Origin of the sequence: Salipiger marinus, assembly GCF_035481585.1 — a bacterium.
GTDB lineage: Bacteria > Pseudomonadota > Alphaproteobacteria > Rhodobacterales > Rhodobacteraceae > Salipiger > Salipiger marinus.
Genome location: NZ_JAYKSL010000009.1, coordinates 164,455 through 210,352, shown reverse-complemented (window position 1 = coordinate 210,352; position 45,898 = coordinate 164,455). Strand labels below are relative to the sequence as shown.

36 protein-coding genes and 2 tRNA genes are annotated in these 45,898 nt (G+C 66.2%); 20 read left to right on the top strand and 18 right to left on the bottom strand.

Annotation, left to right across the window (positions count from 1 at the left end; all coding sequences use genetic code 11):
- Nucleotides 1-1,807 (bottom strand): PAS domain-containing sensor histidine kinase (locus tag VK682_RS14065; protein ID WP_324782076.1); only part of this gene is annotated, 1,807 nt, incomplete at its 3' end.
- Between the two features lie 132 nt (nt 1,808-1,939).
- Here VK682_RS14065 and VK682_RS14060 point away from each other — a divergent pair.
- Complete coding sequence (locus tag VK682_RS14060; RefSeq protein WP_324782075.1) at nt 1,940-2,209, top strand: hypothetical protein; 270 nt, start codon at nt 1,940-1,942, stop codon at nt 2,207-2,209.
- Between the two features lie 7 nt (nt 2,210-2,216).
- Here VK682_RS14060 and VK682_RS14055 read toward each other — a convergent pair whose 3' ends face one another.
- From VK682_RS14055 to osmF, 4 genes are read right to left on the bottom strand one after another with little or no spacing between them, the layout of a single operon-like run.
- Nucleotides 2,217-2,963, bottom strand: coding sequence for an ABC transporter permease (locus tag VK682_RS14055; protein ID WP_230794208.1), 747 nt, complete (start codon nt 2,961-2,963; stop codon nt 2,217-2,219).
- A complete protein-coding gene (locus VK682_RS14050) occupies nt 2,954-3,889 on the bottom strand; it encodes an ABC transporter ATP-binding protein (RefSeq protein ID WP_324782074.1) in 936 nt (311 codons plus the stop codon). The genes VK682_RS14055 and VK682_RS14050 overlap by 10 nt, the downstream gene beginning before the upstream one ends.
- On the bottom strand, nt 3,886-5,049 hold the full coding sequence (locus tag VK682_RS14045) for an ABC transporter permease (protein ID WP_324782073.1): 1,164 nt from the start codon (nt 5,047-5,049) through the stop codon (nt 3,886-3,888). Before VK682_RS14045 ends, VK682_RS14050 begins: the two co-directional genes overlap by 4 nt.
- 4 nt (nt 5,050-5,053) lie before the next feature.
- Nucleotides 5,054-5,917 carry a glycine betaine ABC transporter substrate-binding protein OsmF gene (gene osmF / locus VK682_RS14040; RefSeq protein WP_230794599.1) on the bottom strand — a complete coding sequence of 288 codons (864 nt, stop codon included), beginning with the start codon at nt 5,915-5,917 and terminating at the stop codon, nt 5,054-5,056.
- 296 nt (nt 5,918-6,213) lie between these two features.
- Here osmF and VK682_RS14035 point away from each other — a divergent pair, with 296 nt between their 5' ends.
- The 11 genes from VK682_RS14035 (at nt 6,214) to VK682_RS13985 (ending at nt 14,244) form a co-directional block, all read left to right on the top strand.
- Nucleotides 6,214-7,191, top strand: coding sequence for a calcium/sodium antiporter (locus tag VK682_RS14035; protein ID WP_230794205.1), 978 nt, complete (start codon nt 6,214-6,216; stop codon nt 7,189-7,191).
- Between the two features lie 127 nt (nt 7,192-7,318).
- Nucleotides 7,319-7,392, top strand: a tRNA-Cys gene (locus VK682_RS14030).
- A gap of 270 nt (nt 7,393-7,662) precedes the next feature.
- Nucleotides 7,663-7,947: a hypothetical protein gene (locus VK682_RS14025; protein ID WP_324782072.1), complete on the top strand. Its 285-nt coding sequence runs from the start codon at nt 7,663-7,665 to the stop codon at nt 7,945-7,947.
- Nucleotides 7,944-8,318, top strand: coding sequence for a response regulator (locus VK682_RS14020; protein WP_089846944.1), 375 nt, complete (start codon nt 7,944-7,946; stop codon nt 8,316-8,318). The genes VK682_RS14025 and VK682_RS14020 overlap by 4 nt, the downstream gene beginning before the upstream one ends.
- Nucleotides 8,319-8,320: 2 nt before the next feature.
- Nucleotides 8,321-10,477, top strand: a complete 2,157-nt coding sequence (locus VK682_RS14015) for a chemotaxis protein CheA (protein WP_230795144.1) — start codon at nt 8,321-8,323, stop codon at nt 10,475-10,477.
- Nucleotides 10,470-10,937 (top strand): chemotaxis protein CheW, encoded by a 468-nt coding sequence (locus VK682_RS14010; RefSeq protein WP_089846940.1) that lies wholly within the window; start codon nt 10,470-10,472, stop codon nt 10,935-10,937. The genes VK682_RS14015 and VK682_RS14010 overlap by 8 nt, the downstream gene beginning before the upstream one ends.
- Entirely contained in the window at nt 10,934-11,803 is an 870-nt protein-coding gene (locus VK682_RS14005) for a CheR family methyltransferase (RefSeq protein WP_324782071.1), read from the top strand. Before VK682_RS14010 ends, VK682_RS14005 begins: the two co-directional genes overlap by 4 nt.
- A gap of 9 nt (nt 11,804-11,812) precedes the next feature.
- A complete protein-coding gene (locus VK682_RS14000; RefSeq protein WP_089846935.1) occupies nt 11,813-12,199 on the top strand; it encodes a response regulator in 387 nt (128 codons plus the stop codon).
- Nucleotides 12,200-12,202: 3 nt separating this feature from the next.
- Nucleotides 12,203-12,553, top strand: coding sequence for a DUF8776 family protein (locus VK682_RS13995; RefSeq protein WP_089846933.1), 351 nt, complete (start codon nt 12,203-12,205; stop codon nt 12,551-12,553).
- Nucleotides 12,554-12,676: 123 nt separating this feature from the next.
- Nucleotides 12,677-13,723 carry a CheB methylesterase domain-containing protein gene (locus VK682_RS13990; protein WP_324782070.1) on the top strand — a complete coding sequence of 349 codons (1,047 nt, stop codon included), beginning with the start codon at nt 12,677-12,679 and terminating at the stop codon, nt 13,721-13,723.
- On the top strand, nt 13,720-14,244 hold the full coding sequence (locus VK682_RS13985) for a chemotaxis protein CheD (RefSeq protein WP_089846930.1): 525 nt from the start codon (nt 13,720-13,722) through the stop codon (nt 14,242-14,244). Before VK682_RS13990 ends, VK682_RS13985 begins: the two co-directional genes overlap by 4 nt.
- A gap of 1,293 nt (nt 14,245-15,537) precedes the next feature.
- Here the strand turns inward: VK682_RS13985 and VK682_RS13980 are convergent.
- From VK682_RS13980 to VK682_RS13965, 4 genes are all read right to left on the bottom strand, one after another.
- A complete protein-coding gene (locus VK682_RS13980; protein WP_089846928.1) occupies nt 15,538-16,260 on the bottom strand; it encodes an Ntn hydrolase family protein in 723 nt (240 codons plus the stop codon).
- 89 nt (nt 16,261-16,349) lie between these two features.
- A complete protein-coding gene (locus VK682_RS13975; RefSeq protein WP_230795146.1) occupies nt 16,350-17,180 on the bottom strand; it encodes a transglutaminase family protein in 831 nt (276 codons plus the stop codon).
- Nucleotides 17,177-18,130: an alpha-E domain-containing protein gene (locus VK682_RS13970; RefSeq protein ID WP_089846924.1), complete on the bottom strand. Its 954-nt coding sequence runs from the start codon at nt 18,128-18,130 to the stop codon at nt 17,177-17,179. The genes VK682_RS13975 and VK682_RS13970 overlap by 4 nt, the downstream gene beginning before the upstream one ends.
- 4 nt (nt 18,131-18,134) lie before the next feature.
- Entirely contained in the window at nt 18,135-19,559 is a 1,425-nt protein-coding gene (locus VK682_RS13965; RefSeq protein ID WP_089846922.1) for a circularly permuted type 2 ATP-grasp protein, read from the bottom strand.
- Nucleotides 19,560-20,036: 477 nt separating this feature from the next.
- On the opposite strand from VK682_RS13965, the gene urtA reads away from it, so the two are divergent.
- From urtA to selD, 6 genes are all read left to right on the top strand, one after another.
- The gene (gene urtA / locus VK682_RS13960) at nt 20,037-21,326 is read left to right on the top strand and encodes an urea ABC transporter substrate-binding protein (protein WP_230795147.1); all 1,290 of its coding nucleotides are present in this window, start codon (nt 20,037-20,039) and stop codon (nt 21,324-21,326) included.
- 87 nt (nt 21,327-21,413) lie between these two features.
- Complete coding sequence (urtB, locus tag VK682_RS13955; protein ID WP_230795148.1) at nt 21,414-23,363, top strand: urea ABC transporter permease subunit UrtB; 1,950 nt, start codon at nt 21,414-21,416, stop codon at nt 23,361-23,363.
- 207 nt (nt 23,364-23,570) lie between these two features.
- Nucleotides 23,571-24,809, top strand: a complete 1,239-nt coding sequence (urtC, locus tag VK682_RS13950) for an urea ABC transporter permease subunit UrtC (protein WP_089846915.1) — start codon at nt 23,571-23,573, stop codon at nt 24,807-24,809.
- Nucleotides 24,806-25,546 carry an urea ABC transporter ATP-binding protein UrtD gene (gene urtD / locus VK682_RS13945; protein WP_230795149.1) on the top strand — a complete coding sequence of 247 codons (741 nt, stop codon included), beginning with the start codon at nt 24,806-24,808 and terminating at the stop codon, nt 25,544-25,546. Before urtC ends, urtD begins: the two co-directional genes overlap by 4 nt.
- 9 nt (nt 25,547-25,555) lie before the next feature.
- Nucleotides 25,556-26,251: an urea ABC transporter ATP-binding subunit UrtE gene (gene urtE, locus VK682_RS13940; RefSeq protein WP_089846912.1), complete on the top strand. Its 696-nt coding sequence runs from the start codon at nt 25,556-25,558 to the stop codon at nt 26,249-26,251.
- 301 nt (nt 26,252-26,552) lie between these two features.
- On the top strand, nt 26,553-28,712 hold the full coding sequence (gene selD / locus VK682_RS13935) for a slr1591 family oxidoreductase (protein WP_230795150.1): 2,160 nt from the start codon (nt 26,553-26,555) through the stop codon (nt 28,710-28,712).
- Here the strand turns inward: selD and mnmH are convergent.
- Nucleotides 28,694-29,752 (bottom strand): tRNA 2-selenouridine(34) synthase MnmH, encoded by a 1,059-nt coding sequence (gene mnmH / locus VK682_RS13930; protein ID WP_230795151.1) that lies wholly within the window; start codon nt 29,750-29,752, stop codon nt 28,694-28,696. The genes selD and mnmH overlap by 19 nt on opposite strands.
- 153 nt (nt 29,753-29,905) lie before the next feature.
- Here mnmH and VK682_RS13925 point away from each other — a divergent pair.
- A tRNA-Phe gene (locus tag VK682_RS13925) sits at nt 29,906-29,980 on the top strand.
- A 228-nt stretch (nt 29,981-30,208) separates the two neighbouring features.
- Nucleotides 30,209-30,601: a hypothetical protein gene (locus VK682_RS13920; RefSeq protein ID WP_230795152.1), complete on the top strand. Its 393-nt coding sequence runs from the start codon at nt 30,209-30,211 to the stop codon at nt 30,599-30,601.
- Nucleotides 30,602-30,786: 185 nt separating this feature from the next.
- Here VK682_RS13920 and VK682_RS13915 read toward each other — a convergent pair whose 3' ends face one another.
- The 8 genes from VK682_RS13915 to VK682_RS13880 form a co-directional block, all read right to left on the bottom strand.
- The gene (locus VK682_RS13915) at nt 30,787-38,541 is read right to left on the bottom strand and encodes an ExeM/NucH family extracellular endonuclease (RefSeq protein WP_230795153.1); all 7,755 of its coding nucleotides are present in this window, start codon (nt 38,539-38,541) and stop codon (nt 30,787-30,789) included.
- A gap of 286 nt (nt 38,542-38,827) precedes the next feature.
- Nucleotides 38,828-39,925 carry a bifunctional diaminohydroxyphosphoribosylaminopyrimidine deaminase/5-amino-6-(5-phosphoribosylamino)uracil reductase RibD gene (gene ribD / locus VK682_RS13910; RefSeq protein WP_324782069.1) on the bottom strand — a complete coding sequence of 366 codons (1,098 nt, stop codon included), beginning with the start codon at nt 39,923-39,925 and terminating at the stop codon, nt 38,828-38,830.
- Entirely contained in the window at nt 39,922-40,389 is a 468-nt protein-coding gene (gene nrdR / locus VK682_RS13905; protein ID WP_230795154.1) for a transcriptional regulator NrdR, read from the bottom strand. Before nrdR ends, ribD begins: the two co-directional genes overlap by 4 nt.
- Nucleotides 40,390-40,511: 122 nt before the next feature.
- On the bottom strand, nt 40,512-40,919 hold the full coding sequence (locus VK682_RS13900; protein WP_089846898.1) for a secondary thiamine-phosphate synthase enzyme YjbQ: 408 nt from the start codon (nt 40,917-40,919) through the stop codon (nt 40,512-40,514).
- 19 nt (nt 40,920-40,938) lie between these two features.
- Nucleotides 40,939-41,190: a hypothetical protein gene (locus tag VK682_RS13895; RefSeq protein ID WP_089846896.1), complete on the bottom strand. Its 252-nt coding sequence runs from the start codon at nt 41,188-41,190 to the stop codon at nt 40,939-40,941.
- A 275-nt stretch (nt 41,191-41,465) separates the two neighbouring features.
- Nucleotides 41,466-43,457, bottom strand: a complete 1,992-nt coding sequence (rpoD, locus tag VK682_RS13890) for an RNA polymerase sigma factor RpoD (RefSeq protein WP_089846893.1) — start codon at nt 43,455-43,457, stop codon at nt 41,466-41,468.
- A gap of 143 nt (nt 43,458-43,600) precedes the next feature.
- Nucleotides 43,601-45,574, bottom strand: a complete 1,974-nt coding sequence (gene dnaG / locus VK682_RS13885; RefSeq protein WP_230795155.1) for a DNA primase — start codon at nt 45,572-45,574, stop codon at nt 43,601-43,603.
- 46 nt (nt 45,575-45,620) lie between these two features.
- Complete coding sequence (locus VK682_RS13880; protein ID WP_230795158.1) at nt 45,621-45,893, bottom strand: hypothetical protein; 273 nt, start codon at nt 45,891-45,893, stop codon at nt 45,621-45,623.
- Nucleotides 45,894-45,898 lie beyond the last annotated feature (5 nt).

Below are 45,898 nucleotides of genomic sequence, written 5' to 3'. Positions count from 1 at the left end.
GGATGTCCTGCCCCCCGCCGCCCAGAACATCGCCGGTCACAAAGGCAAGCCGTGCCACCGCCAGCGGATGTGTGGCGGCCAGCACCTCCAGAAACCCTGCCCCGCCCATGTCGGGCATCCACAGATCGGCAAGGATCACGTCGAACTCGCGCGCGGCCAGAGCGGCAAGCGCGCCGCTGGCGCTGGTGCGCATCTCGGCGCGGTGCCCCAGCACCCGCAGCAGATCCGCCAGCGCCTCGGCCACCTCGGCCTCGTCATCGACGATCAGCACCCGCCGCGCATCGGCACCGGGCGGGGTCGCATCCGCGGCGGCAGGCTGCGAGCTATCGGCCTCGATCCACGGCAGGGTGATCCGGAACCGCGCCCCGCCCGGCCCCGGCACCACCTCCAGCGTGCCGCCATGGCCTTCGATCATCGCGCGGGAAAAGGACAGGCCCATGCCGGTGCCCTTGCCCTGCTCTTTCGTGGTGAAGAACGGCTCGAAGATGCGGCCCCGCAGCGCCTCGGTCACGCCCGGTCCGCTATCGGCCACCTCCAGCCAGAGGCTTGCGCCCTGCGCGCCCAGACCCGTCGACAGGGTCAGGACACGTTCGGCCCCCGGCGGCAGCGGCTCCATGGCCTGAAGGGCGTTCAGCACCAGATTCATCACCACCTGATGCACCTGATCGGGATCGCCGGTGGTGGGCGGCAGGTCGGCGGCAAACTGGCGCCGCAGCTCGATCCCGGTGGCGCGCAGCTGATAGGCCAGAATGTCGATCACCTGTTCCACGATCACATGCAGGCGGATGGTCTCGCGCAGCGGCGGGCGCTGCCGGGCCAGCGACAGGAAGGTCTGCACGATGCGCACGCAGCGGTCCGCCGCGCGCCCGATGCGGCTGGCGCGGGCGGCAAGCGCGGTGCCTTCGGTTTCCATGCGCAGCATCTCGGCCTGCGCCTTGACCACGGCCAGCGGGTTGTTCAGCTCATGCGCGACCCCGGCCAGCAGCTTGCCAAGCGCGGACAGCTTTTCGCTTTGCAGCAGGGCCCACTGGCTGCGCTGCACCTCTGCTGCCGCCAGCTTCAGCTGGGTGATGTCGATGTCGAACCCGCCGATCCGCCATTCGCGCGCCGCCTCCGACCACATCGGGAAGCGCAGCACCAGCGTCCAGCTATAGGCATCGCGCCCGTCCAGATATTCCTCCAGCGCCAGCGGCCTGCCGGTCTCCAGCACCTTGGCGTCATTCTCGCGCACCATCGCCGATTCCTCGGGGCTCAGCAGCTCGTCAGCGCTGCGGCCAAGGATGGATTCAAGCGGCTGGCCGAACACCCGGGTAAACTCCGGATTGGCCATGATGTAGCGCCCCGCGCCGTCCTTCAGATACATCCCGATGGGCGCGTGATCCATGAAGGCGCGCAGCCGCGCCTCGCTGTCGTCCCGCGCGGCCTCGGCAGCGCGTTCGCGGGTCAGATCGCGCAGCGAGGCGGCGAAATGGCGGGCACCGCCGGTCAGGACTTCGCTGATCGACAGCTCCACCGGAAACAGCTCGCCGCTGGCGCGCATCGCCTCGATCTCGACCCGGCGGTTCAGCACATGCGGCACGCCGGTGGCCATGTAGCGGGTCATGCCGTTCTGATGAGCGGCGCGCAGATGCGGCGGCACGATCAGATCGGCGATGGAGCGGCCGATGGCAGCGTCGCGCGGATGGCCAAAGATGGATTCTGCCGCCGGGTTGAACTCCACCACCCGCCCCGCCTCGTCGACGACGATGATGGCGTTGAGCGAACTGCGCACGATGGCGGCAAGGAGTGTGTCCGGATGATCCGCCAACCGAAGCTCCCGCGCCATTGCGACAATCGCGACACTTCCCCGCCCCGCCCGCGCACAGGCCGCGACGGGATCCGCGCAGATTACCCGGCATCACACGCGGGTCAAGATGTCCCGCCTGACAGGAGACAGCCCATGGCCCGCACCAGCCCCCGCCCCGACCTTGCCGATGACTGGCCCGCCCCGGCCTGCTGGCGTCTGGATCCCCTGCCGGAGGCGGCCCTGCCCCGGAGCGTGCCGCACCGGTCCGGATGGCTGACAAGGCTGGTGGCGGCGCTGCTGGCCGCCGATGCCCGCCACCGCGCGGCGCAGGCCATGGACCGCCTGAGCGACCCGCAGCGGTATGACATCGGCCTGCCGCCGCGCGGCGCGGCTGCCCCGCGCGGGGGCGCGCAGCTGTGGTAAGCGGTGCTCAGGCCGGGCGCGGCCTGCCCGGGGTCAGGCGGCGTTCCAGCTGCACCAGCGCGTCATAGATCAGCACCGCGAACAGGCCCACGATCAGCCCGCCCTGCAGCACGAAGGCGGTGTTGCTGGTCAGAAGCCCCGCGATGATGACCTCGCCCAGCGTGCGCGCGGCCACGGTGGAGCCGATGGTGGCGGTGCCAAGCCCAATCACCGCCGAAAGCCGGATCCCCGCCAGCATCACCGGCGCGGCCAGCGGCAGTTCCACCTGCCAGAGTTGCTGCCAGCGGTTGAGCCCCATGCCCCGCGCCGCCTCCATCGTGCGGGGCGGCAGGGTCGACAGCGCCGTCATGGCGTTTTCAAAGATCGGCAGCAGCCCGTATAGGAACAGCGCCACCAGCGTGGGCCCGGTGCCGAAGCCCAGCACCGGCACCGCCAGCGCCAGCACCGCCACCGGCGGAAAGGTCTGGCCCACATTGGTCAGCGTGCGCGACAGCGGGCGAAAGGCGGCCCCTGCGGGCCGCGTCACCAGAATGGCCAGCAGCACCGCCACCACGGTGGAGGCCAGCGTGGCCACCGCCACCAGCCCCAGATGCCCCAGAGACAGCGACAAGAGCGAGGCGCGGGTGTAGATCACCGGCCCGCCCTCTGGCGCGAAGGGCGCAAAGACCGGGGCAAATCCCTGCGGCCAGAGCACCAGCGCCAGCAGCAGCAGCGCAAGACCCGCGCGCAGGAGGGTGCCGTAACTTACGGGCATCGCGCCGCCTCGCGCCGCAGCGCCGCCAACGTGACCCGGCCCATTGGCGCGCCGTCCCGCGTGACCGGCACCGCGTCGCGCCCGCTGCGCAGGCAGGCCGACAGCGCGTCACGCAGGCTTGCCGCATCGGAGAGCGGCGCGCCCTCCGCCTCGCCGGGTTCCACCAGATCGCGCACCGGGATCAGCGACAGAAAGCGCAGCGGACGCTCCGCCTCGCCCACCATCTCGGCCACGAAGGGCGTGGCGGGGCGCGCCACGATGTCCTGCGGCGGCGCGTATTGCACCAGCCTGCCGCCATCCATCACCCCCACCCGGTCGCCAAGGCTCATGGCCTCGTCCATGTCATGGGTCACGATCATGATGGTGGATCCCAGCTTCTGCTGGATGGCACGCAGATCCTGCTGCGCACGGGCGCGGATGATCGGATCAAGCGCGCCGAAGGGTTCATCCATCAGCAGCAGATCCGGGCGCGAGGCCAGCGCCCGCGCCACCCCCACCCGCTGCTGCTGCCCGCCCGACAGATCCTGCGGGTAGCGGTCGCGGAACTCCGCAGGGTCCAGCCCGAAGAGCCCCAGCAGTTCGTCCACCCGCGCCGCGATCTTGTCGCGCGGCCAGCCCAGCAGACGCGGCACGGCGGCGATGTTGCGCGCCACGGTGTGATGCGGGAAGAGCCCGTGCCCCTGAATGGCATAGCCGATGCGGCGGCGCAGCAGATGCGGGGGAGTGTCGCGCGTGGGTTCGCCATTGATGCGCACCTCGCCCGAGCTTGGCTCCACCAGACGGTTGATCATGCGCAACAGCGTGGTCTTGCCCGAACCCGAGGTGCCGACGATGGCGGTGATGGTGCCGGTGCCCACCGTCATGGACACGGCATCGACCACGGTGGTGTCGCCATAGACCTTGGTGATGCGGTCGATCTCGATCATCTTGCCTCTCCGGGGCTGTGGCGGGTCAGATCCACCAGGATGTCCATCAGGATGGCCGCCACCAGCGCCAGCGCCACGGTGGGCAGCGCCCCCAGCAGGATCAGGTCGGTCGCGGTCTGGTTCAGCCCCTGAAACACGAAGGTGCCAAAGCCGCCGCCGCCGATCAGCCCGGCAATCACCGCCAGCCCGATATTCTGCACCAGCACGATGCGCAGCCCGGCAAGGATCACCGGCAGCGCCAGCGGCAGTTCCACGCTGCGCAGCCGCTGCGCGGGCGTCATGCCCATGCCGCGCGCCGCCTCCACCGCCGCGCGCGGCGCCGCATCGAGCCCCGCCACGGTGTTCGCCACCACCGGCAGCAGAGAATACAGCAGCAGCGCCAGAAAGGCCGGGGCAAAGCCGATGCCCGCGATGCCAAGCTCGCGCGCGCCAGGAACGCTTGCCGCGACCCAGGACAGCAGCGGGATCATGATGCCGAACATGGCCAGCGAGGGGATGGTCTGCAGAAAGCTCAGCACCGGGATGGCCACCGCCCGCAGCGCCGCGCGGCGCTGGCACAGGATGCCCAGCGGAAAGCCGATCAGCCCTGCGGCCAGCAGCGACCCAAGCGCCAGCGCCACATGCCGCGCCGCCGCGCGCTGGAACCCTTCGATCCGGGCGCGGTATTCCTGAAACACCGACAGATCCGCCAGCAGGCCGGAGGCAAACAGCGCCGCCAGCAGCGCCAGCGCCCCCGCCAACAGCCCCAGCCGCAGCCAAGGCCCCGGGCGCAGCACCGACAGCGCATCGGCCATCAGCATCATGAACACCAGAAGCAGGCACCACGCGCCCGCAGCGGGCGAGACGCGGGCAAACTCCCCCGCTTCGGCCAGCAGGCGGGGCGCTGCATGGCCCAGAAGCCCCAGCAGCGCGCCAAGCCCCAGAAGGCTGCCCAAGAGCCGCGCCCATGGCCAGCCGCCGCGCAGGCCAAGCCCCAGCGCCAAGGCCATGGCGGCCAGCGCCGCCGCCGTGGTCCATGGTCCGGCCACCTGCCACAGCGCCAGCCCCTGCCCCGCCACGATGCGGTTGGCGCTGAGCGTGGCGAAGGGCAGCGCCATGGCGCCAAGCCCCAGCACCGCAAACAGCAGCCCCGGCGGCGACAGACCGCTGCGCAGGCTCATGCCGTCAGTCCAGCACGCCGGTATCGGTCAGATACTGCCGCGCCACCGCCTCGGCGGGCTCGCCGCCCACCTGAATGCGCCCGTTGAGCTGCTGCAGCGTCGCCATGTCCAGCCCTTCGAAGATCGGGCCCAGCACCTCGGGGATGGCGGGATATTCCTCCAGCACGGCGGCGCGCAGGATCGGCGCGGGCTCGTAAACCGGCTGCACGCCCTTGTCATCCTCCATCACCACCAGCCCGGTGGCCCCCACGCCGCCATCGGTGCCATAGACCATGGCCGCGTTCACGCCCGAAGTGCCGCGCGCCGCCGCCTGAATGGTGGCTGCCGTGTCGCCGCCCGACAGGATCACGGTCTGGTCTTCGGAGAGATCAAAGCCATAAGTCTCCTCCATCGCGGGCAGCACCGCCGGAGACGAGACAAATTCGGTGGAGGCGGCAAGCTTCACCTCGCCGCCCTCCGCGACCCATGCGCCGAACTCGGACATGGTGGAGAGGCTGTTTTCCTCGGCCAGAGGGCCGGTCACGGCGATGGCCCATGTGTTGTTGGCGGGCGCGGGGGTCAGCCAGACCACCTCGTTGGCTTCGGCATCCAGTTCCTTGGCGCGCTCATAGGCGGCATCGGGATCCTTCCAGACGTCGCTGTCGGCCTCGCTGAAGAAGAACGCGGCATTGCCGGTATATTCGGGATAGATGTCGATCTGCCCCGCCAGCAGCGCCTCGCGCACCACCTGCGTGCCACCCAGCTGCAGGCGGCGTTCCACCGGCAGGCCCGCATCCTCCAGCGCCAGCGCGATGATGTTGCCCAGCAGACCACCTTCGGTGTCGATCTTGGACGACACGGTGATGTCGGCCAGCGCCGCCTGCGTCATGCCTACGGTGATCCCGGCAGAAACCCCGAGGGCGGTAAAAACTGTCTTGATGCTCATGGCTCAGGGCCTCCTCGCAGAACTTTGATCGGGGAAGGTAGCGGCGCAGCCCCGCTCGGCAATGGCGCGGCGGCAACTGGTGCCGTGATCGGGGGGCGCTTCGGACACAGCTGCGACAATCTTCTGCGGCGGCGCATTGAAACCTCCCGTCCGCAGCGCCACTTAGCCCCGGGGCGCGCGGCCAGAGCCGCAGGCCGAAATCATCGACCGCCGCAGAGCCGCGGCACGGGGAGCTTGGAATGCTGGATATTTGGCTGCCGCTGGTCGGCGGGCTGGTGCTGCTGATCGCCGGGGGCGATCTGCTGGTGCGCGGGGCGGTGCAGGTCGCCGAACGGCTGGGCGTGTCGCCGCTGGTGATCGGCCTGACGCTGGTGGGCTTCGGCACCTCGATGCCCGAGCTTGTCACCTCGGTGCAGGCGGCGCTCGGCGGATCGCCGGGCATCGCCTATGGCAATATCGTCGGGTCGAACCTTGCCAATATCCTGCTGATCGTCGGCATCTCCGCGATCCTGTTTCCCATCGCCGTCGCCTCCTCGGCGCTCCGGCGCGATGCCATGGTGATGCTGGGCGTGGCCGTAGTCTTTGCCGGACTGGCCTTCGTGATGCCGATGACCCGGGTTGTGGGCGCGGTCTTCGTGCTGGCGCTGGTGGGCTATATCGTGATGGCCTTCCGGCAGGAAAGTGCCAGCACCGCCCATGGCGCGGTGCATGAGAAGGCAGCAGCGTTCGAAGGCGTGGACCCGGCGGTGATCCCGGGCACGCCGCGCCGCAGCGGGCTGGTGCTGCCGCTGCTGCTGTCGGTGGGCGGTCTGGTGATGGTCATTCTGGGCGGCACGTTTCTGGTCAAGGGCGCCGTGACGCTGGCGCAGTCCTTCGGCATCCCCGAAACGGTGATCGGCCTGACCATCGTGGCGATCGGCACCTCCATGCCGGAGCTTGTGACATCGGTCATGGCGGCGATCCGGCGGCAGAGCGACGTGGCCTTCGGCAATATCGTCGGCTCCAACATCTACAACATCCTCGGCATCGGCGGCACCACCGCACTGATCGCCCCCACCCCCGTCCCGCCCGAGATCGTGCGCTTCGACAACCTGCTGATGGTGGGCGTGTCGCTGCTGCTGGTGCTCTTCGCGGCCACCGGCCTGCGCATCGCCCGCTGGGAAGGGGCCGTGCTGCTGGCGGGATACTGCGCCTATGTCTGGACCATCTGGCCCTAACCTGCCTGCCCCCGGGAGAGGCGCCAAAGCCCGGCGCCCCTCCCGCCCTGCCTTTCGCCCGCCGCCGCAGGCAGAAGCGCTTGCACGCCCGCGGACGATCAGCTAAACGCGCCCTACCACATCGGACGGCGAGTTGGCGGAGTGGTGACGCAGCGGATTGCAAATCCGTGTACAGGAGTTCGATTCTCCTACTCGCCTCCATATGTTTCAGGGCATTCCTTGGTTTCGGCCTGACCCTCCCCCTCTTTGTTGTCGATGTCTCCGGAAGCCCTCGGGCTTCGTCCGGAGCGTTGCGCCGCCTGCAGGCCCGCTGTGGCCCCTGCCCCGCGGCACCGTCGCAAATGCGGTCCAGAATCCCGTCGCGCCAGAACGCTTTGTTAATGCACCGCGCGTATCACTCTGAGGCAACCGGGCGGCCCGAGGTTGCGCCGGGCCCCCGCAGAGTGACGCTAAAAAGGTGCCCCACCCGCGATGACCGATCTTCAACTTCATGTTCTCGAACCCGCGCGCAACCGGAACGGCGAGGATGCGCTTGTGCCTTTCCTGCTCGGCGCCCGCCACATGCCGATCCGCATTTCAGCACGGGAAGTTGCCCGGCTCGATTCCCACCGCCTGCAGCTGCTGCTTGTGGCCCAGAAGCAATGGGCGCTGGAGCAGGTTCCCTTCCAGCTCATCGAGACGAGCGCAACCTTCCGCGCCGGGCTCGAAAGGCTCGGCGTTGCCCCCGACCATTTCGACAAGGACGCGATGCAATGACGACGAAAGTGCTCGCCATCGACGATTCCCGGACGATCCGGAACCTGCTTCGGGTTTCGCTGGAAGGTGCCGGTTTCGAATATCATTCGGCCTGTGATGGGGTCGAAGGCGTGGAGCAGTTTTCCGAGGTGGAGCCCGATGTGGTCATCACGGACATCAACATGCCCAATATGGACGGGTTCGGGGTGATCGAGACCCTGCGCAGCGGCCCGAATCGCACGACGGTGCCGATCATCGTGCTGACCACGGAAAGCGGCGCCGATCTCAAGGCCCGCGCCAGAGCGGCCGGAGCCACCGGCTGGATCGTGAAACCCTTCGACGACGCTTCGCTGGTTTCCGTGCTGCGCCGCCTGACCGGCCATATGGTGTAGCCATGTCAAGGAACGCGATCCGGGACACCTTCTTCGAGGAATGCGAAGAACTTCTAGAAGCGCTGGTCGAAGGCCTCTCGGCGATGGAGGAAGACGCCGGGAACATGGACGTGGTCAACGCGGTGTTCCGGGCTGTCCACTCGATCAAGGGAGGGGCTGGCGCCTTCGCGCTTGGCCGTCTGGTCAGCTTTGCCCATACCTTCGAAACCGTGATGGACAAGGTGCGGTCACAGGAGCTGATGGTGGACGAGGCGCTGATGCGGCTGTTTCACCGCTCCGGCGACCAGCTTGCCGATCTGGTGGAAGCGGCGCGCGACGAACGAGACCCGAATGCCGAAGCCGAGGCGACGATCCTGCGCGAACTCGAGGCCTATCTGGGCGAGGAAGAGCAGGGCGGCGACGAGGATTTCAGCTTTGATGCGCTGTCTTTGGATTTCGGCACGTCCGCGGAAAGCGAGCAGAGCCCGGAATACCCGGAAACACCGCCCAGCGCGCTGCGCCAGTTCGACATCCGGTTCAAACCCAGCCGCGCTCTTTACGCCAATGGGCACGAGCCGCTGCTGCTTTTCGATGCGCTGGCGGAGCTTGGCACGCTGACGGTGCAGGCGGATCTGTCTTTTCTGCCCGATTTCGATGCGTTCGATCCCAATGACGCGGTGCTGGCCTGGCAGCTGCAGCTGGAAACGGCCGAGCCCGAAACCGTTCTGCACGAGATATTCGAGTTCGTGGAATCGCTTTGCGAGCTCGATATGTCCGTGACCGAAGAGTCCGACACGCCGGATTTCGACATGGAAACGGTGACGGAAACTACCGTGATGAAGCCGCCGCCCGCCACGCTCGTCAAATCCGCGAAGGTCGCCTCGGTAATGCCGGGTGCCGGATCAGACGGCCCGCCCAGTCCGCGCAGCACCGCCGCCTCCAAGGAAGAGCCGCGCGGGCCCCGCCCCACCCTGCGCGTCGATCTGGAACGCGTGGACAGGCTCATCAACACGGTGGGCGAGCTGATCATCAACCAGGCCATGATCTCGCAACGGATCGAGGAACTGGAACTGCCCGCGGTCGCCCATCTGACCAACGAGCTTGAGGCCTACAAGCTGCTCGCGCGCGACATTCAGGAAGGCGTGATGGCCATCCGCGCCCAGCCGGTCAAGCCGCTGTTCCAGCGCATGTCGCGGATCGTCCGTGAGGCGTCGGAGGCCACCGGCAAAAAAGCCCGGCTTGTCACCGTCGGCGATTCCACCGAGGTGGACAAGACCGTCATCGAACGTCTGGCCGATCCGCTGACCCATATGGTGCGAAACGCGGTGGATCACGGGCTTGAAAAGCCCGAAAAGCGGATCGAAGCGGGCAAGGATACCATCGGCACGATCCGGCTCTCCGCCTCTCACCGGTCCGGAAGCGTCTTCATCGAGATTGCCGATGACGGTGCCGGACTGAACCGCGCGCGCATCCTCGAAAAGGCCATCGAAAAGGGTCTGGTGGTGCCAGAGGCCGAACTGTCCGAGGCAGAGATCGACAACCTGCTGTTCCTGCCGGGCTTTTCGACGGCGAGCGAGGTGTCGAACCTCTCGGGCCGGGGCGTCGGGATGGATGTCGTCAAAAATGCCGTGGCCGCGCTGGGCGGCAGGGTGTCCATCACCTCCAGTCCCGGGGCGGGCACGACCTTCACCATTGTCCTGCCGCTGACTCTTGCGGTGATGGATGGGTTCGTCATCTCGGTCGCCGATCAGACCATGGTCATTCCGATTGCGTCGATCATCGAAACCATCCGCCCCAACCGCCGGGACCTGCATTCCATCGGCACAAAGGGCTTCGTGATCTCTGTGCGCGGCGCCTATGTTCCAATCGTCGACGTGGCCCGGAACCTGGGCTTGGCTCCCGGCGCCCAGGATCCGGGCAATGGCGTGCTGCTTCTGGTCAGCACGGAATCGCAAGGTCTCACCGCGCTCCGGGTGGAAGCGATCCATGATCAGCGCCAGGTCGTGATCAAGAGCCTGGAAAGCAATTACGGCGCCATTCCCGGCGTCTCAGCCGCCACCATTCTCGGCGACGGCAAGATCGCCCTCATCCTTGATCCCGAAGAACTCGTGAAACTCCAGCCCGCCGCCCCCTATTTCGCTGCGGTCACCTCCCCCAGAATGGAACTTCGCCATGCTTGATGTCCTCGAAGGCCCGACGGAAACACAGTTCGAATTCATCACCTTCTCAGCAGGCAATCAAAGCTTCTGCCTCGAGATCACCCAGATCCGCGAGATCCGCCGCTGGACCCCAGTGACGAAGCTTCCCCACACGCCCGAAGACGTGCTGGGGGTGATGAACCTGCGCGGCGCCGTCATCCCGATCTTTGATCTTTCGGCCCGCTTTGGCCTTGGCAAGACGGTGGACAACGAGCGCAACGTGGTCATCGTCGCCGCCGCGGGTGGCACCACCGTCGGGCTTCTGGTCGAGTCGGTCTCGGAGATTCTGTCGGTCAACAAATCCTCCATTCAGGAGACACCCGACATCAAATCGGAAGCCGCCCGCCAGGCCATCCTTGGCGTCATTTCGGTTGGAGAGTCGATGGTGCGGGTCGTCAATCTGGATGCCGTGCTGGACACTGACGGGGGCATGGTCGCATGACACTGTCGCCGCTCGAGGCGGGCCCGCGCGAATTCACCTTCACCGATGATGACTTCCGCAATCTCGCCAAGCTCGCCCGCGCGGAATTCGGTCTGAGCCTTGCGGACAGCAAGAAGCCCTTGGTGTATTCGCGTCTGGCCCGGCGTCTGCGTGCGCGCAATGTCGCCTCGTTTCGCGATTACATGACCCTGCTGGCCGCGGAGGCCGAGGGCGAAGAACGGCTTGAACTCGTCTCTGCCCTAACCACGAATGTCACCAGTTTCTTTCGGGAAAAGCACCACTTCGACTCGCTCCAGTCGGAGCTTCTGCCACAATTCTCTCAGCAGAGACGCGTGCGCATCTGGTCGGCCGGCTGCTCCTCCGGACAGGAAGCGTTTTCCACCGCCATGACTCTGCTCGCGGCATTCCCGGATGCAGCCCGCCGGGACATGCGCATCCTCGCCACGGATATCGACCCGGCCATTGTACGCAAGGCGCGGGCGGCCCGCTATCCTCTGGAAGAACGGGCGGCGATTCCGGCGGCCCTGCAGTCCCGTTGGACGGTAACACGGGAGACCGATGCCGGGTTTTTCGAAATGGCGCCGGACGTCAAGGCGCTGGTGACCTTCGGCGAACTGAACCTCGTTGAACCCTGGCCTTTCAGGGGGCCCTTCGACGCAATCTTCTGCCGGAATGTCGCGATCTATTTCGACCAAGAGACCCAACAGACCCTCTGGGCCAATCTTGCCAGGATGCTCCGGGAGGGCGGCCTGCTGTTTATCGGCCATTCCGAACGTGTCTCCGGCCCCGCCACATCGGACCTCGCGACTGCGGGCGTGACAACCTACCGAAAGCGACCGGGCCGCGACAGGCCGGCCACGAACTAGGAGACAATTATGAGCCTGAAAGATTCCCTCCGCATCATGGTGGTCGACGACATGGCAACCAGCCGTGGCCTCATCACACAGGCGCTCGACGAGATCGGTATCTCGAACTACGTCACCGAAAACGACGGAGCCAAGGCGCTCGCCCGCCTCTCCGCCAACCCCGTGCATCTCGTTCTGTCCGACTTCAACATGCCCAACATGGACGGGCTGGGCCTGCTCAAGGCGGTACGCCAGAACAAGGCGACCCAACGGATGGGCTTTATCCTCGTCACCGGCAAGCCGACCCCAGAAATGGTGGCAGAGGCGAAGCAGCTTGGCCTGAACAACATGATCAAGAAGCCGTTTACCTCGCTGTCGCTCAAAGCCTGCATCGAAAGCGTGGTGGGAAAGCTTTAGGCCATGTCCATGCGCATCCTGACTCCCGGCGAAGCGACCTGGCTCCTGTCGCGAGAGATCCGCCATTTGCAGAACCGGCTGGAGCGGCTCGAGCATGGCATGGAGCATATCTATGCCAGAGAAGATGCGACTTTGGGCGCCGTCGCGATCACCGCGTTTCAGGAACTGGACATGCTGGCGCAATCGACCGATGCCCTGGCCGCCTATGTGGAACGGCTGGCCCGCAAACTCGATGATCCCACCGGGCTGGACCTCGCCGAGGCGCTCGCCGCCATCCCTCTGCGCGAACTGGCGCTGCGGCTGAGCGGTCAGGATTCAGATCAACTCGTCGCCAATGCCCCTGAACTGTTCTGACAGCCTCGGAACCTTCTCCAGCGGGTCCACACGCCGCAGCGCCAAGAGCAGACCATCGCGAAAAGCAAGACAGATCGGCACGTGCAGCAGCGCGGGCGGAAACCACCAGAAAGGAGCTGGACGATGTCGCGCATCACTCTAGTCATAGCACATCCGGACAGGGCATTCCGGCACCGTCTCGCTTCTGAAATCGCACCGTCGAGCTTTGTCGAGGTGATGGCAGAAACCACGGATCTCATGACCACCTACACGGTCGTGGAAGAGCGTGAGCCCATGGCGGTGCTGATTGCCGAGCGTCTGGCGCTGATGCCGGAATTCGAGGTGATGCGGGCGCTTTTTTCGGCGCTGGACGTGCGCTGGCTGGTCATCAAGACCCGCAGCGAGGCGGAAGCCGCAAGAGAAGCTTCGCCTTGGAACCGAAAATCCGATCTGTTTGCGATCGATCCGGACACCCCGGCGCAGATCCTCGTGGATATGCTGCGAAGTGTGACCCGCACCACGCGCCGGAATGCGCAGACCATCAGAAGCCAGCCCGTGGCCCCCAGAAGCCCTGCAGGGGCACCTCGCTCCGACCGGTTCATCCTGCTAGGTGCCTCGACCGGTGGCGTTGATGCCCTTCTGACGGTCCTGTCACATTTCCCCTCGGATTGCCCCCCCACGTTCATTGTGCAGCATACCGGAGGGGGATTTGGCGACAGCCTGACGCGCCTGCTCGACCGTCAATGCGCGGCCACGGTGCGCGCTGCGCGCGATGGCGACACGGTGCGGCCTGGCGAAGTGGTGATAGCGGCAGGCAGCCGCGCCCATCTGATGCTGGGCGGCGGCCATCCCATGCGCATCGTGCTGCGCAGCGGCGAACCGGTCTCGGGTCATATGCCCTCGGTGGATGTTCTGTTTTCTTCGGCGGTCCCTGGGGCCGGACGCGCGGTGGCGGCATTGCTTACCGGAATGGGCCGGGACGGTGCACAGGGGCTCAAGGAACTGCGCGACGCTGGGGCCACTACCTTTGCGCAGGATGAAGCCACATCCATTGTCTATGGCATGCCCCGTGCGGCGGTTCAGCTGGGGGCAGCGCAAAGCTGTCTGCCCCTTGCCGAGATCGGACCAGCGGTGCTGCGCGCCTGCGAGGCGCCAAAATCCTCCCCCAGTGCAAGGATCATCGCAAAATGATCGAGTCCGGCGAAAAGCTCGTGAACGTGATCCAGGGAGAATACAAAATCTCCCGAAACCCGGGGGAGGTTCTGTCGACGGTGCTGGGATCCTGCGCAGCCGTATGCCTGTGCGATCCGGAAGCGCGGGTCGGCGGCATGAACCATTTCCTGTTGCCGCAGAGATCCGGGAAAGAGGGGGAAAACGTGCGTTATGGCGCGTATTCCATGGAACTGCTCATCAACGGCATGCTGAAACATGGCGCGCGCAAGAACCGCCTCATCGCGAAGCTGTTTGGCGGTGCCAACATGATCAGCCAGCTGCGGGATATTGGCAGTGACAACGTGGCGTTTGCGAAGGAGTTTCTTCAGAACGAGTCGATTCCGCTCGCCTCGGCCAGCACGGGAGGAAGCTCCGCCCGCCGCATCCGGTTCTGGCCCACCGATGGGCGCGTGCGCCAGTTCATCGTCCCCGGCGAACTCGAACGGGTCGCGCCGATTGCCCCACCCAAACCAGCGGAGACCGAAATCATCCTGTTCTGACCTCAGATCACTTCCCCCGGCCTGCCATAAGGCGGCGTGTGCCCTGCAAAGCTCTTCGCCGGCATGAGGGGCAACAAGACTGCCGCCGACGTTCACGCCTTTCACCGGTCGCCCATCATGGGCTGCCCTTTCGCGACACCAGACAAGCGGCTTCACCATCGGAACAGCCGCAGGTTTCGCTCATGTGTTGATCTGGCACGTCCTCTGGTTAGGCTCGGTACAAGCTGCGACGCTGAACGCCACAGCAGACCGAGCCTGCACAGGCGGGACGCGGGACCGAGGCTATTTGCAGGCGATCCCGTTGCGGCCCGCCCCGGTCCGGATGCTGCGTGAGAGATGACGACGCATCACACAAGCGCGCGGGCGGGTGCCGCAATGAGGCAGGCCTATTGGTGAGCATGCAGCGCCGACACCTCTCCCGGTGGTCCCGCAGCGAGATGCGGGGCAAAGTTCGGACGATGCGATGCTGCGTGATCCGGCTGAGGCGCGACCTTTTCGTGCCAAAGCGCGGCATAGGCGGGTGGGCAGGCTCTGCTTGCTGGTCACCGGAGCAAGGCGCGGCATAGGGCGGATCCCGCCGGACAGGAGTCGCCGCGTACAGAGCGGGTGAAGGTGAGGTTTGCCCCGCGCTGGGGCGATTTTATGAATTACGCTGTCCGTCAGCAGGGGATGGTGGTCTGGCAAAAACGGGCGGCGAGGGGGTCTGGTCGGGCTTTCAGGACCTTCAACAGCCGGTTTCCGGGCTTTTGATGCTGCGCAGGAGGGCGATACCTGCCCCTGTGCCGCGCGCGGCAGCGGCCAGATCTCCGCGCGCCGCGCCACGCAGGGCATCGCGGCGACGTGCCCTGCCGGGGGGTGCTCGGATCTGGAGCACAAGGCCAGTCGCACCTCTGGAACTGCAGGCCAAACTGCCACGCGGCCCTAAAGCAGCCCGGTCCGGTGCCAGATCGACAGATGGCATTTGGGGCGCGCGTCGACGCCCCCTTTCTGGACACGGCAGTGCAGAAGGTAACGCTCTCCTCCACCCGCGCTACGGTGCCGGGCACTTGCGCAGCCCCGGCCCCGATGGCGGATGCAGACCATGATTGATCCTCTCGGACAGGACCAGAGGAACGCTGGATGCGTCGACAAACTGGCGGTCTCCGGCCCTGTGGACCTTGCGGAACGCTTTCCCGCCGCCATCCCTTTCGAAAGATCCGGCGGGGCGGAAGCGGTGCAGTCGTCATCATCCCGGCGGAGAATGACCGGGCCTACGCCCTCGCCGCCTGGCCGGTCGATCAGGCCAGCACTTCGTTAAAGCGGATCGATCCGCTGGAAGGCCTGCCGCAGTTCTTCGGACCACGCATTGCTCATGCGCTTGAAGCCCTCGTCGGTGTCGGGAATGCGGCGCGTGCGCGAGATGCGCAGCGCATCGCGTTCGATCACGGCAAAATCCAGCGGCATGCCAACGCTGAGATTCGAGCGCAGGGTCGAATCCATCGACAGCAGCATCGCCTTTTCGGCATCGGCCAGCGTCGTGTCGGCCTCGATCACGCGGTCGAGAATGGGCTTGCCGTATTTGTGCTCGCCGATCTGCAGATAGGGCGTGTCCGGCGTCGCCTCGATGAAATTGCCCTCGGGATAGACAAGGAACATGCGCATGGGCCCGCCCTTGCGCTGCCCGGCCACGATCATCGAGGCTTTGGCGGTCTGGCTCATCCGTTCCATCTTGGCGGCGATTTCGGTGGTGACGTCCGACAGCATCGCCCCCACGATCTCGGCCACCTGCAGCATGGTGGGCGCGCGCAGGATCGAACGGGCCGAGTCGGCATCTTCATTGGCATCGCTGAGCCGCGCCAGCGTGGTCTGGGTGATCGACAGCGACCCGGCGGTCATGATGGCGATCGCGCGCTCTCCGGGGTTTTCGAAGAGGAACATCTTGCGATAGGTCGCGATGTTGTCCAGCCCGGCATTGGTGCGGGTGTCCGACAACAGCAAGATCCCCGCATCCAGCAGAAGCCCCACGCAATAGGTCATAATCCCCCGGTTCCCTCCGACCACATCCCGCGCCTTGTAGGGCCGCGGCGCCGCCGCAGCAACCCTGCCCCATCGGCGTGAAGGATGGATTACTGCTGCTGTTGCTGTCCTGCCGTGACCACCACCTCGACCACAAGCTGTTCGACCGGCACCGCGCCCTGCACCATGCCGCGGATCGGCGCCGCCTCCTGCGCATCGCCGCCCGAGCCCAGCCGGATGTAGCGTTCATCCGGGCAGCAGGCATTGGCGGGGTCGAAGCCGACCCAGCCCAGCGTCGGCACATGCAGTTCGGCCCAGGCATGGCTGGCCTCGTGACTGGCGCCCGCGCCGTCCGACTGCAGATAGCCGGTGACATAGCGCGCGGGGATCCCCGCCACATGCGCCACCGCGATCAGCGCATGGGCGTGGTCCTGACAGACCCCGGCGCCGCCCGCCAAGGCTTCGGCGGCGGTGGTATGCGCCTCGGTCTCGCCGGGGCGGTAGGCGATGGCGGCAGACACGGCACGGCAGAGCGCATGGGCGCGGTCCAGATCGCTGGCGCTGTCCATGCCGCCCAGCGCCTCGTCGGACAGGGCGCGCAGCCCCTTGTCGGGGGCGACGGAGCGGGTGGCGCGCAGATAGGCCGAAGGCGGCACCTTTTCGCGGTGGTCGCGCAGCACGCCGAACAGGTCGATGGTCTCCACCTGCCCGGTCACCTCGATCTCGATCTCCGACACCGGGCCGCGCCAGCTGGCCAGCTCCACCCGGTCGCCGGCGCTGTCGGTAAAGGCCGCGCCGCGCATGCAGCCTTCGGAGGTCACCGCCCAGGACAGCACCCGCTGCGAGGCGCAGCTGGCGGGCCAGAGCTTCTGGGACTGGACGATGCCGCGGACCGGCTCGTCGAACAGGTAGCGGGTGACATGGCGCACGTTCAGGATCATACGGGCAATCCACTCAGATAGACGTTATGCACGGTCGTGGCGAGCTGGGCGTTGCGCGTCATGAACCGGGCCAGAAATTCGTGCAGGCCTTCGTCAAAGATATCCTCGACGCTGGCATTGCTCAGATCGTCAAAAAGCTGATGCGCCACGGCCTGCGCCTCGGTTTCCTTGTGGTAGTTCTCGGCGATGTTGTCGAGATATTCGCAGGTCCATTGCACGCAGGCTGCCAGCGACCGGGGAAACTTGCGGTTCAGGATCAGCAGATGCGCGATCTTGGAGGCAGTGATCTCGCCGGTATAGCTCCAGTTGAAGGCGCGCTGCGCGGTCATCGACTGCAGCAGCAGGGCCCACTGGCTTTGATCCAGACCCGAGCCCACATAGCTGACCGAAGGCAGCAGCACGTAGTATTTCACGTCGATCAGCCGCGAGGTATTGTCGGCGCGCTCCAGCGAGGTGCCGATGCCCATGAAGTTGTAGCCGTCATTGCGCAGCTGCGTGGCGGCGATGGAGCCGCGCACCAGATGGCAGGACCGCATGGTCCATTCGGTCAGATCCGACACCATGAGCTTGCTGCGTTCGGTGCGCTGCAGCTGCTTCAGCTCCTGATAGGCGGTGTTGAGCGCGTCCCAGACCGGCGAGGTCAGCGCGGTGCGCACCACGCGCGCGTTTTCGCGCGCCGCCGACAGGCAGGAATAGACCGACGAGGGGTTGTCGGCATCGAAGAACAGGAAGGTTTCGATGTTGCGCTGGTTGGGCTCGCCATATTTCTCGCGGAAGGGTTCCAGCGCGCCCTTGGCCTGCAGCACGGCTTCCCAGTCGTTGCGATAGCCGCCGTTCACATTGGGCAGCAGGGCGTTGCGCGCCCCCACTTCCAGCAGGCGGGTCGTGGTCTCGGCGCGCTCCAGATAGCGCGACATCCAGTAAAGGTGGTTTGCGGTCCGGCTCAGCATGTCGTCACTCCGCCAATACCCAAGTGTCCTTGACGCCCCCGCCCTGCGAGGAGTTCACCACCAGCGATCCCTCCTTCAGCGCGACGCGGGTCAGCCCGCCCGGGACCAGTTCGATGGTTTCGCCCACAAGGCAGTAGGGCCGCAGATCCACATGGCGCGGCGCGATGCCTTCCTCCACAAAGGTCGGGCAGGCCGACAGCGCCAGCGTGGGCTGCGCGATGTAATTGTCGGGGTTGTGGCGGATGCGCGCGGCAAAAGCCTCGATGGTGGACTTGTCGGATTTGGGACCGACCAGCATGCCGTAGCCGCCGGATCCATGCACCTCCTTGACCACCAGATCCTCCAGATGCTCCAGCACGTATTTGCGGTCATCGGCCTTGGCGCATTGCCATGTGGGCACGTTTTCCAGCACCGGCTCCTCGCCCAGATAGAACCGGACCATTTCCGGCACATAGGTGTAGACCGCCTTGTCATCGGCCACCCCCGCACCGGGCGCGGAACAGATCGTCACCCCGCCAGAGCGGTAGACATTCATCAGCCCCGGCACGCCCAGCATGGACTCGGGCCGGAAACACAGCGGATCGATGAAGGCATCGTCGATCCGGCGATAGATCACGTCGACCTTCTTGGGGCCCTCGGTGGTCTTCATCCAGACGTAATCGCCCTCCACGAACAGATCCTGCCCCTCGACCAGTTCCACCCCCATCAGATCGGCAAGGAAGCTGTGCTCGTAATAGGCGGAGTTGAACTGTCCCGGCGTCAGGATGACAATATTGGGCTCGTGGTCGCATTTGGCGGGCGCGACCGAGGCCAGCGTCTTTTTCAGCAGCCCGGCATAGCCATCCACCGGCGCGATGCGGTTTTCCAGAAACAGCTGCGGGAACATGCGCATCATGATCTCGCGGTTCTGCAGCATGTAGCTGACCCCAGACGGCGTGCGGCAGTTGTCCTCCAGCACATAGAACTGGTCGGGCCCGGTGCGCACCAGATCGATGCCGACAATATGGCTGAACACGCCGCGCGGCGGGCGGAACCCCACCACCGCCTTTTCATAGGCTTCGTTGTTGGTCACCAGATGTTCGGGGATGCGCCCGGCCCGGATGATCTCGCGCCGGTCATAGACATCGGCCAGAAACGCGTTCAGCGCCGCCGCCCGCTGGCGGATGCCGCGATCCATCTTGCGCCATTCCGCATTGGTCAGCACGCGCGGGAACATGTCGAACGGGATCAGCCGCTCCGGATCGCCGCCCTCGCCATAGACGGCGAAGGTGATCCCCACCCGGCGGAACAGCGCCTCCGCCTCGGACTGCTTGAGACTGCGCAGTTCGGCAGGCATCGAGCGATACCATTTCTCAAGGCTCTGATACCCGGGGCGGATTTCGGCGCCGTTCAGCATCTCGTTGAAGATCGGTGGCTCTTTGGGGCTCATGTTCTTCCCTTCACTCTTGCACCCACGTTCCACGTTTCAGCAACGAAGCGGAAGCCCCCCCACAGGAAAAAGGAAATTTCGCGACGACTGGGCGCATAATTAATAGGCAAACGCCCGAATTCCCCGCCGGGTTCCCGCCGATCTGGCCAAAACTTGCGGGCTTTGCCGCCAAAACTTCCTGCAAGCCGCCTTCTGAAAAGGCAAAACCGGCATTTTCCGCCCAAGGATTAGGCGCGCGTTCGGACCGGCGCGGGCGCCGCCGGAAATCCTCATGGCGGGTGCCGCAGCGTCGGCTATTGGAATCGGGTGCCCGGCAAACGGGTGCGTCACGGGGATGCTGCCGGAGGCCGGTCGGGACCGGGCCAGAGGCGGCGAAACAATAATCAAGGCGGCACAGGGCCTCGCCCGGTCAGCCGGCCCTTGGGGCCGGCCCGGGACAGGATTGCCGGATTGCTGCTCCATAGGGATGCAAGTCAGATGACCAAGACATTGAAACTGCTCAGCACGGCCTCGCTCGCCATCGTCGCCGCGGGCGCCGTGGCGGCACAGGATGCCGAGTGCCCCATCAAGGTGGGCGTGCTGCATTCGCTCTCCGGCACCATGGCGATTTCCGAGACGACGCTGAAAGACACCATGCTGATGCTGATCGACAAGCAGAACAAGGCCGGTGGCCTGCTCGGCTGCCAGCTGGAAGCGGTGGTGAAGGATCCGGCCTCTGACTGGCCGCTCTTTGCCGAAAAGGCGCGCGAACTGGTGTCGAATGACGCGGTGGACGTGATCTTCGGCTCGTGGACCTCGGCCAGCCGCAAGGCCGTGCTGCCGGTGATCGAGGAACTGAACGCGCTCTATTTCTACCCCGTGCAATACGAGGGCGAGGAAAGCTCCAAGAACGTGTTCTACACCGGTGCCGCCCCGAACCAGCAGGCCATCCCCGCCACCGATTACTTCCTCGAAGAACTGGGCGTCGAAAAATTCGCCCTGCTCGGCACCGATTACGTCTACCCGCGCACCACGAACCGCATTCTTGAGGCCTATCTGAAATCCAAGGGCATCGCGGAATCCGACATCTTCATCAACTACACCCCCTTCGGCCATTCCGACTGGTCGACCATCGTGTCCGATGTCGTGGCGCTTGGCGCGGATGGCAAGCAGGTCGGCGTGATCTCCACCATCAACGGCGACGCGAATATCGGCTTCTACAAGGAACTGGCGGCACAGGGCGTGTCGGCGGATGACATCCCCGTCGTCGCCTTCTCGGTCGGCGAAGAGGAGCTTTCCGGCCTCGACACCTCCAACCTCGTGGGCCATCTCGCGGCGTGGAACTACTTCATGTCCGCCGAAGGCGAGGCCAATGCCGGGTTCATCAAGGAATGGCATGCCTTCATCGGCGACGAGGCGCGCGTGACCAATGACCCCATGGAGGCGCATTACATCGGCTTCAACATGTGGGTGAACGCGGTGACCGCCGCAGGCACCACCGATGTGGATGCCGTGCGCGAAGCCATGTGGGGGCAGGAATTCCCCAACCTGACCGGCGGCACCGCCGTGATGGGCGTCAACCACCACCTGTCCAAGCCGGTGCTGATGGGCGAGATCCGCGCCGATGGCCAGTTCGACATCATCTCCTCCACCGATCCGGTGCCGGGCGATGCATGGACCGACTTCCTGCCCGACTCCGCCGTGCTGGAATCGGATTGGAAAGACCTCGAATGCGGCATGTACAACACCTCGACCAGCACCTGCGTGCAGCTCAACTCCAACTACTGATCTGACGCAGTGACCGACGGGCGCGCGTCCTTCTCCCGCGCGCGCCCGTCGCGTTTCCTTTCCCTGACGAACCAAGAAGGGCCGTCCATGCTGCGCGCGCTCCTGACCTGCCTTGCGCTTCTGTTCTGCGCGACCAGCCCTGCCCGGGCGCAGACCCCCGACCTGCAGACGGTGCTGCAGACCTATGCCGCCGAAGTCGCCGATCCCGGCCGCCAGACGGTGGACACCGTACTGGGTGCGCTGGTGGATGTGGGCGGGCCCGAGGTGCAGACCTTCCTCGAACGCTGGGCCGATCGCGGCGTCTACCAGCGCGCGGGCGACGGGCGGTTCTTCTATGCCACCGAAGCGGGCGACGGCTATGCCCTGACCGATCCGGCCACCGGCACTGACGCGGGCACCGCCAGCCGCGCCGAGATGACCCAGATCCGCCCCAATGGCGGGGTGCGCCGCGTCATCGCCTCGGCGCTGGTGCAGTTCCAGCTCTCCGACCCCGATCCCGCCCGCCGCATCGCCGCCCTCGACGCCATCGCGCGCAGCCCCTCCGAGGATCAGCTGGGCCCGCTGCGCGCCTCAATCGAGGACGAGCCCGATGACGACATCCGCGCCCGCAAGCAGCGGCAGTCGGGGATGCTGGCCGCAAGCTTCGGCGCCACGCCCGAAATCCGCATCGAAGCGATCGAGGCGCTGTCGGACGAGATCGCCGTGGACGTGCGCGCGGCGCTGAACCAGATCCTCACGACCCGGCCCGGCGTCGCCGCCACCCTGCCCCAAGACGCCAACATCGCCCGCACCCTGACCCCGGGCGAGGACATGACCGAAGCCGCAGCCTATGCGCAGCTGGTCGAGGCAGGGCTTGCGCAGCCGGTGCAGGGCCGCGACGCGATCAAGGCGGCGCTGACCGCAAACATCACCGAGGGCAGCGCAGGCGGCGTGCCGCTGGGCCAGCTCGGCAGCGAAGCCGCCCGCGCCCGCGCCTATGAAGCGCTCGCCGCCGCAGGCAGCGTGCCGCCGCTGGTGACCGAGGCCGACCGGCAGGCCGCCCTCGCCTCCCATGTCTTCTACGAGGAATATGCCGAACCCGATCCCGCCATCACCGCCGCCGCCCGCGCCGCACTGGACGAGATCGAAACCCGCGTGCTGCTGTGGCAGGGGCTGGATCTGGGGCTCGACAGCCTGTCGCTGGCCTCGATCTATTTCCTTGCCGCCATCGGGCTTGCCATCACCTTCGGGGTGATGGGGGTCATCAACATGGCGCATGGCGAATTCATCATGATGGGCGCCTATACCGGCTTCGTGGTGCAGCAGGTCATCCCCGATTACACGCTGTCGCTGGTCGTGGCGCTGCCGCTGGCCTTTCTGGTCACCTTCGGCGCGGGCGTGGCGATGGAACGGCTGGTGATCCGCTGGCTCTACAAACGCCCGCTGGAAACGCTGCTTGCCACCTTCGGCATCTCCATCGCGCTGCAGCAGCTGGCCAAGAACATCTTCGGCACGCAGGCGCGCCCGCTCACCTCGCCCGCATGGCTCGACGGCGCGTGGATCCTCAACGACGTGGCGGGGATCGCAAACATCCGCATCGCGATCTTCGTCCTCGCGCTGGTCTTTCTGGCGCTGATCCTCTTCATCCTCAAACGCACCCGCATCGGTCTCGAGGTGCGCGCCGTGACGCAGAACCCCGGCATGGCCGCCTCCATGGGCATCAACCCCGACCGCATCAACATGCTGACCTTCGGCCTTGGCTCGGGGATCGCGGGCATCGCGGGCGTGGCCATCGGGCTCTACGCGCAGGTCACCTCGGAAATGGGCGCCAGCTATATCGTGCAAAGCTTCATGACGGTGGTCGTGGGCGGCGTCGGCAATGTCTGGGGCACGCTGGCGGGGGCTGCGCTGATCGGCGTGCTGCAGAAGGGCATCGAATGGGTCAACCCCTCGAACACGCTCGCGGCGCAGACCTACATGATCCTCTTCATCATCCTGTTCATCCAGTTCCGCCCCAAGGGCATCGTCGCCCTCAAGGGCCGAGCCGCCGGAGACTGACACCATGCGCGCCCCTTTCTCGATCGTTGCTTCTGGCGTCACCCTCCGGCCGGCCTCCGGCCGGGATATTTGGGGCCAATGGAAACCGCAAAACGCCAAGACCCGTGTTTCCTTCGGCCCCAAATATCCCGGGGTGAATGGCGCCGAAGGCGACAGAGGGGCAGAGCCCCTTGCTCCCCTCCTCCCCAGCCCGCAGGACACCTCCGCATGACCCAAGGCCTTTTCCACCAGAACCGCTCGGTCGCCTGGTTCCTGCTGGCGCTGGCGCTGTTCGTCCTGCTTGTCACCATCCTGTCCGAGGCGGCGGGCAACGGCTATCTCTCCACCTCTTTCGTCAAGACGCTGGGCAAGACGCTCTGCCTGATGCTGGTGGCGGTCGCCATGGACGTGGTCTGGGGCTATACCGGCATCCTGAGCCTTGGCCACATGGCGTTTTTTGGCCTTGGCGGCTACATGATCGGCATGTGGCTGATGTATGCCCGGACCGAGCTGATCATCGCCGACTCGCTGCGCGCCGCCGCAATCCCGCCCACGCCCGAAGAGATCCGCGATGCCGTGGGCCAGCAGATCTTTGGCGTGGTGGGCAGTGCCGATTTCCCGTGGCTCTGGATCTTTGCCGACAGCCTCGTGCTGCAGCTTGCGCTGGTGGTGCTGGTGCCGGGGCTTCTGGCGCTGGTCTTTGGCTGGCTGGCCTTCCGGTCCCGCGTCACCGGGGTCTATCTGTCGATCCTGACGCAGGCGATGACGCTGGCGCTGTCGCTTTACCTCTTTCAGAACGAGGCCGGGCTGCGCGGCAATAACGGGCTTTCCGGCCTGCAGAACCTGCCGGGGCTCGATGCCGTGCCGCAGGCCACGCTGTCGATCTGGTTCTTCTGGGCCTCGGCGGCGGCGCTGGCTCTGGGCTATGTGCTTTTTGCCTGGGTGGTGTCGGGCAAGATGGGCTCGGTCATCCGCGGCATACGCGACAATGAAAGCCGGGTGCGCTTTCTGGGCTATCATGTGGAAAGCTACAAGCTTTTCGTCTTCACCCTGACGGCGGTGGTGGCGGGCATCGCGGGCGCGCTCTATTATCCGCAGGCGGGCATCATCAACCCCGCCGAGGTCGCCCCCATCGCCTCCATCTATCTCGCGGTCTGGGTGGCCATCGGCGGGCGCGGGCGGCTTTACGGCGCAGCCCTCGGGGCGGCGGCGGTGTCGCTGCTGTCAAGCTGGTTCACCGGCGGCGGCGCGCCCGACATCAACCTTGGCGTCTATACCGTGCAATGGACCGACTGGTGGCTGGTGCTGCTGGGCCTCAGCTTCGTCGCGGTCACGCTTCTGGCCCCCAAAGGCATCGGCGGGCTCTTCGATCTGCTCAGCCGCCGCCATCCCGTGCCGCTCCGCACCGGCGATTTCGGCCCCGACAAGGGCGCCCGCCGCACCGTCGAAGGCGAGGAGGAGAAATGAGAACGCTTCTTGAAATGTCCGGCGTCTCGGTCAGCTTCGACGGCTTTCGCGCCATCAACAACCTCAGCTTCCAGATCGCCGAGCCGGAACTGCGCGCCATCATCGGCCCCAATGGCGCGGGCAAGACCACCTTCATGGACATCATCACCGGCAAGACCCGCCCCGATTCCGGCCGCGTGCTCTGGGGGGAGAAATCCGTCTCGCTGCTGAAGATGTCCGAAAGCCAGATCGCGCGGGCGGGGGTGGGGCGCAAGTTCCAGAAACCCACCGTGTTCGAGGCGCAGACCGTGCGCGAAAACCTCGCCCTCGCGCTGAAGAACAGGCGCGGGCCGTTCGACGTGCTGCTCTACCGCAAGACCCGGCGCGGCGCCGCCCGGATCGAGGAGATCGCCGAGGAGATCGGCCTTGCCGCCGAACTGCCACGCATCGCGGGCGAACTCAGCCACGGCCAGAAGCAGTGGCTGGAAATCGGCATGCTGCTGGCGCAGGATCCGCGGCTGCTGCTGGTCGACGAACCCGCCGCGGGCATGACACCCGCCGAACGCGAACACACCACCGACCTGCTGCGCCGCGCCGCCCGGACGCGCGCGGTGGTGGTGGTGGAACATGACATGGAATTCGTGCGCCGCCTGAACTGCAAGGTCACCGTGCTCTGCGAAGGTGCGGTGCTGGCCGAAGGCTCGCTTGACCATGTGACCTCCAATCAGGACGTCATTGACGTCTATCTCGGACGCTGAGGACCCCAGATGCTGAGCGTGGACAACCTGACCCTGCATTACGGACAAAGCCAGATCCTGCATGGCATCGGCATCACCGCCGAGCCGGGCAAGGTCACCGCCGTGATGGGCACCAATGGCGTGGGCAAGACCTCGCTGCTCAAGGCCATCGCCGGGCGCCATCCCTATGCGCGCGGCACGATCACGCTGGACGGACAGGTGCTGGACCATCTCAACGCCTTCCAGGCGGCGCGCGCGGGCATCGCCTATGTGCCGCAGGGGCGCGAGATTTTCCCGCTGATGACCGTGCAGGAAAACCTCGAATCCGGCTTCGCCTGCCTGCCCCATGCCGAACGCGGCGTGCCCGCGCATATCTTCGAGCTTTTCCCGATCCTCAAGGATTTCCTGCACCGCCGGGGCGGCGATCTGTCGGGCGGCCAGCAGCAGCAGCTGGCCATCGCCCGCGCGCTGATCACCCGCCCCCGGGTGCTGCTGCTCGACGAGCCGACAGAAGGCATCCAGCCCAACATCATCCAGCAGATCGGCCGCGTCATCGCGCAGCTGCGCGAACAGGGCGACATGGCGGTGATCCTTGTGGAGCAGTATTTCGACTTCACATGGGGGCTGGCCGACCGCTTCTTCGCCGTGACCCGCGGCACGGTCTCGCTCTCGGGCGAGGCGGGCCAGATCAGCCGCGAGGCGCTGCTGGACAAGGTCTCGATCTGACATTCATCTTGCCCCTAAACTCCGGGGGAGTCTGCGCGCCAGCGCAGACGGGGGCAGAGCCCCCTTCTTTTTGAACTGTCCGCCTGTGGCGGACGGGGGCAGAGCCTCCTTCTTTTCTCACTGTCCGCCTGTTGCGGACAGGCGGCAGAGCCCCCTTCTTTTCGAACTGTCCGCCTGTGGCGGACAGGCGGCAGAGCCCCCTTCTCGTCACACATCCGCCTGTGGCAGACGGGGGCAGCGCCCCCTCCCCTCCTCCCTGCCCGCGTGCTAGACCCGGTCCACCCAAGCCCGGAGAGCCCCCATGCGCGCGCCCAGCCTGCCCCTGACCCGTGACCTCGTGCTGATCGGCGGCGGTCACACCCATGCGCTGGTGCTGCGCATGTGGGGGATGGATCCGCTGCCCGGCGCGCGGCTGACCCTGATCAGCCCCGGCCCCACCGCGCCCTATTCCGGCATGCTGCCCGGCTTTGTCGCGGGGCATTACGCCCGCGAGGACCTAGAGATCGACCTTGTCCGCCTTGCACGCTTTGCCGGGGCGCGGCTGGTGCTGGGCGCGGCCACCGGGCTCGATCCGGTGCGGCGCGAGGTCCATGTGGCGGGCCGCGCGCCGATCCGCTTTGACCTCGCCTCGGTCAATACCGGCGTCACCAGCGCCATGCCCGACCTGCCGGGCTTTGCCGAGCATGGCCTGCCCGCCAAGCCGCTGGGGCCCTTTGCCGAGGCCTGGCAGGGTTTCCGCGACCAGCCCGGCCCCGCCCGCGTGGCGGTGATCGGCGGCGGGGTGGCGGGGGCGGAACTGGCGCTGGCCATGGCCTTTGCCCTGCGCGCGCGGGGCCGTGCGGCGCAGGTGCATCTGCTGGACCGGGGCACGGCGCTGTCGGCGCTGCGGCCCCCCGCCGCCGCCAAGCTGCGCGCGGCGCTGGAGGCGGCAGGCGTGACCCTGACCGAGCAGGCAGAGATCACCCGCGTCACCGCGACCGGGCTTGAGCTTGCCGATGGCCGCCAGATCAAGGCCGAGTTTGTCACCGGGGCTGCGGGGGCGCGGGCGCAGGGCTGGCTGGCCGAGACCGGCCTTGCCCATCACCACGGTTTCCTCACCGTGGATCCCAGCTTGCAAAGCTCGGACCCGGCGGTGTTTGCTGCGGGCGACTGCGCGCATCTGCGCGACAGCCCGCGCCCCAAGGCCGGGGTGTTTGCGGTGCGCGAGGCGCCGGTGCTTTTCGCCAACCTGCGCGCGGCGCTGGCGGACAGCCCGGACCGCCGCCGCTACCAGCCGCAGCGCGATTACCTCAAGCTGATCTCGCTGGGGGGCAAATCCGCGCTGGCCGACCGGTTCGGGCTTGCCCCGGCAGGCCCGCTGATGTGGCGCTGGAAGGATCACATCGACCGCCGCTTCATGCGGAAATTCCGCGACCTGCCGCAGATGGCCCCGCCGCCCCTGCCGGTGCCGCGCGCGGCGGGCACCCCCGACACCGCCCCGCCCCTGTGCGGCGGCTGCGGCGCCAAGGTCGGGCGCGGCGCGCTGGCGGCGGCCCTTGCCACCCTGCCGCCGCCCGCCCGCGCCGACGTCACGCCGCTGCCCGGTGACGATGCCGCCCTGCTGAGCACGGGCGGGGTGCGGCAGGTGCTGACCACCGACCATCTGCGCGCCTTTGTCGAGGATCCGGCCGTGATGGCACGCATCACCGCCGTCCACGCGCTTGGCGACATCTGGGCCATGGGTGCGGCCCCGCAGGCCGCCACCGCCAGCCTGATCCTGCCCCGCATGTCGGAAGCTTTGGCCGAACGCAGCGTGACCGAGATCCTTGCTGCCGCGTCGGAGATCTTCCGGCAGGCCGGGGCCGAGATCGTGGGCGGCCATACCTCCATGGGCGACGAGCTGACCATCGGCTTTGCCATCACCGGTCTTTGCGACGCGGCGCCCGTCACGCTGCGCGGCGCGCGGCCCGGCGATGCGCTGGTGCTGACCAAACCGCTGGGATCAGGCGTGGTGATGGCGGCAGAAATGCGCGGTCTGGCCCCGGGTGCCGCTGTCGCCGCCGCGCTGGCCTCCATGTGCCGCCCGCAGGGCGATGCGGCGCGTCTGCTGGGCGGCGCCCATGCCATGACCGACGTGACGGGCTTTGGTCTGGCCGGGCATCTGGACGGCATTCTCATGGCCTCGGGCTGCGGCGCGCGGCTTGATCTGGCCGCCCTGCCGCTGCTGGCGGGGGCCGAGGCGCTGGCGCGGCAGGGCATCCGCTCCTCGCTTTATCCGCAGAACCGCGCCGCCGTGCCGGGGCTGGAGGCGGCGCAGGGCGCCCGGGCGGATCTGCTGTTCGATCCGCAGACGGCGGGGGGGCTGCTTGCGGCGCATCCCGACGGGGCAGCGGTGGTGACGGCGCTGCGCGCCGCAGATTATGACGCGGCGGTGATCGGCCAGATCACCGATGCGCGCCCCGGTCAGATCACGCTGGTCTGAACCACCGCCGCGATGCGGTCCGCCAGCCGGTCCAGCGCGGGCGCGTCCAGCGCCGGCGTTTCCACCCGCGCCAGCAGCGCAGGTGCGATGGCGCGCATAGATTTTTCGTAAGCCGGATCATAATGATCCGCCGCCAGCGAGGCGCAGAGGCCCAGCCGGTCGCCCGCATCGATCTGCCCAAGCCAGCTGTCCACCAGCGCATGACCGCGATGGAACCGCAGCACCGACAGCTTGTCCTTCAGCGCGGGCGCGTCGGACAGGATGTCGTCATAGGCGGCGTTCAGATAGGCGGCCCGCGCCTCCAGCGGCGCCGTCACCTCGATCCACGGCGCGAGCTTCATCGCCTCCCACAGCGCGGGCGGCAGCAGGATCTGGCCGATCTTGCTGCTTTCGGCCTCCACCAGCACGGGCCGCGCCGGATCGAGCCCGTCAAAGGCCTGTGCCAGCGCCGTCTCGAAGGCCTTCTGGCTGGGCTGTCCGCCGGGCATGGATCCCAGCAGCGAGCCGCGATGCCGCGCCAGCCCTTCCAGATCCACCACCTGCACGCCACGCGCGGCAAGGCGCGGCAGCAGCGCGGTCTTGGCGGTGCCGGTATGGCCGCCCAGCTGCACCAGCCGGTGCGGCAGCGGCTGGTCATACATGGCCTGCGTCACCAGACGGCGGAAGCTGCGATAGCCGCCCTCCACCACCTCGGCGCGCCAGCCGATCTGCTGCAGCATCCAGCCGAAGGATCCGGACCGCTGCCCGCCGCGCCAGCAATAGACCAAGGGCCGCCAGCCGCCCTCGTGATGCGACAGCGGTCCCTCGATATGGGCGGCGGCGTTGCGGAACACCAAAGCCGCCCCCAGCTTGCGCGCCAGAAACGGCGACTGCTGCTTGTAGATGGTGCCGACCCGCGCCCGCTCCTCGTTGTCGAGCACGGGCAGGTTGATGGCACCGGGGACGTGATCCTCGGCAAATTCAGCCGGGCTGCGCACGTCGATCACCGTGTCAAAGCCATGGCGGAAGATGTCGGAAAGCTGGGGGAAACTGCGGGTCATGCCGGCAGAGATAGCGGCTGCCACGAGGCCGGGAAAGCGCGATCTTCGCCGCGCGACAGATCGGTGAATTTTTTCCAACATCCCCTCTGGACACCGCCGCGCGGCTCGGCTATCCCCCGCCTCACCCGAGAGGCAGTGATGCTTCTCTCCCGTGCCCGGGTAGCTCAGGGGTAGAGCAGTGGATTGAAAATCCTCGTGTCGGTGGTTCGATTCCGCCCCCGGGCACCACGCCTTCCCCGTGGTTTAGCAGCGTCAGTTCTTCGGTCCCGTCAGTACCCGTCTCCTCCCTCCTTTCCATATCCGTCTCGTATGGTCGCTCCGAGTGCCGCAGCCGCGGTCCGGGGTTTCTTGCAGTTTCAAGACCTTGCGTTTGCGAAATTAGATAAAGACATGAATTTGAATCCCGAACCGACTGAGCTAGCGGTATCTTCTCGACAGCCGCAGGAAAGCCGCACCGTGTCCCGCACTGACCTTCTGATCGGCGGCTTCACCGCTGCAACGGCCATGTTGATCGTGGTCGGATCGCTGGAAATCATGCCCGCGCTGGATCACCGCCCGCTGGTCTCCGACAAGTTCGAACATGTGCTGGCCTATGCCGTGCTGGTGCTGCCTGCGGCGGTGGTCCGTCCCGGCTGGCTGCTGTGGCTGGCGCCCGTCGGGCTGGTGCTGGGCGGGCTGATCGAGGCGGTCAAGCTGCTGAAGGGCGGGTCCGAACTGGTCAATGACCTTGTCGCCGCAGCGATCGGGCTGGTTCTGGTCAGCGCGGGGTCGTTCACCCTGCGCTGTCTGGTCGCCCTCATGCGCAATGACCTGCGGCTGCCGCCAGACCTTGCCGACCGGCTGGACTGACCCGCCCCGCTCTTTCCCCTTCACAGATCGCACCATGGCTGCCCGCATGACCTGCGGCGCGGCCCGCATGCCTGCGCGGCTCGCGCACCGCCTGCGCGGCTGACCGGTCCCGGCGCCTGCGCAAAAAAACAGGGTGGCACCGATGGTGCCACCCTGCATGTCTTTTTGCCCTGAGGCGGGGTCGATCAGGCCATCGGCAGCGCGACGAAGGCCGTGTTGTCCAGATCGCCCTGCGACAGGTTCTTGATCAGGATTTCGTCGGCACCGAAGTCCAGCAGCAGGTCGTTGCCCATCTGCGTCAGATCCGCCGCCGCCATCAGACCGTCCAGATCGCCGATGCCCAGACCGGTCAGGTCAAGCTGATCGGCCTCCGCAAGGGTGAAGTCGGCAATCTGGTCCTGACCGAAGCCCGCCGCCGCGAAGACGAAGACATCCGCCCCGCCCTTGCCTGCCATGAGGTCGTTGCCAGCGCCGCCCGAGATCATGTCATCCGAGCCAGCACCGGTCACGCGCTGGTCGCCGGTCTCGCCGTCGATCCGGCGGGTCACGGCCACCGCGCCATCTTCATAGGTGGTCTCGACCATGTCGCCATTGTCCAGAACCGCCGTGGCGCCCGTCAGGACACCGTTGTCATAGACCCGCTCCAGCGAGGAGAAGGCGAAGACATCGGCATTGTCCTCAAGCAGCGTGCTGACCACCATGCCCGCGTCGAATTCGGCGGTGATGACCTGCCCGTTGTCATAGGTGGTGACCCGCTCGACCAGCTCTCCGGCTTCGAACTGCATCGCGACCGAAGCCACGTCGAGCACATCTTTCGTGTCGACCATGCCGCGGGTGGCGATCAGCCCGTCTTCGAAGGTGACCGACAGTTCGCGCCCATCTTCCTGCAGGACCGTCACGCCACTGCGCGCGCCGGTTTCGTCATAGGTGCGCACGGTCTTCTGCGTGTCGGTGACCATGGCCGTGCTTTCCAGCTGGCCTGCCGCGTTCCACTGCAGGGTCTGGATGTTGCCGTTGTCGAAATCCACGACCCGCTCGCGCAGCACATCGGCGCCGTCGAACGTGTCGGTGACCATGGACACCGGGCGGTCGCCGTTATCGCCGCGCAGCACCTGACGGGCAAAGCCGAGGTTGGTGATGTTCAGGTCGCTGTCGCGGCCCGTCTCTGCCTCGTCAAAGGCGGTTTCGACCGTGCCGTGGTTGGCGGCCAGATACTCGGCAAAGGCATCCTGTTCGGTGCCATTGTCGGCAAAGGTCGCAACACCGTCACGCAGCGCATCCGCCTCGCCGTCACCATCCAGATCGTAAAGGTCGACCCGGTCGGGGTTCGACAGGTCCAGCGGGTAGCCGTCGCCGTTCGGAAGCATGAAGTTCAGCACCACGGCCCGGATCACCAGATCGGCATCCGCCACCGTCACGCCGTTCCGCACCAGAGCCACAAGGACGTTGCCATCCTCGTCCACGATGTCGGCCTGCGTGACCCGGCTGCCTTCGGGGCGCGCCGGATCAAAGCTGTATTCCACCCCGGCGAACTGGCCGAAGGCCCCCTGACCGCCGCTGTTGGCGGCATGGTTCAGAACCGCCACCATCTCTGCCGCGGTCATGCTGACCAGCGACAGGCCGTTGTTGAAGGCGAGCGCCGAGCTGATGTCGTTCTGGCTGATGGCGCCTTCGGCCTTGATGACGTTGCCGTCACCGTCGACCAGTTCCTGATTGGGCAGACGCACCGCCTCGGTGCCGCCCGCGGGCACGGTGACCTCGCCGATGGAGGCGCGGATGCCGCCGCCATTCTTGATGGAGACCATCACCGAATTGTCCTGCTCCTGCGCGTAGGCAAGGTTGGCCTTCGCGGTCAGGTTGCCAAGGTTGGTTTCCTGGCTGCGGACGCCATCCGTATCGGTGCCGGTGTCGGCGCCGGTGCGGTTGCCGTTCAGGAACACGTCCGAGTAACCGAAGACGTTGGACTGGGTCGCGACGATTTCCGCCTCGATCTCGTCCACGATCTGCTGGATTTCCGCATCCACCAGATCCTCGGCCCCCAGTTCGGCCACGCCCTCGGCGTCGGTGGCATATGCGCCCGACACGTCGGCATCATAGCTTTCCGGGATGATGTGGCCGTTTTCGTCGAAGTCGACGACCAGACGCCCGACATACTTGTAGGAGCCATCGGTGTTGACCACCGCGATCGGGTTGCCGTCGGCATCCGTGGTGAAGATCGGATACTGACCCTGATCGCTGTCGCCATCGCGCGGGCGGTCGTTTTCATCAAAGAGCCGGGTGTTGGACCCGCCCGCGATGATCACGTCGACGTTGCTCAGGCGGCCCGCCAGTTCCACTTCGATGTCCAGCACCTGCATGTGGGCCATCAGGATGACCTTGTCCATACCGGGGTTGGCAGCAAGCAGCGCGTCGACCTCGGCCTGGATTTCGGCAGCAAGCGCGTCCAGCTGGTCGGCGGTGGGGGTGTTGTCGAAGGGCAGCGGGGACACGCCCACATTGCCCGGCGAGGAGATGCGGCCCAGCGTCGGCGTGGTGGCGCCCACGACACCCACCAGTTCGGTGGTGCCGGTCTGTTCGCTGTCCACGGTCAGCACCACCGAAGAGGTGACGGTGCCGCCCTGCGGGGCCTGACCGCCTGCCACTTCCAGCGCGCCCAGTTCGGGGTTGGTCGAGAAGTCGAGGTTGGTCGACAGGTAGGAGAAGTCGGTCCCGCCAAAATCCTCGCCAAGGATGGTGCCCGGTGCCTCGCCCGAGATCAGACCGGCAAGGTTGGCCGGGCCGAAGTCGAATTCGTGGTTGCCAAGCGCCATGGCCTGAATGCCCAGCTCGTTCTGGATCTGGATGTCGGCGATGCCCGCCGAGCCGTAAACGGCAGCGGAGGCGGCGTAGAAGGGCGAGCCGATGATCGCGTCACCCGAAGAGAGGGTCAGCGTGTTGTCGGCGATCCCGTCATTGCCCACATCCTGCGCCCGCAGGCCGTTCAGCACGGCCGACAGGTTCGGCGCGTCAAGCAGCGCCGAGGTCGAGGCTTCCTGATCGGAGAAGTGCAGCAGTTCCAGCGTGAAGTTCGGCGCAGCAGGCGTGCCCACCGTGCCCGGCGAGGCGATGGCAGGTTCGGTGCCGTCGCTGCCGCCCAGTTCTTCGGTCGCCACGGCGCCCGAGGCATTGCCCACGGTGGAGCCTTCGCCAAGCGCCACGTCGTAGGAGACGCCGCTGGCCAGTTCCGGAATGACCGCGAAATCGGCCTCGACACCGCCCGCAAGCGGGTTGCCGACCCACAGGGTCACGCCGTCACCCGACTGGCCCAGACCGGAACCATCGGTGAAGGCCACCTGCACGTCGGTCAGATCGGTTTCGGAGGCCCAGACATCGCGGAAGGTTGCGGCATCGTCGGCAGTGCCGATCACCACGATCGCGGTCTCGCCCGGGGCCAGCATCGACACGCCGTCGATCACGGTGGCGTCGGCAGCGCTGCGGCTTTCGTCATCGTAATACAGCGCGCCATGCACCGACATGTCATAGGCGACATCGCCGGTATTGGTGATCTCGAACCAGTCGCCGGTCAGATCCGTGCCGTCCTGACCAACCCAGGCTTCGGTGATGGTCAGCGTCGGCGCCTCGGCAGGCTCCGCTTCGTCGAGAGAGTAGATGCCCAGCGTCGCGGACACCTCGTTGGTCACCACATAAAGCGCCTCGCCGGTGGGGCTGTCTTCGGCAGAGATCACCAGCGTGCCTTCGGGGCTGACATCGCCCGCATTGCCGGCGGAGCCGACATAGCTGACGTCGGCGGGGTTGGTGACGTCAAAGATCAGCGTGATGTTGGAGCGTTCCAGACCGACGAAGGCATAGGCCTTGTCGCCCACGACGCCGACCGTCACGCCCTCGGGCTCCGGGCCCTTGTTGTCGGACCGGCCATCATCCCAAAGCTCGGGGAATTCGGCGGCGATGATCCGCTCCAGCGCGTCGCCGCTGTCGAACACCATGGTGCCGGTCTCGTCGAGGATCGAGAAGGAGCGTGCGCCATAGGCCAGCAGCTGGTCCACATCGCCGTCGCCGTCGATGTCGCCATTGAGCAGCGGCGCGTTGGTGACGTTGAGACGGCCAAGCACCTCGTCCGCCTGCAGGGCTGCGGCATCCGGGAAGGCGTCGGCATCCAGCGTCACGTCGGCTGCGCGTTCGCTTTCCTCGGGGTCCATGAAGTCGTCGCGGTCGTCGCCTTCATTGGCGATGATGTAATAGGTCTGGCCATCCTCGGCGGTGTAGGAGGTGATGGCATCGGGCATGAACTGGCCAATCACCGGGTTGCCGGTGGTCAGGTTCATGCCGCCGTCGCGGTCGGAGAAATCGGCCTGAAGGTCCGAGAAATCCTTGCCGCCCAGCGGAACGATGTCGGTGAAGGTCATGGTGGTCAGGTCCAGCACCGCGATGGCATTGGCTTCCTGCAGGGTGACCATGGCGGTCAGGCCATCGGCGGAGACGGAGATGAATTCCGGCTCCAGATCGTCGGACACGCTCTGGCCTTCGAAGATGCGCACGCCCGCTTCGCGCAGCGCGTCTTCCTGACCGTCAAAGGCGGTGAAGTCGAGCTGAGTCACGGTGGCGGCATCGGTGCCTGCCGCGATGTCGATGACCGTCACGCCGCCCTTGGGGTTGTCCAGCGCCAGATCGACCGGCTCGCCTTCGTTGGCCACAAGGATCTTGGTGCCATCGGGGGAGAAGGTCACCGCATCCGGCAGCGCGCCGGTGTCGTAGGAGGCCACCAGATTGCCGTCCAGATCCAGCAGCACCACCTTGCCCGCTTCGGTCTTGTCAGCGGCGGGCAGCGCCACCGCGACAAATTCGCCATTGGTCGCGACCGAAGTGATGTCGGTGGTGGCAAAGCCATACCCCGCGGCGGTGAAATTCACCGTCGACAGCAGCACCGGGTTGGCCGGATCGGCGATGTCGACGATCTGCAGACCCCCGGAGGAGGTCACATAAAGCTTGCCCTCGGCGAAGGCGGCGATTTCGGCACCGTCCAGTTCCAGCGAGGCAAGGTGCTGCACGTCCAGCGCGCCGGTGGCTTCGATCGAACCCTCGTAGCTTGCGCCATCGTAAAGGGAGACTGTCATGGGGCTGTCCTCTTCGGAAAGGTCAATGCCCACGACCACCGGATCATGATCGGAGGCGCGCGTCGGCACGCTGCCGTCAAAGATGTCGGGATCGCGGGAGAAATCGGTGTTGTAGTCCAGCGCATCGGCCTCGTCGGCATTGATGTGCCATTCGAGCGCGTCAACGATCTTGGCGAAGAGTTCGACCGAGGCCATGGCGTAATCCAGCGTGCCCAGCATCGCGTCGAACAGGTAGGAATAGCTGCTGTCGAGGAACTCCTCGACAACGTTCACGAAGCCTGCCTCGTCGGTGAGGTAGGCGATGGGGTCTTCGGAGGCATAGGCGTTCAGATCGCCCAGCAGCAGCATGTTGGGCGTGGCCGACCCGGTGGGGTTGGTGTCAAGCCACGCATCCAGCGCCTGCGCCGCCAGCACGCGCTGGTTGTTGAACGAGCCTGCGCCATCACCCGCGTCCAGATCGGCGCCGGTGCCGGTGCCGCCCTTGGATTTGAAGTGGTTGACCACCACGGTCATTTCCTCGCCGCCCGCAAGGGCTGCGAAGGTCACGGCCAGCGGCGCGCGGCTGGTGCCGGAGCCGTCAAAGATGCCGCCCACGGTGCTTTGCGCCAGCAGATCGGCATCGACCGCGGCATCGGTCAGGAAGGCGGCAGAGGTGCCGTCGGCGATCTCGACCTTGTCGCTGCGGTAGATGAAGCCACCGGCGATGGCATCGCCGCCGACAAATTCGCTGCCCGGATCGACCCAAGCCCAGACATCGCTGCCTTCTGCGGCGTTGAGCGAGTCGACCAGCGCCGCGATGGCGATGCCGCGGTCGCCCTGCGCGCCGTCAGCGCCCGGTGCGATGCCACCTTCAAGGAAGTCGTTCTCGATCTCGACCAGCGCCACCACATCGGCGCCCAGACCCTGAATGGCCGTCGTGGTCTTTTCCAGCTGCCGCTCGTATTCCTCGACGCTGTCGGCACCCCGGCCTTCCATGTCGAGGTTCGGGCCGATGCCTTCGTTGCCGCTGACATCGATGGAGGTGAAGAAGTTCAGCACGTTGAAGCTGGCCACCTTGATGTCGCCCGCCACCTCGGCAATCACGTCCGCGACCGGATTGGTGTCGTCAAAGCTGTTCTGGCCGTCTTCGGTGCCGCGCACCCGCCATGTCGCCTGCGAGGCGGAGTTGCCCGCCCACTGGTAATCCAGCACGCCGGTCAGGTTGGTCACCGTGTCGCCCATCGACGGGGCGGTGCCGGTGGAATAGCCCTGAAAGCCGTCCAGATTGCCGATCGGCTGGTTCTGCTGGTTCAGACCGTCATCATAGATGATCTGGCGCCCGCCGATTTCCGACAGATAGGCGTCATTGCCTTCGGCATCGGGGGTGTTGAACTGGCTGTAGGTGAAGGGACGCTCGCCCACGATGGTGGTGCCGTCGGGGCCTGCCTGCTCGAAGCCGTTGGTGTCGAACAGCATCACTTCGTTGAACCGGTCGAGCTGATACTGCTCGGTGATGGTCAGCGTGGCGGGCAGCGTGACCAGCATGCCCTCATAGGCTTCCAGATCGGCCTGATAGCCGCCATCCTGCGCCTGCGACACGTCGCCGTCCAGATCGATCACGGCGGCGGTGGGCAGCGCGTTGCCCGAAGAGATCACTTCGACCGAGGAGACCGAACCAAGCTGCGTCATGCCGAAATATTCGGTGACGGTGCCGGTGACGCGCACCTTGTCGCCCACCTGCACATCGGTGCCGAAAGAGCTGTCAAAGACATACAGACCTTCGGAGGTGGAGGCATCGCCATCCGCATCCGCGTCTTCTTCCTGCAGGTAGAAGCCGCCAAGGCTGCGGCCTTCGTCGGCGTCGCCGTTCTGGAAATCGCCGACCACGATGGCCTCGACCGTCACGGTCTGGCCGCGCAGCGGGCTCGCATCCATGTTGTCGGTGCCGCTGACCGCGTTCGAGCCCTGCGTGTCCGCATTGCCCTGAATGGTGGAGATCAGCGTCGCCTCGTCATTCTGGATCGTGCCGGTGGCGGTGGCCTGGCTGATGGTCAGCTCGCCCGAGGGATCGGTCAGGGTGACGGTCAGCGTCTCGGCGGCTTCGGGGGTGGTGTCGCCGGTCACGGTCACGTCGATGGTGGCCTCGGTCTGGCCTTCGGCGAAGCTCACGCTGCCGGAGGCGGCGGTGTAGTCGCTGCCTGCGGTGGCGGTGCCGTCGGCGGTGGACCAGTCCAGCGTCGCGGTGCCCGCGCCATCGGTGCGGGTCACGGTGAAGCTCAGCGTGGCGGTGCCGGTATCGCCTTCGCTCACCTGCGCGTCGGCGATGGCATAGCTGACCGCGCCCTCATCGCCGCCAAAGCTCTGGCCCGCGTTGATGCCGCCCATGCTTTCGGCGGCAGGTTCGGCCCATGTAAAATCTTCGTATTCGGTGCCGGTGCCGGTCAGCTGCAGCGACAGGCCGACATCGGTGGAGGAGGTCTCTGCGACGCCCACATCGACCGAGGTCATGCCATCGGCGGGGCCGCCCACGGCGGTCAGCGTGCCTTCGTAGCTCAGGAACTGCACCACGGCGCCATCGGCATCGACCAGCGCGATGGCATCGGGCGAACCGTTCTGGATCGAGTCGGCGGCAAGGCTCTCGGCGATCTTCACGGCGCCAAACCCTGCGCCCTCGTCGTCGATGCTGCCCGACAGCGTCACGGTGCGGTAGGACGCGCCGTTGCTGCCGTTATACAGGACAATGGACCATCCGGTCAGATCGGTGCCGGCGGGGCCTGCGATTTCGATCATCTCGCCGGTGTCGCCTCCGACGTTGTCATAGTGAAATTCGTTGATGAAGATCGCGGTCATATCAAGCTCCCCGAGCGCAACAAAAGTCCTTCGGTTGCCGGAAAACATTGTTTTCCGACATTTTTTCAGGACGATGAGTCAAACGCGGACCCGGCACGGTAGGCCCGCTCTGGTCGGTTAACGGAGTTTCATGACGGATTCTTGAAGTCGCACGCGGCTTCTTGCCGGAATGCGGGATTGACCGGGTGACGTTAGGTCATCCATCGGGCACGGGTTTTACAAGGCAGGGCCCTGCCCCGGAACTGCGTGAGAGATCAGGAAAATTCGGCGGAAGGCGCGGAACCGGTCAGGCCGCGCGGCGATGCCAGCGGTGCATGACATCCGCGCCAACGACACGGGTTTCCGCCAGCGTGAAACGCGGCGCCTCCGCCAGACGGTCGATCCCCAGCGCGCCGATGCCGGGGCGGCCTTCGGCCCCCAGTGCCACACCGGCGGTAAAGCCCACCAGTTCATCGACCAGGTCAGCCCCCAGCAGCGAGGCGGCAAGCTGGCCGCCGCCTTCGCAGAACACCCGGGTCAGGCCTTCGGCGGCAAGCCCGGACAGCAGCGCCGCCGGATCGATCCGTCCGCCCGTCAGCGCGCAGGGCAGCAGGCGGGCGCCGCAGCTTTCCCAAGCCCTGCGTGTCTGCACCGGCGCGTCGCGCCCGTGCACCAGCCAGACCGGCACGTCGCGGGCCGAGGCGGCAAGGCGGCTCATCAGCGGCACGTCGATCAGGCGCGACACCACCACCCGCACCGGCTGGCGCCGGGGGCCCCAGCCGCGCACGGTCAGGTCCGGATCATCGGCGCGCGCGGTGCCCGCGCCCACCATCACCGCATCATGGCTGGCGCGCAGCGCATGCACCACCGCCCGCGCTTCGGGCCCGGTGATCCAGCGGCTTTCACCGGTGGCGGTGGCGATGCGGCCATCAAAACTGCTGGCAAGCTTCAGCGTGACATGCGGCCTGCCCTGCCCGATCCGCAGGAAAAAGCCGGAATGGTCGCGCGCCGCCTCCTCGGCCAGAATGCCGGTGGTGACCTCGATGCCGCGGCGGCGCAGCATCTCGAACCCCTTGCCCGACACGCGCGGATCGCGGTCGGCCAAAGGCGCCACCACCCGCGCGATGCCCGCCTCGGCCAAGGCCGTGGCGCAGGGCGGGGTCTGGCCGTGATGCGCGCAGGGTTCCAGCGTGACATAGGCGGTGGCGCCCCGCGCCGCCTCCCCCGCCTGCGCCAGTGCGACGGGTTCGGCATGCGGCCTGCCGCCGGGCTGGGTCCAGCCCCGGCCCACCACACGACCCTCGCGCACGATCACGCAGCCCACGGCGGGGTTGGGCCAGCACTGGCCCATGCCCCGGCGGCCCAGCCGCAGCGCATGAGCCATGTGGCGCGCGTCATCGGTCACTTGTCGCCGCCAGCCCCGGGGCGCAGTTCGCTGACGAACTTGTCGAAATCATCCGCCGCCTGAAAATTCTTGTAGACGCTGGCAAAGCGCACATAGGCCACGGTGTCGATCCGGGCGAGCGTTTCCATGACGATCTCGCCGATCTGCTTCGACTGGATGTCGGTATCGCCCAGACTTTCCAGACGGCGCACGATGCCGGAAATCATCTGGTCGATGCGCTCCGGTTCCAGCGGGCGTTTCTGGATGGCCATGCGGATCGACCGTTCCAGCTTGTCGCGGTCAAAATCCTCGCGGCGGCCACTGGTCTTGATCACCACCAGATCGCGCAGCTGCACCCGTTCATAGGTGGTGAAACGTCCGCCGCAGGCCGGGCAAAAACGCCGCCGCCGGATCGAGACGTGATCCTCCGCAGGGCGCGAATCCTTCACCTGCGTGTCGATGTTTCCGCAAAAAGGGCAGCGCATCCCCCGTCCCCCTGTATTTTCGGCCCGACAATGGGGGTGCCCCCAGTTATCCACAGCCACTATAGGGGAGCCGCCAGACCTTGGGTAGGGGGCATTTGGTCGGTCAAGATAAGGGGGATGGCTCAGCGCGACAGATGCGCCGCCACCTGCCGCTGATGGGGGGCGCGGCGGTGTTCCACCAGATAGATGCCCTGCCAGCGGCCAAGCGCCAGCCGCCCGTCGCTGACCGGAATCTGCAGCGACACAGGCAGCAGCGCCGCCTTGATATGGGCGGGCATGTCATCGGGCCCCTCATAGGTATGGGTCAGATAGGACATGGACGGATCGTCAGAGGGCGGCACCAGCCGGTCCAGATAGGCCAGAAGGTCGCTCTGCACCTCCGGATCGGCGTTTTCCTGAATCAGCAGCGAGGCAGAGGTGTGGCGGATGAACAGCGTCAGCAGCCCGGTGCCGCTGGCCCAGTCCGCCACGTCGCGGGTGAAGTCATAAAGCCCCGGCCCGCGCGTGGCGATGGTAAAGCTGGTCTGCACCCGCCCTGCCCTTCGTCGGTCAGGCTTCGGTGGCGACGCAGCGGACGCTGGGCAGATCGGCGCTTTGATCGACAAGCATGGGCGAGCCGCTGTCGGTGACGACGGGCATCCCGGCCACCTGTTGCAGCGTCATCTCGCAACGCGCCAGATCCTCGGGGGCGACTTCAATGTCGATGACGGTGGTGTTTTCGGTCATCAGCGCCTCGGTCGCAGCAAAAGCGGCCACGGCGGTGCAGGTGGTGATGGCGGTCAGCAGGGTGAGGCGCAGCATCTGTCTCTCCAATGCGGTTCAAGGAATAAACTCAGCCAAAATCATAAAGTTCCGCTTAAAGCGGATCGCATTGCCCATTTCTGGGAGGAAATGCCGGAAATCGGCGTCAGGGATGGCGGATCCGGCGGCGCCGGAAGCAAGGTTCAGGTCATCAAAATTGGGGCAAGCTATGACGGCGGAGACTCAAGGGTAATGCCCTCAGAATACGCCCTGTGCGGGGGGTCAGGCAAGCCCCGCGTGACAGCAAAAAGGCGCCCCGCGGGGCGCCTTTGTCATCACTGGTCCAGAAAGCTGCGCAGCTTGCGCGAGCGGGACGGATGTTTGAGCTTCCGCAGCGCCTTCGCCTCGATCTGGCGGATCCGCTCGCGGGTCACGCTGAACTGCTGGCCCACCTCTTCAAGCGTGTGGTCGGTGTTCATGCCGATGCCGAAACGCATCCGCAGCACCCGCTCCTCGCGCGGGGTCAGCGAGGACAGCACGCGGGTCGTGGTTTCCTTCAGGTTCTCCTGAATGGCGGAATCCAGCGGCAGGATCGCGTTCTTGTCTTCGATGAAATCGCCAAGCTGGCTGTCTTCCTCGTCGCCGATGGGCGTTTCCAGCGAAATCGGCTCCTTGGCGATCTTCATCACCTTGCGGACCTTTTCCAGCGGCATCTGGAGCTTTTCGGCCAGTTCCTCCGGCGTCGGTTCGCGACCGATCTCGTGCAGCATCTGGCGCCCCGTCCGCACCAGCTTGTTGATGGTCTCGATCATGTGGACCGGGATCCGGATGGTGCGCGCCTGATCCGCGATGGACCGGGTGATCGCCTGACGGATCCACCATGTGGCATAGGTCGAGAACTTGTAGCCGCGGCGGTATTCGAACTTGTCCACCGCCTTCATCAGGCCGATATTGCCTTCCTGAATAAGATCAAGGAACTGCAGCCCGCGGTTGGTGTATTTCTTGGCAATCGAGATCACCAGACGCAGGTTCGCCTCGACCATTTCCTTCTTGGCCTGACGGGCTTCCTTTTCGCCCTTCTGCACCTGATTGACGATGCGGCGGAATTCCGAAATGTCGAGCCCGACATACTGGCCGACCTGCGCCATGTCGCTGCGCAGCTCCTCCACCTTGTCGGAGAAGCGTTCGATGAACATCTGCCAGCCGCGACCGTTCTTTTCGGCCATGCGGTCCATCCAGTTCGGATCCAGCTCGTTGCCGCGATATTCGTCGACAAATTCGCGCCGGTTGATCCGCGCCTGATCCGCCAGCTTCACCATGGCGCTGTCGATGGACATGATGCGCTTGTTGATGCCGTAAAGCTGGTCGATCAGCGCTTCGATGCGGTTGTTGTGCAGATGCAGGCCGTTGACCAGTTCCACGATCTCGGACCGCAGCTTCTGATACATCGCCTCCGCCCCGGCGGAAAAGCTGCCATCCTCGTTCAGCGTCGCGCTGATCCGGGCGTCCTGCATTTCGGCCAGCTGTTCGTAATCGCGGGCGATGCGGTCCAGCGTTTCCAGCACGCGCGGCTTCAGCGCGGTTTCCATCGCGGCCAGCGACATGCTGGCCTGATCGTCGTCTTCCTCGTCATCTTCCTTGATGATCGGGTTGCCGTCGGCATCAAGCTCCGGGTCGGTGTTGCGGTTGCGCTGGATCGTGACACCCGCCGCATCCACCATCGGCTCCTCGAGCCCGCCTTCCTCGTCAAGCTGGTTGCCGAAGGTGGCTTCAAGGTCGATCACGTCGCGCAGCAGGATCTCTTCGCACAGAAGTTCCTCGCGCCAGATGGTGATGGCCTGAAAGGTCAGCGGGCTTTCGCAAAGCCCGGCGATCATGGTGTTGCGGCCCGCCTCGATCCGCTTGGCGATGGCGATCTCGCCCTCGCGGCTCAGCAGTTCGACCGAGCCCATCTCGCGCAGATACATGCGCACCGGGTCATCGGTGCGGTCCAGCTTTTCGGCGCCGCCCCCGGACAGCGCGACATCCCGCCCGCGCGAGGCATCGACCAGTTCGGTCGATCCCTTGGCCTTGGCGTCGTCTTCCTCGCCTTCCTCGTCGTCCTCGGTGACCTGAATGCCCATTTCCGAAAGCATCGACATCACGTCTTCGATCTGGTCAGAGCTGACCTGATCGGGCGGCAGAACCTCGTTCAGCTGGTCATAGGTGATGTAGCCCCGCTCGCGCGCCTCGGCGATCATCTTCTTGACCGCGGCCTGGCTCATGTCGAGGCTGTGGCCGTCATCCTGAGTGTCCGGCTTGGCGTCGTCGGTATCTTTGGCTGCCATGAAGTGCTCCGTCAGAGGGAGGTGCCGGTGCTGGACCGGCGCTCGCGCGAATAAAGTGATTCGAGACTCCGAATCATGAGGCGATTCGAATGATTCGGCCACCCGTCTCGCTGTCTTTCCTGCATCTTTCCGTTCAAGCCGATCTAGCTCCGGCCTTTTGAAAAGCGAATCTGCTGCATGAGCGCGTCAAATGCACTGCGTTCCTCCTTGTCGATCCGGGCCCCGTTTGGACCAAGGTCGAATTCCACCTCGTCTTCGGCCCGGTTCAGAACCGCCTGATTGCGCGCCTGCGCCGCCTGCGCAAGCCGCCAGGTCAAAGCTTCATCCGCCAGATGCTCCAGATCCTCCACGGCCTCGGCAAGCTCGGCCACAAATCCGGCCTGCGCCGCGATCTTTCCCAAGGCCTCGGCCACGGTCAGGCGGGCAAGGTCCACATCCTCGGGACGGCGAAGGCAGGGCACGACCGCGACATGGCGTGCCGACAGCAAGGTTTCAAGGGCTTCCGGCCCGATTGCCGCCTCTGCCTCGTGCTTCAGATCGGCCGGATCGCTGCTTGCGCTGCGCAGCAGCACGTCGCGCAGCGCCGCGTGGCGCCAGTCGGCGCAGTCCAGCCGTTCGAGCCGGGTTTCGAATTCCGGGATCAGCACCGGCGTGTTCAGCAGCACGCAAAGCACCACCACCTCGCGCAGCTGCGTTTCGGCATCATCGCCCGCCGCCACCAGATGCGAGGCCTTGGCGGACGCGCTTGGCGGCTCGGGCGGCGGGGTCCAGCGCCCGCCCGGGCCGGGGCGTCCTCCCCTGCCCTGCGGCGACCGGGGCGCCTGCGCGGGGCGCTTGTGCCGGAACAGTTCCCAGCGCAGGTTCTTGAGTTCGGCGTCGTAATAGCCGCGCAGTGCCGGATCCTGAATGCGCCCGATGGTCTCGCGCAGCGAGGCCTCCAGCGCCGCCTTGCGTTCGGGGCTGTCGAAGACGCGGCCTTCGGTTTCGCGCCGCCACAGCACCTGCACCATGGGCTGCGCCTGATCCAGCACCGCCCGCACCGCCTGCGGCCCCTTGGCGCGCAGCAGATCGTCGGGGTCCTGTCCTTCGGGCATCAGCGCGAAGCGCAGGCTTTTGCCCGGCGTCAGCAGCGGCAGCGCGGTGTCGATCACCCGATAGGCGGCGCGCAGCCCGGCCTTGTCGCCATCCAGCGCGATGATCGGCTCGTCGGTGATCCGCCACAGCAGCGCCAGCTGGTGTTCGGTCACCGCCGTGCCCAGAGGCGCCACCGAGGCGGCAAACCCCGCCTCTGACAGCGCGATGACGTCCATATAGCCTTCGGCCACGATCAGCGGCTGGCCCTTGCCCGCCGCTTCGCGCGCGGGGGCGTGGTTGTAAAGGCTGCGGCCCTTGTCGAAAAGTTCGGTTTCCGGCGAGTTGAGGTATTTGGCGTTGTCGTTCGGATCCATCGCCCGCCCGCCAAAGGCGATGGCGCGCCCGCGCCCGTCGCGGATGGGGAACATGATGCGGTGGCGGAACACGTCATAGGGCGCGCCCCTGTCCGGTGGCTTGGCCAGCCCCGCGCCCAGAATCAGATCCTCTGCCACGCCCTGTGCGCGCAGATGCTCCCACAGGTTGCGCCAGCCATCGGGGGCAAAGCCCAGTTCGAACCGGTCCTGCACATCCGCCTTCAGCCCGCGCCGGTCCAGATAGGCGCGCGCCTCGGTGGCGGCGGCGGTGCGCAGCTGCAGGCGGAACCAGCGCACCGCCTGCTCCATCACCTCGGAAAGCTGCGCGCGGCGGTCAGCCTTCTGCGCCGCCTGCGGATCCCGCGCGGGCATGGTCAGCCCGGCTTCGCGCGCAAGGATTTCCACCGCCTCCATGAAACCGACATTTTCGGTTTCCTGCACAAAGGCGAGGGCGTCGCCTTTGGCGTGGCAGCCGAAGCAGTAGTAGAATCCCTTGCGGTCATCGACGTGGAAGGAGGCGGATTTTTCCTGATGGAACGGGCAAGGCGCCCAGAGGTCGCCTTTGGCCTGATTTGATTTCCGGTTGTCCCACAAGACCTTGCGCCCCACCACCTGAGCAAGGCTGGTGCGGGTGCGCAATTCATCAAGGAAACCGGGTGGCAGACTCATCGCGGCATTATCCGCGCCACGGCAGCGCGAGTCCAGCGGCCCACGCTTACTGGCCTTCGCACTGCGCCTTCCAGCTGCGGCCCACTTCGGGGGTCAGCTCGTCTGCGGGCAGGGAATAGATCCATTCCGCCAGCTGCTGCCCCGCGTTGCGGTCGAGCACGCGGCGCAGTTCGCGTTCGGTGCGCGCCTGCGGAATGCCGTCCTTGCGGGCCTGCACCGCCTCCATGACCACCTTGGCCGATTGCGCGCAGTTCGCAGGATCGATGCCCTGCGCCGCCGCCATCCCGGAGGTAAGGCCAAGCCCGATCAGTCCCATCATCAAAG

Excerpts from the sequence above, each read along its gene's own strand:
- VK682_RS14060 (WP_324782075.1), top strand. The coding sequence starts at position 1,940 with ATGGCCCGCACCAGCCCCCGCCCCGACCTTGCCGATGACTGGCCCGCC.
- VK682_RS14055 (WP_230794208.1), bottom strand. The coding sequence starts at position 2,963 with ATGCCCGTAAGTTACGGCACCCTCCTGCGCGCGGGTCTTGCGCTGCTG.
- VK682_RS14050 (WP_324782074.1), bottom strand. The coding sequence starts at position 3,889 with ATGATCGAGATCGACCGCATCACCAAGGTCTATGGCGACACCACCGTG.
- VK682_RS14045 (WP_324782073.1), bottom strand. The coding sequence starts at position 5,049 with ATGAGCCTGCGCAGCGGTCTGTCGCCGCCGGGGCTGCTGTTTGCGGTG.
- osmF (WP_230794599.1), bottom strand. The coding sequence starts at position 5,917 with ATGACGCAGGCGGCGCTGGCCGACATCACCGTGTCGTCCAAGATCGAC.
- VK682_RS14035 (WP_230794205.1), top strand. The coding sequence starts at position 6,214 with ATGCTGGATATTTGGCTGCCGCTGGTCGGCGGGCTGGTGCTGCTGATC.
- VK682_RS14025 (WP_324782072.1), top strand. The coding sequence starts at position 7,663 with ATGACCGATCTTCAACTTCATGTTCTCGAACCCGCGCGCAACCGGAAC.
- VK682_RS14020 (WP_089846944.1), top strand. The coding sequence starts at position 7,944 with ATGACGACGAAAGTGCTCGCCATCGACGATTCCCGGACGATCCGGAAC.
- VK682_RS14015 (WP_230795144.1), top strand. The coding sequence starts at position 8,321 with ATGTCAAGGAACGCGATCCGGGACACCTTCTTCGAGGAATGCGAAGAA.
- VK682_RS14010 (WP_089846940.1), top strand. The coding sequence starts at position 10,470 with ATGCTTGATGTCCTCGAAGGCCCGACGGAAACACAGTTCGAATTCATC.
- VK682_RS14005 (WP_324782071.1), top strand. The coding sequence starts at position 10,934 with ATGACACTGTCGCCGCTCGAGGCGGGCCCGCGCGAATTCACCTTCACC.
- VK682_RS14000 (WP_089846935.1), top strand. The coding sequence starts at position 11,813 with ATGAGCCTGAAAGATTCCCTCCGCATCATGGTGGTCGACGACATGGCA.
- VK682_RS13995 (WP_089846933.1), top strand. The coding sequence starts at position 12,203 with ATGTCCATGCGCATCCTGACTCCCGGCGAAGCGACCTGGCTCCTGTCG.
- VK682_RS13990 (WP_324782070.1), top strand. The coding sequence starts at position 12,677 with ATGTCGCGCATCACTCTAGTCATAGCACATCCGGACAGGGCATTCCGG.
- VK682_RS13985 (WP_089846930.1), top strand. The coding sequence starts at position 13,720 with ATGATCGAGTCCGGCGAAAAGCTCGTGAACGTGATCCAGGGAGAATAC.
- VK682_RS13980 (WP_089846928.1), bottom strand. The coding sequence starts at position 16,260 with ATGACCTATTGCGTGGGGCTTCTGCTGGATGCGGGGATCTTGCTGTTG.
- VK682_RS13975 (WP_230795146.1), bottom strand. The coding sequence starts at position 17,180 with ATGATCCTGAACGTGCGCCATGTCACCCGCTACCTGTTCGACGAGCCG.
- VK682_RS13970 (WP_089846924.1), bottom strand. The coding sequence starts at position 18,130 with ATGCTGAGCCGGACCGCAAACCACCTTTACTGGATGTCGCGCTATCTG.
- VK682_RS13965 (WP_089846922.1), bottom strand. The coding sequence starts at position 19,559 with ATGAGCCCCAAAGAGCCACCGATCTTCAACGAGATGCTGAACGGCGCC.
- urtA (WP_230795147.1), top strand. The coding sequence starts at position 20,037 with ATGACCAAGACATTGAAACTGCTCAGCACGGCCTCGCTCGCCATCGTC.
- urtB (WP_230795148.1), top strand. The coding sequence starts at position 21,414 with ATGCTGCGCGCGCTCCTGACCTGCCTTGCGCTTCTGTTCTGCGCGACC.
- urtC (WP_089846915.1), top strand. The coding sequence starts at position 23,571 with ATGACCCAAGGCCTTTTCCACCAGAACCGCTCGGTCGCCTGGTTCCTG.
- urtD (WP_230795149.1), top strand. The coding sequence starts at position 24,806 with ATGAGAACGCTTCTTGAAATGTCCGGCGTCTCGGTCAGCTTCGACGGC.
- urtE (WP_089846912.1), top strand. The coding sequence starts at position 25,556 with ATGCTGAGCGTGGACAACCTGACCCTGCATTACGGACAAAGCCAGATC.
- selD (WP_230795150.1), top strand. The coding sequence starts at position 26,553 with ATGCGCGCGCCCAGCCTGCCCCTGACCCGTGACCTCGTGCTGATCGGC.
- mnmH (WP_230795151.1), bottom strand. The coding sequence starts at position 29,752 with ATGACCCGCAGTTTCCCCCAGCTTTCCGACATCTTCCGCCATGGCTTT.
- VK682_RS13915 (WP_230795153.1), bottom strand. The coding sequence starts at position 38,541 with ATGACCGCGATCTTCATCAACGAATTTCACTATGACAACGTCGGAGGC.
- nrdR (WP_230795154.1), bottom strand. The coding sequence starts at position 40,389 with ATGCGCTGCCCTTTTTGCGGAAACATCGACACGCAGGTGAAGGATTCG.
- VK682_RS13895 (WP_089846896.1), bottom strand. The coding sequence starts at position 41,190 with ATGCTGCGCCTCACCCTGCTGACCGCCATCACCACCTGCACCGCCGTG.
- rpoD (WP_089846893.1), bottom strand. The coding sequence starts at position 43,457 with ATGGCAGCCAAAGATACCGACGACGCCAAGCCGGACACTCAGGATGAC.
- dnaG (WP_230795155.1), bottom strand. The coding sequence starts at position 45,574 with ATGAGTCTGCCACCCGGTTTCCTTGATGAATTGCGCACCCGCACCAGC.
- VK682_RS13880 (WP_230795158.1), bottom strand. The coding sequence starts at position 45,893 with ATGATGGGACTGATCGGGCTTGGCCTTACCTCCGGGATGGCGGCGGCG.